The 57,671-nt window shown below is 59.0% G+C and carries 51 protein-coding genes (2 of these 51 cut by a window edge); 12 read left to right on the plus strand and 39 right to left on the minus strand.

What is annotated here, in order from left to right:
* Positions 1–1,265: the 3' portion of a dihydroxy-acid dehydratase gene (gene ilvD / locus HMPREF2547_RS05600; RefSeq protein ID WP_070429318.1), read on the plus strand. 580 nt of this gene lie to the left of the window's left edge; only the last 1,265 of its 1,845 coding nucleotides appear in the window; its start codon lies beyond the left edge, outside the window; the stop codon is at positions 1,263–1,265.
* A gap of 15 nt (positions 1,266–1,280) precedes the next feature.
* On the opposite strand, the gene HMPREF2547_RS05605 is transcribed toward ilvD, so the two are convergent.
* Positions 1,281–2,165 (minus strand): hypothetical protein, encoded by an 885-nt coding sequence (locus HMPREF2547_RS05605; RefSeq protein WP_241482424.1) that lies wholly within the window; start codon positions 2,163–2,165, stop codon positions 1,281–1,283.
* Between the two features lie 75 nt (positions 2,166–2,240).
* Positions 2,241–3,614 (minus strand): DoxX family membrane protein, encoded by a 1,374-nt coding sequence (locus HMPREF2547_RS05610; protein ID WP_224784010.1) that lies wholly within the window; start codon positions 3,612–3,614, stop codon positions 2,241–2,243.
* Positions 3,615–3,690: 76 nt separating this feature from the next.
* Between HMPREF2547_RS05610 and HMPREF2547_RS05615 the strand changes: the two genes are divergently transcribed.
* Entirely contained in the window at positions 3,691–4,767 is a 1,077-nt protein-coding gene (locus HMPREF2547_RS05615) for a glucose dehydrogenase (RefSeq protein WP_224433177.1), read from the plus strand.
* 12 nt (positions 4,768–4,779) lie between these two features.
* On the opposite strand, the gene gatB is transcribed toward HMPREF2547_RS05615, so the two are convergent.
* Positions 4,780–6,288: an Asp-tRNA(Asn)/Glu-tRNA(Gln) amidotransferase subunit GatB gene (gatB, locus tag HMPREF2547_RS05620; protein ID WP_016422487.1), complete on the minus strand. Its 1,509-nt coding sequence runs from the start codon at positions 6,286–6,288 to the stop codon at positions 4,780–4,782.
* A gap of 53 nt (positions 6,289–6,341) precedes the next feature.
* On the opposite strand from gatB, the gene HMPREF2547_RS05625 reads away from it, so the two are divergent.
* Positions 6,342–7,175 carry a class I SAM-dependent methyltransferase gene (locus tag HMPREF2547_RS05625; protein WP_069358814.1) on the plus strand — a complete coding sequence of 278 codons (834 nt, stop codon included), beginning with the start codon at positions 6,342–6,344 and terminating at the stop codon, positions 7,173–7,175.
* A gap of 26 nt (positions 7,176–7,201) precedes the next feature.
* Here the strand turns inward: HMPREF2547_RS05625 and HMPREF2547_RS05630 are convergent, their stop codons facing one another.
* The 7 genes from HMPREF2547_RS05630 to gatC form a co-directional block, all read right to left on the minus strand.
* A complete protein-coding gene (locus HMPREF2547_RS05630; protein ID WP_069358815.1) occupies positions 7,202–8,665 on the minus strand; it encodes a hypothetical protein in 1,464 nt (487 codons plus the stop codon).
* A 157-nt stretch (positions 8,666–8,822) separates the two neighbouring features.
* Positions 8,823–9,854 carry an ATP-dependent 6-phosphofructokinase gene (locus tag HMPREF2547_RS05635; RefSeq protein WP_038628534.1) on the minus strand — a complete coding sequence of 344 codons (1,032 nt, stop codon included), beginning with the start codon at positions 9,852–9,854 and terminating at the stop codon, positions 8,823–8,825.
* 53 nt (positions 9,855–9,907) lie between these two features.
* Positions 9,908–11,032: an ABC transporter substrate-binding protein gene (locus tag HMPREF2547_RS05640; RefSeq protein ID WP_069358816.1), complete on the minus strand. Its 1,125-nt coding sequence runs from the start codon at positions 11,030–11,032 to the stop codon at positions 9,908–9,910.
* Between the two features lie 10 nt (positions 11,033–11,042).
* A complete protein-coding gene (locus HMPREF2547_RS05645; RefSeq protein WP_049172090.1) occupies positions 11,043–11,843 on the minus strand; it encodes an ABC transporter ATP-binding protein in 801 nt (266 codons plus the stop codon).
* Positions 11,844–12,911 (minus strand): FecCD family ABC transporter permease, encoded by a 1,068-nt coding sequence (locus HMPREF2547_RS05650; RefSeq protein WP_370449368.1) that lies wholly within the window; start codon positions 12,909–12,911, stop codon positions 11,844–11,846.
* A gap of 115 nt (positions 12,912–13,026) precedes the next feature.
* On the minus strand, positions 13,027–14,541 hold the full coding sequence (gene gatA, locus HMPREF2547_RS05655) for an Asp-tRNA(Asn)/Glu-tRNA(Gln) amidotransferase subunit GatA (RefSeq protein ID WP_049172086.1): 1,515 nt from the start codon (positions 14,539–14,541) through the stop codon (positions 13,027–13,029).
* A 15-nt stretch (positions 14,542–14,556) separates the two neighbouring features.
* The gene (gene gatC, locus HMPREF2547_RS05660) at positions 14,557–14,850 is read right to left on the minus strand and encodes an Asp-tRNA(Asn)/Glu-tRNA(Gln) amidotransferase subunit GatC (RefSeq protein WP_005509328.1); all 294 of its coding nucleotides are present in this window, start codon (positions 14,848–14,850) and stop codon (positions 14,557–14,559) included.
* A 227-nt stretch (positions 14,851–15,077) separates the two neighbouring features.
* Between gatC and HMPREF2547_RS05665 the strand changes: the two genes are divergently transcribed.
* Positions 15,078–15,743, plus strand: a complete 666-nt coding sequence (locus HMPREF2547_RS05665) for an ACT domain-containing protein (RefSeq protein WP_048735304.1) — start codon at positions 15,078–15,080, stop codon at positions 15,741–15,743.
* A 144-nt stretch (positions 15,744–15,887) separates the two neighbouring features.
* Positions 15,888–18,254, plus strand: coding sequence for a glycogen/starch/alpha-glucan phosphorylase (locus HMPREF2547_RS05670; protein ID WP_069358818.1), 2,367 nt, complete (start codon positions 15,888–15,890; stop codon positions 18,252–18,254).
* Positions 18,255–18,292: 38 nt separating this feature from the next.
* Here HMPREF2547_RS05670 and ligA read toward each other — a convergent pair whose 3' ends face one another.
* Positions 18,293–20,413 (minus strand): NAD-dependent DNA ligase LigA, encoded by a 2,121-nt coding sequence (ligA, locus tag HMPREF2547_RS05675; RefSeq protein ID WP_101738712.1) that lies wholly within the window; start codon positions 20,411–20,413, stop codon positions 18,293–18,295.
* A 96-nt stretch (positions 20,414–20,509) separates the two neighbouring features.
* Between ligA and HMPREF2547_RS05680 the strand changes: the two genes are divergently transcribed.
* Together HMPREF2547_RS05680 and HMPREF2547_RS05685 are read left to right on the plus strand one after the other, a co-directional pair.
* Complete coding sequence (locus HMPREF2547_RS05680) at positions 20,510–21,178, plus strand: 3'-5' exonuclease (RefSeq protein ID WP_069358819.1); 669 nt, start codon at positions 20,510–20,512, stop codon at positions 21,176–21,178.
* 139 nt (positions 21,179–21,317) lie between these two features.
* The gene (locus tag HMPREF2547_RS05685) at positions 21,318–22,478 is read left to right on the plus strand and encodes an ATP-binding protein (RefSeq protein WP_048735292.1); all 1,161 of its coding nucleotides are present in this window, start codon (positions 21,318–21,320) and stop codon (positions 22,476–22,478) included.
* 5 nt (positions 22,479–22,483) lie between these two features.
* Here HMPREF2547_RS05685 and HMPREF2547_RS05690 read toward each other — a convergent pair whose 3' ends face one another.
* The 8 genes from HMPREF2547_RS05690 to HMPREF2547_RS05725 form a co-directional block, all read right to left on the minus strand.
* Complete coding sequence (locus HMPREF2547_RS05690; protein ID WP_048735289.1) at positions 22,484–23,536, minus strand: uroporphyrinogen decarboxylase/cobalamine-independent methonine synthase family protein; 1,053 nt, start codon at positions 23,534–23,536, stop codon at positions 22,484–22,486.
* Entirely contained in the window at positions 23,533–24,672 is a 1,140-nt protein-coding gene (gene mnmA / locus HMPREF2547_RS05695; protein WP_048735286.1) for a tRNA 2-thiouridine(34) synthase MnmA, read from the minus strand. The genes HMPREF2547_RS05690 and mnmA overlap by 4 nt, the downstream gene beginning before the upstream one ends.
* Before the next feature lie 63 nt (positions 24,673–24,735).
* Entirely contained in the window at positions 24,736–25,887 is a 1,152-nt protein-coding gene (locus tag HMPREF2547_RS05700; protein WP_070605137.1) for a cysteine desulfurase family protein, read from the minus strand.
* 253 nt (positions 25,888–26,140) lie between these two features.
* Complete coding sequence (locus HMPREF2547_RS05705) at positions 26,141–27,085, minus strand: electron transfer flavoprotein subunit alpha/FixB family protein (RefSeq protein ID WP_016422471.1); 945 nt, start codon at positions 27,083–27,085, stop codon at positions 26,141–26,143.
* Positions 27,086–27,139: 54 nt separating this feature from the next.
* Positions 27,140–27,925 carry an electron transfer flavoprotein subunit beta/FixA family protein gene (locus HMPREF2547_RS05710; RefSeq protein WP_070605067.1) on the minus strand — a complete coding sequence of 262 codons (786 nt, stop codon included), beginning with the start codon at positions 27,923–27,925 and terminating at the stop codon, positions 27,140–27,142.
* Positions 27,926–28,262: 337 nt separating this feature from the next.
* Positions 28,263–29,447 (minus strand): THUMP-like domain-containing protein, encoded by a 1,185-nt coding sequence (locus tag HMPREF2547_RS05715; protein WP_070605070.1) that lies wholly within the window; start codon positions 29,445–29,447, stop codon positions 28,263–28,265.
* A gap of 54 nt (positions 29,448–29,501) precedes the next feature.
* A complete protein-coding gene (locus HMPREF2547_RS05720; RefSeq protein ID WP_070546741.1) occupies positions 29,502–30,341 on the minus strand; it encodes an NUDIX hydrolase in 840 nt (279 codons plus the stop codon).
* Between the two features lie 6 nt (positions 30,342–30,347).
* Complete coding sequence (locus tag HMPREF2547_RS05725) at positions 30,348–31,184, minus strand: ABC transporter ATP-binding protein (RefSeq protein WP_048735276.1); 837 nt, start codon at positions 31,182–31,184, stop codon at positions 30,348–30,350.
* 140 nt (positions 31,185–31,324) lie between these two features.
* On the opposite strand from HMPREF2547_RS05725, the gene HMPREF2547_RS05730 reads away from it, so the two are divergent.
* Complete coding sequence (locus HMPREF2547_RS05730; RefSeq protein ID WP_070605073.1) at positions 31,325–33,355, plus strand: alpha-1,4-glucan--maltose-1-phosphate maltosyltransferase; 2,031 nt, start codon at positions 31,325–31,327, stop codon at positions 33,353–33,355.
* Between the two features lie 180 nt (positions 33,356–33,535).
* A complete protein-coding gene (gene glgB / locus HMPREF2547_RS05735) occupies positions 33,536–35,731 on the plus strand; it encodes a 1,4-alpha-glucan branching protein GlgB (RefSeq protein ID WP_070605076.1) in 2,196 nt (731 codons plus the stop codon).
* Positions 35,732–35,859: 128 nt separating this feature from the next.
* Here glgB and HMPREF2547_RS05740 read toward each other — a convergent pair whose 3' ends face one another.
* Positions 35,860–37,032, minus strand: coding sequence for a serine hydrolase (locus HMPREF2547_RS05740; RefSeq protein WP_070605077.1), 1,173 nt, complete (start codon positions 37,030–37,032; stop codon positions 35,860–35,862).
* Positions 37,033–37,366: 334 nt separating this feature from the next.
* Here HMPREF2547_RS05740 and HMPREF2547_RS05745 point away from each other — a divergent pair, with 334 nt between their 5' ends.
* Complete coding sequence (locus tag HMPREF2547_RS05745; RefSeq protein ID WP_048735265.1) at positions 37,367–37,762, plus strand: TIGR02611 family protein; 396 nt, start codon at positions 37,367–37,369, stop codon at positions 37,760–37,762.
* 49 nt (positions 37,763–37,811) lie between these two features.
* On the opposite strand, the gene HMPREF2547_RS05750 is transcribed toward HMPREF2547_RS05745, so the two are convergent.
* Both HMPREF2547_RS05750 and HMPREF2547_RS05755 read right to left on the minus strand, forming a co-directional pair.
* A complete protein-coding gene (locus HMPREF2547_RS05750) occupies positions 37,812–38,861 on the minus strand; it encodes a co-chaperone YbbN (protein ID WP_070595727.1) in 1,050 nt (349 codons plus the stop codon).
* Positions 38,862–38,945: 84 nt separating this feature from the next.
* Positions 38,946–39,251 carry a thiamine-binding protein gene (locus HMPREF2547_RS05755; RefSeq protein ID WP_049172056.1) on the minus strand — a complete coding sequence of 102 codons (306 nt, stop codon included), beginning with the start codon at positions 39,249–39,251 and terminating at the stop codon, positions 38,946–38,948.
* 31 nt (positions 39,252–39,282) lie between these two features.
* On the opposite strand from HMPREF2547_RS05755, the gene mce reads away from it, so the two are divergent.
* Positions 39,283–39,735 (plus strand): methylmalonyl-CoA epimerase, encoded by a 453-nt coding sequence (gene mce / locus HMPREF2547_RS05760; protein WP_005509354.1) that lies wholly within the window; start codon positions 39,283–39,285, stop codon positions 39,733–39,735.
* Positions 39,736–39,737: 2 nt separating this feature from the next.
* On the opposite strand, the gene HMPREF2547_RS10605 is transcribed toward mce, so the two are convergent.
* The 17 genes from HMPREF2547_RS10605 to rho all read right to left on the minus strand — a co-directional run bounded on the left by HMPREF2547_RS10605 (position 39,738) and on the right by rho (position 55,623).
* On the minus strand, positions 39,738–40,097 hold the full coding sequence (locus tag HMPREF2547_RS10605) for an ATP/GTP-binding protein (RefSeq protein ID WP_088611476.1): 360 nt from the start codon (positions 40,095–40,097) through the stop codon (positions 39,738–39,740).
* Between the two features lie 2 nt (positions 40,098–40,099).
* Positions 40,100–40,792 (minus strand): endonuclease NucS, encoded by a 693-nt coding sequence (gene nucS / locus HMPREF2547_RS05765; protein WP_005509457.1) that lies wholly within the window; start codon positions 40,790–40,792, stop codon positions 40,100–40,102.
* A gap of 77 nt (positions 40,793–40,869) precedes the next feature.
* Positions 40,870–41,373 (minus strand): DUF2550 domain-containing protein, encoded by a 504-nt coding sequence (locus HMPREF2547_RS05770; protein WP_016422460.1) that lies wholly within the window; start codon positions 41,371–41,373, stop codon positions 40,870–40,872.
* 217 nt (positions 41,374–41,590) lie between these two features.
* On the minus strand, positions 41,591–41,962 hold the full coding sequence (locus HMPREF2547_RS05775) for a F0F1 ATP synthase subunit epsilon (RefSeq protein WP_049172054.1): 372 nt from the start codon (positions 41,960–41,962) through the stop codon (positions 41,591–41,593).
* Between the two features lie 11 nt (positions 41,963–41,973).
* A complete protein-coding gene (gene atpD / locus HMPREF2547_RS05780; RefSeq protein WP_005509621.1) occupies positions 41,974–43,413 on the minus strand; it encodes a F0F1 ATP synthase subunit beta in 1,440 nt (479 codons plus the stop codon).
* Positions 43,414–43,415: 2 nt separating this feature from the next.
* On the minus strand, positions 43,416–44,396 hold the full coding sequence (locus HMPREF2547_RS05785; RefSeq protein ID WP_070605080.1) for a F0F1 ATP synthase subunit gamma: 981 nt from the start codon (positions 44,394–44,396) through the stop codon (positions 43,416–43,418).
* 53 nt (positions 44,397–44,449) lie between these two features.
* A complete protein-coding gene (gene atpA, locus HMPREF2547_RS05790) occupies positions 44,450–46,093 on the minus strand; it encodes a F0F1 ATP synthase subunit alpha (protein WP_005509387.1) in 1,644 nt (547 codons plus the stop codon).
* A 54-nt stretch (positions 46,094–46,147) separates the two neighbouring features.
* Positions 46,148–46,966, minus strand: coding sequence for a F0F1 ATP synthase subunit delta (locus HMPREF2547_RS05795; RefSeq protein ID WP_048735245.1), 819 nt, complete (start codon positions 46,964–46,966; stop codon positions 46,148–46,150).
* A gap of 5 nt (positions 46,967–46,971) precedes the next feature.
* Positions 46,972–47,535: a F0F1 ATP synthase subunit B gene (locus HMPREF2547_RS05800; RefSeq protein ID WP_038628467.1), complete on the minus strand. Its 564-nt coding sequence runs from the start codon at positions 47,533–47,535 to the stop codon at positions 46,972–46,974.
* A gap of 32 nt (positions 47,536–47,567) precedes the next feature.
* Complete coding sequence (locus tag HMPREF2547_RS05805) at positions 47,568–47,819, minus strand: ATP synthase F0 subunit C (RefSeq protein WP_070429331.1); 252 nt, start codon at positions 47,817–47,819, stop codon at positions 47,568–47,570.
* Positions 47,820–47,959: 140 nt separating this feature from the next.
* Entirely contained in the window at positions 47,960–48,754 is a 795-nt protein-coding gene (atpB, locus tag HMPREF2547_RS05810) for a F0F1 ATP synthase subunit A (protein ID WP_070605083.1), read from the minus strand.
* A 390-nt stretch (positions 48,755–49,144) separates the two neighbouring features.
* Positions 49,145–49,594 carry a Cg1360 family ATP-synthase-associated protein gene (locus tag HMPREF2547_RS05815; RefSeq protein WP_005509564.1) on the minus strand — a complete coding sequence of 150 codons (450 nt, stop codon included), beginning with the start codon at positions 49,592–49,594 and terminating at the stop codon, positions 49,145–49,147.
* Entirely contained in the window at positions 49,591–50,823 is a 1,233-nt protein-coding gene (locus HMPREF2547_RS05820; RefSeq protein ID WP_224433217.1) for a glycosyltransferase family 4 protein, read from the minus strand. The genes HMPREF2547_RS05815 and HMPREF2547_RS05820 overlap by 4 nt, the downstream gene beginning before the upstream one ends.
* An 82-nt stretch (positions 50,824–50,905) precedes the next feature.
* On the minus strand, positions 50,906–51,562 hold the full coding sequence (locus HMPREF2547_RS05825) for an L-threonylcarbamoyladenylate synthase (RefSeq protein ID WP_005509411.1): 657 nt from the start codon (positions 51,560–51,562) through the stop codon (positions 50,906–50,908).
* 37 nt (positions 51,563–51,599) lie between these two features.
* Entirely contained in the window at positions 51,600–52,544 is a 945-nt protein-coding gene (gene prmC, locus HMPREF2547_RS05830) for a peptide chain release factor N(5)-glutamine methyltransferase (protein ID WP_049194098.1), read from the minus strand.
* Positions 52,531–53,604, minus strand: a complete 1,074-nt coding sequence (gene prfA / locus HMPREF2547_RS05835) for a peptide chain release factor 1 (RefSeq protein ID WP_016422451.1) — start codon at positions 53,602–53,604, stop codon at positions 52,531–52,533. Before prfA ends, prmC begins: the two co-directional genes overlap by 14 nt.
* A gap of 66 nt (positions 53,605–53,670) precedes the next feature.
* Positions 53,671–55,623 (minus strand): transcription termination factor Rho, encoded by a 1,953-nt coding sequence (gene rho / locus HMPREF2547_RS05840; protein ID WP_049172046.1) that lies wholly within the window; start codon positions 55,621–55,623, stop codon positions 53,671–53,673.
* 515 nt (positions 55,624–56,138) lie between these two features.
* On the opposite strand from rho, the gene HMPREF2547_RS05845 reads away from it, so the two are divergent.
* Positions 56,139–57,671, plus strand: the 5' portion of a protein-coding gene (locus HMPREF2547_RS05845) for a long-chain fatty-acid--CoA ligase (RefSeq protein ID WP_049172045.1). It continues 186 nt past the right edge of the window; the window shows 1,533 of its 1,719 coding nt (coding positions 1–1,533); it begins with the start codon at positions 56,139–56,141; its stop codon lies off the right edge, out of view.

The following is a 57,671-nucleotide window of genomic DNA, read 5'->3' on the forward strand; positions in this document are numbered from 1 at the left end:
GCGGATCGTGCTCGGGCATGTTCACTGCAAACTCGATGAACTGCCTGACCGAGGCCCTCGGCCTGTCCCTGCCGGGTAACGGTTCTACCCTGGCAACTCAGCAGGCGCGTCGCGATTTGTTCACGCGCGCCGGTGAACTGATTGTGGACCTGGCGAAGAGCTACTACCACGATGGTGACGAGTCCGTGCTGCCGCGCAACATCGCCAACCGCGACGCGTTTGTCAACGCAATGACGCTCGACGTTGCCATGGGCGGTTCCACCAACACGGTGCTGCATATTCTCGCTGCCGCCCAGGAGGGCGAGATCGACTTCGACCTCTCCGACATCGACGCGATTTCCCGCCGCGTGCCTTGTCTGTCCAAGGTGGCACCGAACTCGGACTACTACATGGAGGACGTCCACCGCGCCGGTGGTATTCCAGCCATCCTCGGCGAACTGCGCCGCGCGGGCCTGCTGCAAATGAATGTCCGCTCCGTTCACTCCCCATCTCTGGAGGAGCACCTGGACAACTGGGATATCCGCGGCGGCAAGGCCACTGACGAAGCGATTGAACTGTTCCACGCAGCCCCTGGCGGCGTGCGCACCACCGAGCCGTTCTCCACATCCAACCGCTGGGAGAGCCTGGATACGGACTCCGAAAATGGCTGCATCCGCGACTTCGACCACGCCTACACGAAGGAAGGCGGTCTGTGTGTCCTGCGCGGCAACATCGCCGAGGACGGCGCTATCCTGAAGACCGCCGGTATCGGCGAGGATCAGTTCCACTTCGAGGGCACCGCTCGCGTCGTAGAAAGCCAGGAAGAGGCTGTCTCGGTCATCTTGAACCGCACCTTGCAGCCGGGCGAAGTTCTCTTTGTCATCTACGAGGGTCCTTCCGGCGGCCCGGGCATGCAGGAGATGCTGCACCCGACCGCATTCATCAAGGGCGCTGGCCTGGGTAAGGTCTGTGCACTGGTCACCGATGGTCGCTTCTCCGGGGGTTCCTCCGGACTGTCTATCGGCCACGTTTCCCCGGAGGCCGCTGCCGGCGGCGCAATCGGTCTCGTCCGCAACGGCGACCCGGTGTACATCGATGTCGCTGAACGACGCCTTGAGATTCAGGTGTCCGACGAGGAGCTGGCCGCTCGTCGCGATGAGGAGCTCAAGCGCGATAAGCCATTTACTCCGCACAAGCCGCGTCCGCGCAAGGTCTCCAAGGCGCTGCGCGCATACGCCAAGATGGCGTCCAGTGCGGATAAGGGCGCGATCCGCATTGTCGACTAGCTAGATCAAACCCGTTTAAAGGCCTGTGCTTACCGCACGGGCCTTTGGCGTTTCTAGAGTGGCTTTGCGCCCAGTCTTCTGCGTGGGCTTCACCAAATCCCGGTACTCGACGTCGGCAATCCCCTCAGCGACGTCCTCGGTGTGTGCATATTTGCCGCCCTCGGTAATGGCCGCCATTACATATCCGGGGCCAAAAACAACGGAAGAGTGCCACGAACGCCGGTTGGACCAGCCCATTTTCGCGCCTTCAGAGCCGGGCAGCCCGGCAAGACCAAAATTCTGTCGATAGCCATCGGCAGCAATCGGCGACCAGTGTCGCATCGCCTCGAGCACCTCAGAATTAGGATGCTTCAGACGAAGCTGGGAAATAAAAGACACCACATCTTCCGCGGTGGTCCTCGATACTCCCCACTTTTCTCCGCCGGAAGTGTTGAACAGGCCGTACTCGGTCGCAATGGAATCGACCGATTCCGGGTACTTCCGGTAAAAGTCGGCGGCCAAATCGTCGTCGGAACGCGAAATCATCTTTTCGACGCGCTCGGCATCGTCGGCAGTGCCGTGTTCGAGCACATACTGACCGATATACAACTTAATCAGGGATAGCGCCGGCAGCGGGCGTTGCGATGCCTGGCTGCTGTACCCCACGCCCACCGGCTCGTAGCTCACCGCCATTTGCGTGCGCGGGTCAGTCTCAATCAACCCTTCGGCGTTGAGGTTCATGCGCGGCAGACTCACCTCATGAGTCGGCCAGGCGCTTGCCGACGAGACGGAGGCTGCAACCTCATTGTGCTCGCCGGCAGCGGCTGTCGAAGGTGAGTGAATCGACGTTGTAGCGCCTATCGAAGACATGAAAAAGACCACCGCGAGGGTGGTCTTTAGTACGTGTCTCGACTTTGGCATAGGGGGCATTGTACCCCGGCCCTAACGGAGAACCTAGTTTAGGTCGCTCGACTGTTTGTGCAGCTGCGAGCCGCCTTAGCCAACAAACGGCAGCGTGCCGGTCGTCAGCCACCACAGGCCAATTGCTGCGGCGATGGACAGAATTCCGAAGATCCACGACGATGCCAGTGGTCGACGAGCCCAGCCGCGTCCGAAATCGATGCCGATACGGCCCGGGCCGGTGAACTGCAAGCCAAGCGCCATGGCGGTCATCAACAGCTGTAGTTGGAGGTTACTGGAGTCCTGGCCAACGATATTCACACCATTGGCAGAGGTAGCCACATCAAACATGCTGAGGTAGGCGGACAATGCCAGCGCCAACGCCGCGGCCAGCGGTGTCGCGAGACCCAAGATAAGCAGGGCACCCGCGATAAGCTGAACCGTTGGGATGGCAGTGGCCATTACAGGGCCGAGGGCAAAGTTGTTCTGGCTAAACTGTGTCTCCAGCGCAGTGGTGCCACCGGAGTTGCCCCAGCCGAGCAGCGTTGTCAGACCATGGACCAGCAGTAGCGCACCCAATCCAAGACGCAGCAGCAGGAGGCCGAAGTCAGTGGTACCGCGACGGAACTCCGGTTCGTTGTCGTCGTAGAAGTCCGTGTCTTCATCGTCGTCAGCAGCGGCGGTAGTCGTAGCAGCAGTTGCCCCGGCGGCTCCTACGCCTGCTCCTGCAACACCAGCGGCGCCAGCTGCACCAGCGGTATCGCGGGACGCAGCCGGTTCAGCGAAATCCGATTCATCGAAATACTGAGTCTCAGCTGCGGAATTGCGTGAAGAGTCATAGGTCGGCTCCGCCTCATCGTCGAATGCTGGCTGTGCTTCCGACTTATTTGCAGTAGCTCCCGCTGCGGACGCTCCTGCCGCTTCAGAAGCCGAGAAGGCTTGCGTCGGCTGGCTGAAATCCTCGTCTGAATCAACGCGCTCACTACGAGCCGGCTGCTCAAAGATTTCGGTTGCCTCCGACTCCGGGGCCACCTCCGACTCTTTATCAGCCGCGGGCGCTGACTCAGTTTCAGCCTGTTCATCCCGCGGCGAAGGCTTACCGGCAGGGCTAATCACCTGAGGTGCCGTGCGGCCTGCAGCGGCGTAGGCGTCGTAGCGCTTCTTCGGCTCATCCTGAACTTCAGGCTCCGGTTCCGAGCTCGGCTCAACCTCTGTCTCTGCCACTGTCTCTGATGCAGCGGTAGGTTCCGGAGTCAGGTTTTCTTGGTCTGCCTCCGACTCCTCCGCTACGCGCTTTTCCGGCACACCCGGAAAAACCTGCGTTGCGGTGTTGTCGCTGTCATCACGGTTGGTTTCTTCGTTCATTGGCTCAGCGAGCTTGCGGTAGGTCGGGACGTCGAGATCGTCATCGAATCCGTCCTCCACATTCTCGAGGGCGCGGTCGTTCGGGTACTTCTCTGAGTCGCTCACATCGTCCACATTAAATCTACTGCCTCACTTTTGGTCGCAGGCGTGGCCGTGAAACGAGGCTGTATTGTGTATGCCTATGGGATTCCACCTCGTCCACACCAGCAGTGCACAGGCTCGCGCTCGCGGGCGGCGTCGTCGTGCTGCGCTCGCCGCTGGTGTCATCGGGATGGTCTCTCTTTCCGGCTGCATGAGTGCCTCGAACGCGCTTGAGTTGCCGTTTACGGAAGACAAGTCAGAGCCGACGGGCATTGCCATGCCGAAGTTTTCCTCCCCTGATTTGCCCTCTACCCCGGTCCCAACCACGGAAAGCAAAGCCAAAGACAAAGGTCCCTGCGACCTCGACGATGTCACTCTCGCGGCCTGCCTACCGCTTACCACCGCGCTAGCCTCAACCGGCCCTGGGGAGGCTCTCGTCGCCACCGACGACGGTGCACTCACCGTTGTCGCACCGGGTAAGACACCGCGTGAGGTCGCACGGCTCGGCGCCCCTGCAAAACAACTGCTGCCCAGTCCCTCGGTTGAAGAGGACCGTCAGGTCTTTGTTTTGCGTAACGACGACACCATTGCGCGCGTCACCCTCGTGGAGGGCAGCACCGCTGATGTGCGCGAACTTCCGGACCTCAGCGAGCCCGGCATTCTCGGAATCTATTTTGACCGAACTTCGGACACCCTGTCCCCGCGCAAATTGCTCGTGGGAGATCCAGGCATTGAGTTTCAGCAGTTCTGCCATGGTCCGGACGGAATGCCGCCGTTGGCAACCGCCATTCTCGACGGCACCCCACAGCTGGTTCAGCTCACCGGCCCTGTGATTAACCCCCTCGGCGGTGTGGACCTGAACGATTCCATCGGTGGATGCGCAGTGATGGGTGACCGCGTGGTCATTGCCATCCCAGACGCGCAGAAGGTCATCTCCATGCCGGTGGGTCCGAAGTCAAGTGGGCCCGACGCGGCGTGGGAGGTCAAGGGTTCCCCTGAAGTGCTTGTCGACGGCGACTTCGGCCACATCTCGTATGTAGCGGCTGTCGCAGCGAATCAGGGTATTGAAGTTTGGGGTGCCACGACCAACAAAACCGCCGGGGCACAACCGTCGGAGTCCGACGAACGCGTCGTCAGACTGCCGAGCGATGGTGCCGCCGGCGGTTCCCCGGATTAGCTTTCAGGGAGGCTAGCTCAGCTTCTTCGCAATCAGCTGGTTGACCTGAGCCGGGTCTGCCTTGCCGCGGGTGGCCTTCATGACCTGCCCCACGATGGCACCGACGACCTTCTTGTTGCCAGCTCGGTACTTCTCGACGATGTCCGGGTTAGCAGCCAGTGCATCGTCGACGGCCTTCTCAATAGCACCGTCGTCGCGAACGACCTCCAGGCCACGGGCAGCAACGACCTCATCAACATCGCCCTCGCCTGCGAGCACGCCGTCGACGGCCTTACGGGCCAGCTTGTTGGTCAGCTTGCCCTCTTCAATCAGTGCAATCACACGTGCAACCTGTGCCGGGGTAATCGCGAGCTCAGCCAGCTCCACGCCTGCCTCGTTGGCCTTCTGTGCCAGGTAAGCGACCCACCAGGAACGAGCCTCAGCCGGGCCGGCACCAGCCTCAACGGTGTCGACAATCAGGTCGAGAGCGCCGGCGTTAACCAAGTCGCGCATTTCCTCGTCCTTCAGACCCCACTCTTCCTGAATACGGGCACGACGCACCCACGGCAGCTCCGGCAGAGTTGCGCGGATTTCCTCCACCCACTCACGCGGCGCAATCACAGGTGGCAGATCCGGGTCGTTGAAGTAGCGGTAATCCGACTGCGATTCCTTCGGGCGGCCCTTGGAGGTCGTGCCGTCGGTCTCCTGGTAGTGGCGGGTTTCCTGAACGATCTCCTCGCCATTAGTAATCGCAGCAGCCTGGCGCTGCATCTCGTAGCGAACAGCCTGTTCAACCGACTTCAGGGAGTTGATGTTCTTAGTCTCGGTACGAGTGCCGAACTCCTCCTGGCCGATTGGGCGCAGGGAAACGTTGGAGTCCACACGCATCGAGCCCTGGTCCATGCGGGCATCGGAGACACCGAGGGACTTCACCAGGTCACGCAGCGCAGAAACGTACGCACGAGCAACCTCTGGGGCACGCTCCCCTGCACCGAGAATTGGCTTAGTAACGATCTCAATCAGCGGAATACCTGCGCGGTTGCAGTCCACCAGCGAACGCGTGGCGCCGTGAATACGACCATCGGCACCGCCCAAGTGCGTCAGCTTGCCGGTGTCTTCTTCCATGTGAGCGCGCTCGATTTCGACACGGAACTCCGTGCCGTCGTCAAGCTGAACGTCAAGATATCCGTCGTAGGCGATTGGTTCGTCGTACTGCGAAATCTGGTAGTTCTTCGGCTGGTCCGGGTAGAAGTAGTTCTTGCGCGCGAAGCGGGAGGACTCAGCAATCTCGCAGTTCAGCGCCAGGCCAATCTTGATGGCCCACTCAACGCCCTGACGGTTAACCACAGGCAGCGCGCCAGGTAGGCCGAGGCTGCAGGGATCGACGTTGCTATTCGGCTCGGCACCAAAGTGCGCCGAGGAGGAGGAGAACATCTTGGTATTCGTCGAGAGCTCGACGTGAACCTCCATGCCCATTACCGGGTCAAAACGTTCGAGGACCTCATCAAAGTCCATCAAGTCATCAGCGTATGCAGCGGTCATGTTTGTAGAGTCTACTAGCGATGGCCCCGCACGCGTGCCCTAGGGTATAAGTCGTGCCCGGAGTTAACGAACACCCACCGATTCCACCGACGTCAGCACGCGATACGCCAACGTTCCGCGACGCCGCTGACCGCCACCGCGCAGGCGCTACTTTCGACAACGACCTGCAGGAAAGCGCCGACGGAGCCACGGGCTACCACCGCGTGCGCCCCGGATATCCTCCAACCGTCATCGAAGCGCTTACCCGTCTCGCACCGCACCCACAGGTAGTCGCCGATATCGGCGCCGGCACTGGAAAGCTCACCGCCTCGCTTGCCGACGTCTACCGCGATGCCACCCTGCTGGCACTCGATCCCTCCACCGCGATGCGGCAAGCACTGATGCACAATGTGCCAGCGGCGGAATGCCTGGAAGGCACTGCGGAGCGCACGGGACTGGAGCCCAACAGCGTCGATGTAGCAACATGTGCGCAGACATGGCACTGGGTGGACCCGACAGCTGCAGGTAAAGAACTCACTCGGGTGCTACGCGCGGATGGCGTGGCTATGTTGGTGTGGAACACCTTGGATGTTTCCGTACCGTGGGTGCATCGGCTCAGCCGCATAATGCACGCCGGCGACGTGTTGCGTCCCGGCTTCTACCCCGAGGTTGACCCGGAGCTGGAGCTAGTCGATGAGGTGCGTCTGGCCTGGGAGCAGACACTGACCATCGAGGACATCGTGCTGCTGGCACGAACCCGTTCCTATTGGCTTCGTTCCAAGCCCGCCACTCGCGCCAAGGTGGAGGCGAACTTGCATTGGTATCTCCACGAACACTTGGGGCACACATACGAAGAAGGCATCGCCCTTCCCTACCGGTGCGATGCCTTCTATTTTCAAGCTGCCTAAATTTTCGAGCTGCCTAGTCGCGCTAGTTACTTTTCTTTCTTCGGCTTAGGGTGAGCCACGCGCTTGAATGCATTCTTAGTCTGTCCGGCAAGCTTCTTCGGCGCAGTGGCTGTGGCCTCGCCTGGGAAGGAGTCCCTCGCGGTCTCGCGAGGATTGTCATCATCGGAGGCTTCCTCGATTTCGGAAAGTTTCTCCAGGCGCTCATTATCCTTTTCTACGATGCGCTCGGCGTCATCCTCGGTGAATTCAACATTATCGTCGCTGACCAGTTCCTCGACGATGTCGTCGCGGACGCTCTCCTGAAGATCGACGTTGGAAATGTTGGAGTTGGCCAAAGCGCGGTCGAGCTTCTTCTGATCGGCGGTGGTGAACTTCTTGTTCGGATGCATCTTCCGGCGTGCGAGCTTCCGGATACGACCGCGGCGCTTCGACTCCTCCATCAGCTTGTTGCGTCCTGCCAGGTACGCACCGCACAGAATCACGATTAGGGCGATACCGACATAGCCTAGTGCCGGGTAAATGGAGCCAACCAGAGCCTTGAACCCAAAGAAACTTAGGCCAAAGCCAATCAGCACGGTCACGATGAATACCAGGCGGAAACGGTGCGGGGTATTGCGTGTTAGGCGGCGGCCCAGCGCGTAGAACATGCCAATGGCCGTGTTAAAAATCATGGCGTAGATGATGATTGCCATCACGGTACCCAGGACCGGGTGGATGTCATTGACGATTGCCAGGGTCGGCATATCTTCGTGGCCAACATCCTTGACCTTGAAGAAGAGGGCAAAGGTCACCAGCGTCAGCAGACCTGCATAGATGCTCCCGCCCATGAGACCACCGATGCCAGCTTCACGCGGGTTCAGGTAGCTACCGCCGATGACAATCGACATCGATACGGCCACCATCACACAGAAACCGACATAGTTCAGGGCAGAAATAGACCAGTGTGGCAGCGATGTCGACAGTTCATTGGTGTACTGCGCGGCCTCCGACATCGACGTGTCGGTGGTGAACAAAGTGTAGATACCGGCTCCAAGCAGGAACACGATAATGAATGGAGTGATCATGCCAATCACGCGGCTGACCTTGTCGGCATCCAGCATGCCTACACCCAAAGTCAGGGCAACCATGATGACGGCGCCGATCCACACCTCAAGTCCGAACTGCTGGTTCAAGTTCGCACCGGCACCGGCGAACATGACGAAGCCGGTACAGAACAGCGTGATCATCACGGCGATATCCAAAATCTTCGAAACCCAACTGCGGGTGATTACGTCGAAGACCTCGGAGTGCTCATCAGCCTGCAAGTAGCTGGCAATTGACAGCACTGCCAGGCCACTGGCAATCATCACGACGGAGGCAAGTACCACGCCCCACAAGCCGTTAGTGCCAAATGCCACGAAGTACTGCATCATTTCCTGGCCGGATGCGAATCCGGCACCGACAGTTAGGCCGACAAAGGCCATCGCGATTGTTGTGGCTCTTTTCCACATAACGAGAAAATCCTAAATATAAGTCTATTTTTCAAAAACCGGAACCTTACAAAGCATACTGCCCGAGCTGGTGATTGATACACCAGCTCGGGCAGTATGCCTATTTTGTTACGAAGATGTGCCTAAATGTTTAGCAACGCGTGCTTAACCGACGCGTTTAACCAAACAGCGCAGCAGCTGCGCGGTAACGGCCATCCGGCACAACCTTCAACTCAGCAACCGCATCGTCGATGTCGATACGCTCGATGTTCTCACCGTGCAGAGCGACGATCTTGCCGAAGTCCCCCTCGTGTACTGCTCGGGTGGCGTGGACACCGTAGCGGGTAGCAAGCACGCGGTCGTACGCAGTCGGCGTACCGCCACGCTGAATGTGACCCAGCACCGTGGTGCGAACGTCGTACCCGGTGCGCTTCTTAATCTCCGCACCAATAACCTGACCAATGCCGTTGAAGGTTTGGTGGCCGAACTGGTCGACACCGCCCTCTTCGTACTCCATGGTGCCCGGCTTCGGGGTGGCGCCCTCAGCGACGACGATAATGCCGTACTTCTCACCCATCTGGAAACGGCGCTCCATCGACTTCACAATCTCGTTGATGTCGAATGGCTTTTCCGGAATGACAATGTGGTGAGCACCGCCGGCCATACCCGCATGCAAAGCGATCCAGCCAACGTGTCGACCCATGACCTCAACAATCATGACGCGCTGGTGGGATTCCGCAGTGGTGTGCAGACGGTCAACCGCGTCGGTGGCAACAGCCACAGCCGTGTCGAAACCGAAGGTGTAGTCCGTACCGTTGACGTCATTATCAATAGTCTTCGGAACACCGACGACCGGCACCCCATTGTCCGAAAGCCACTTGCCGGCCTTCAGCGTACCTTCGCCACCGATTGGGATCAGGGCATCGATGCCCGCATCAGAGAGATTTTCCTTGATGCGGTCGAGGTTAGACATGAGAATGTCCGGATGCACGCGGCCGGTGCCCAGCATCGTGCCGCCACGCAGCAGCATACGGTCAATCCGCTCATCGTCGTAAAGCTGGACCCTACGGTCTTCCATAAGACCAATCCAACCGTCCTCAAAACCGACGACGGTTGAGCCGTACTCGCTCGAGCTGGTACGGACAATTGCACGGATAACGGCATTCAGACCGGGACAATCTCCACCGGAGGTAAGGGTCGCAATTCGCATGATGCCCACCTTAGTCGCGTTAGTCAGTTCGTGCTTGACGGCCTTGGTCGAAACTACTTCTGCAGGTACTCCTGCCCTGGTAGCTCAGACGGTAGCTCCATCTTCGTCGTCACCTCCGACGCCGGCACAAGACCATATTCCTCGAGCGCCTTGCGCACGTACTCTGCGGCATCGACGTTCAGCGGAGACTCCGTCCACAATGCAATCGGCAGGTTAATAAAGCGGTTCTCCTTGACCGCCTCGAGATCCTTCGTTGCCGGATTCGTGCGCAAAACCTTGATTTTCTCTTCGAAGGTCTGACCTGGGTAGTCCACAAGCGCGATGAAGTCAGGATTCATCTCCGCGACATGCTCCCAGGAGGTCGTAGTCCAAGTGTCCTTAATCGACTCGGTCGCATTGATTGCACCGGCCTTTTCCAGGATGCCCTGCGGTGCGCCAAAGGAACCCGAGGTAAATAGTGCTTCACCGACAGAATCAAAGAGGAAGCCCACTGGCTTCTTATCTCCCTTTGGCGCGGCATCCAGGGCTTGCAGTCGGTTATCAATATCTGCAATAACCTTGTCGCCCTCACCGTCGTGTCCGGTCAAGGTAGCGATATTCTTCAAATCAATTTTGACAGCTTCCCACGGATCCACCAGACCACGAGTATGCCCCGGGTCGCCACTGCCTTCCTTGCCCGCCGAGGCTGCGTCACCAGTACGACAAGATTCCGTCAGGGTGTAGGCACCGATACCGTGCTCGGAAAGCGATTCCGGGGTAATGCCCTTGTCTTCACTAAAGCCATAGCCCCAGCCCGCCAGCATCACATCCGGTTCGGCCGCAATGACCTGCTCCAGATTCGGGTATTCCTTCGCAACTTCTGGCTTCTGCGCAATTGCATCGCCATAAGCTGCGGTCAACACCGGCAGATGCGAGGCCATAGAGCTCACCGCTGTGATCTCATCCGCAGCACCGACAGCCAGCGCCAGCGAAGCAATATTGCCGTCATTAATCAGCAGCTTTTTAGCTACACCCGGGTAGTTGACTTCTTCACCGCAGTTGGTGAGGGTAAGGCCTGACGACGAGGCCTGCGTTCCCTCATCAGAGCCACAGGCGGCGGCTCCGAATGCCAGAGCAGCCACAGCGATACCAGCTGCTGAGGCACGAAGGGGACGTCGGAAAGCATGTGCGTTATTCAAGGGAGTACTCCTAGTTGATGGTGGCAGCATCCAGCTCGCTATCGATTGCGAGGTGGCGGCGGCCAGCGGGGGAATTGAGCTGACAGGATTCAACCTGAAAGATTTGGGCGACAAAGTCGCGGGTAAGCACTTCTGCGGGAATGCCGTCGGCCGCGATACCGCCGTCCGCGACCACGATGACGCGGTCGAAGTGGTTCATCACCAGGTCCAAGTCGTGGATCGCGGCAATGACACACGCTCCGCTGGAGCGGGCCAGACGGAGGACGGATTGTTGATGGCGCACGTCGAGGTGGTTAGTGGGCTCGTCGAGAAGCATGATTGGCGAGTCCTGGGCGATGGCACGCGCCAGACACACGCGACGACGTTGCCCACCCGAGAGTTGCCCACACAGGCGTTGCGCAACCGCTTCCAACCCCACGAGCTCCAGCGCACGGTCGACGTGGGAATTGTCCTCGGCGGTGTTGCCACCAAAAAGGCGCTGGTAGGGCAAGCGCCCCAGGGAGACAAAGTCGCGCACGCGCATTTCGGCGGGTGGAACCTCGTTTTGCGCGACGAAAGCCAGATCGCGGGCGCGGTGCTTCGAGCTGATTGAGCTCATCGATTTGCCGTTAATCTCGACCTCGCCCGTGGCCGGTTTCGTGATTCCACCGAGCGCACGCAGCAACGTGGATTTACCCGCGCCGTTAACACCAATGATGGCGGTCATGGGTTCTGCACCGAAGTTGAGGTTGACTCCGCTGACAATGGTGCGCCCAGCGATATCACAGCGCATATCTTTAGCGGCGAGTACAGATTTTGGTAGAGCGCTCATTTACTCAGCACCTCCGTAGCTGTAGTGCGAGCGGCTCATGAGGTAGAGGAAAAGTGGTGCGCCAACCAATCCCGTGACTACTCCCAGCGGCATTTCCTGGCTTCCGCCCACTACGCGCGCGATGATGTCCACCCAGATGAGAAACAGTCCACCCATGAGGGCAGCAACCGGTAGGACAACGCGGTGCGTGGCCCCTACCAAGATGCGGGTCAAGTGTGGAATCACCAGGCCGACAAACCCGATGCCGCCAGAGACCGCAACGAGCGTGCCAACGAGGACAGCCTGGAGCACAAATACCTGTGTGCGTAGCCGAGAAACATCAATACCTACGGCCGCTGCGGTGCTCTCACCAGTTGCCAGCGCATCCAGATGACGGGCTTTGACCAGGAAAAACAACAGTACTGCGATGAGGACAATGAGCGGGAAGAGCGTCTTCAGCCATGTCGCACCGGCAACAGAGCCCAGCATCCAAAACATCACGGACTGCGCGGCCCTCGGGTCTGGCCCAGCGAAGACCATGAAGCTACTCAGCGCGGAAAACGCAGCGGAGAGCACAACGCCGGAGAGCACCAAACGCAGCGGAGTCAGCCCACCGCCTGCAGTGGCGAAAGCACCGACCGCGAGGGTGGCCATTACTGCACCGAGGAGTGCACCGAATGTCAGCGGCGCGATGGGGCTACCGGAGAAAGCACCAAAGATAATCACCGCGGTCGCACCGGCACCGGCGCCGGCGGAAATACCTAGCAGATATGGGTCTGCCAACGGGTTACGGACCAATGTCTGCATAGCCACACCGGAGACAGCTAGCCCCGCCCCTACAATCGCTGCGAGAATACCCCGGGGAGCGCGGAGATTCCAGACGATGGTGTCCGAACTGGCGGGCACAGATTCATCGAGCTCAATGCCGAAGATGTGATGCGAAATGACCTGTGTCGTGGTGGACCAGGTGATATCCGCCGAGCCGAAGACCACCGCAGCGACCAGACTGACGGCAATGGCTATGACAATGACCAGCCCATAGATCCAAGGCATAAACCGCGGTGGGTTTTTAAATCTAACTCTCTCCATGTTTGCGTTCCTGCGTATGTATGAAACTCTCCCCGACACGACAACAACCGCCGCTCTCCCACTTCAGTGAGAAAACGACGGTTGCAGAAAACCGACTAAGGCTTATTGAGCGTCTTTATGCAATCGAGCCGCGAACCTTTTCGTAGGCAGCGCCGACCTTGTACAGACGATCGTCACCGTGGCGCGGAGCCATAATCTGCAGGCCTACCGGCAGGCCGGTGTCTTCAGCCAGGCCCGACGGCACGGACATGCCACACATGCCGGCCAGGTTGAGCGGCAGAGTACACAGGTCGAACATGTACATGCTCAGCGGGTCGTCAACCTTCTCGCCCAACTTAAACGCAGTGGTCGGAGTGGTCGGCGAGATCAGGACATCTACCTGTTCGAAGGCCCGCTCGAAGTCCTGCTGAATCAGGGTACGGACGCGCTGTGCCTGGATGTAGTAGGCATCGTAGTAACCGACCGATAGCGCGTAGGTACCAATGATGATGCGTCGCTTAACCTCATCGCCGAAACCAGCGGCACGGGTCATAGCCATGACCTCATCGGCCGAGTGCGAACCGTCATCACCAACACGCTGGCCGTAACGCATGCCGTCGAAACGAGCCAGGTTGGAGCTGACCTCACACGGCAGAATCAGGTAGTACGCGCTCAGTGCGTGGTCGAAGTTCGGGCAATCGACCTCGACCACCTCTGCGCCAGCTTCCTTAAGCTTGTCGACGGCCTCGTGGAAGCTGTCCAGTACGCCGGCCTGGTAACCCTCGGTGCGGTCGAACTGCTTGACGATGCCGACCTTAACCCCCGTGAGGTCACCGGTAGCACCTTCCTTGGCAGCAGCAACCACATCGGCAATCGGCTGCTCCGTGGAAGTCGAGTCATTCTCGTCGTGACCAGCAATGATTTCGTGCAGCAGCGCGGTGTCCAGAACGGTTCGCGCGGTCGGCCCACCCTGATCCAACGAGGAGGCGCAAGCGACCAGGCCGTAGCGGGATACCGTGCCATAGGTCGGCTTCACGCCGACCGTTGCGGTCAGAGCTGCTGGCTGACGAATCGAGCCACCGGTGTCAGTACCGATAGCCAGCGGAGCCATACCGGAGGCCAGCGCCGCGGAAGAGCCACCACCGGAACCGCCTGCGGTGCGCTCAACATCCCACGGGTTGTGAGTCGGGCCGTAAGCGGAGTTTTCAGTCGACGAGCCCATGGCGAACTCATCCATGTTGGTCTTACCCAGAATTGGGATGCCAGCTGCACGCAGCTTGGCAGTAACCGTTGCGTCGTAAGGGCTCATGTAGCCCTCGAGCATCTTGGAAGCGCAGGTGGTCGGCGCATCGGTGGTAGTGAAGACATCCTTCAGCGCCAGCGGAACACCGGCCAGCGCGGAGGCCGGCTCCTCGCCAGCATCCAGCGACTCATCGACCTTGCGAGCTGCAGCCAGGGCCTCTTCGGCACCGACGTGCAGGAATGCGTGAATGTCCTCATCAATTGCCGCGATACGGTCGAGGAACGCCTGGGTGACCTCTACCGAGGTCAGCTCACGAGCGTGAATCTTCTGTGCGAGCTCAAAAGCGCTCAGCCCCAGAATCGGGTCCTCAGCAACAGCGGCATGCAGGTTCGGGTTAGCTGCAATCATTTCTTCCACGTACTCCTACTCGCCGAGAATCTGGGGAACTTCGAAGCGCTGGCGGTCCTGCGACGGCGCCTGGTCCAGCGCCTGCTCCGCAGTCAGCGTCGGCTTGACGACGTCCTCGCGCATCACACCGGACAGCGAAGAGGGGTGACTCATCGGTTCAACATCATCCGCAGCCACCTTTTGAACGGCCTGGACGTGGTTAATAATGCCGTCGATCTGACCGGCGAACTCGTCGAGTTCCGCGTCAGTCAGAGCCAGACGGGACAATCGCGCTAGGTGGGCGACCTCATCGCGTGAGATAGCTGGCACGCTAGTACCCCTTTCATTTCTTCGTACGAAGCTAGTGCACAGAAGTTTAGTTGAAACTGATTTTGAACCGCGCGAGCGGGCTGTACTTGCCAACAGTAGTCGTTGTCGCCAAGTAGTTGTCCGCAGGGTCTTACATTTCAAAGGTTTACCCTGTAGCCTAAATCACTACTTCTATAGTTACACCGCAAGCATCACTATCAATTATTCGAAAGGTTGTGCACACAGCCATGAGTTACCTCCTTCGCATCCAGCTTCCCGACGAACCAGGCGCACTTGGCTACGTCGCGGCTGCCCTGGGCGAAGTAGAAGGTGATATTCGCAGTGTCGATGTCGTAGATTACGGCGCTAATGGCGTTGTTGTCGACGACATCGTGGTTGACCTGCCCATGGGCCTGCTCCCAGACACACTGATTACGGCGGCTCAGTCCATTAGCGGAGTGGAAGTCGATTCAATTAGGCCTTTTTCCGGCTCGGTCGACCGCCGCGGACAGATTGCGCTGCTGGCCAAGTTCTCACAGCACACGAAGAATTTGGATCGTGCCCTCGGAGATGTCGTCGACGGCCTGCCTCAGACTATGACTGCCGGCTGGGCTATCGTCCTCGGCGAACAGAGCGATGGCCGGTGGGTACGTCGCGCTTCCTCTACCGCTGCTCCAGAGGATAACGGCCGGACTCTGCCGGAAGCCCCGATTGACTCGCCACGAAACCTGGATCCGGACGAAGAAACGTGGCTTCCGGAGGACTGGACGGTTATGGACTCCTCCATTGCCGCTACCCCAATGGGCAAGGGCCTCGTTCTCGTTATTGGCCGGCCCGGCGGGCCAGACTTCCTGCCAAGTGAGGTTGAGCACTTGGGACGTATTGGCACGATTGTCGGTGCGATTATCGACTAGCAGCGGCTAGTGGGCTGCTCCCTTCTGTGGGCTGCTCCCTTCTGCTCGAAGCTCTTACCCTATGGCTCCTCCCCTATGGAGCGCAGTGATTCACGCTTAGCGGTAAAGTCTGGAAATGATACCAGTCAATAAGGAGCTTCTTTGATGTCGAACTTGAGTGACCTCGTCGGATCCCACGTGCGTGCCGAATCCGGCCGTGTCCCCCAGTCGTCCACTGAGATGGAATTCTGGTCCGGTCTGTCACGGGTTGTTGTCGATGACCTAGCGGACAACTGGCAGCGCACCACGGAGGCATACGCTGCTACCCGCCAGCAGCACTACTTCTCCGCCGAGTTCCTCATGGGTCGCGCCCTGCTGAATAACCTGCTCAATGCAGGTCTGGTGGATGAGGCCTCTGCTGCCGTGAAAAAGTACGGCAAGAATCTGACAGACGTGCTCGAGGCTGAACACGACGCCGCTCTCGGTAACGGTGGCCTGGGTCGTCTGGCCGCCTGCTTCCTGGATTCCTGTGCCACGCAGAATCTGCCGGTGACCGGTTATGGCATCCTCTACCGCTACGGTCTGTTCAAGCAGACCTTCGAAGATGGCTTCCAGGATGAGCACCCGGACCCGTGGATGGAAGAGGGCTACCCCTTCGTCATTCGTCGCGAGGAACTGTCCAAGATTGTCACCTTTGATGACTTGGTGGTGCGCGCTGTTCCATATGACATGCCAATTACCGGCTACGGCACCGATAACGTCGGCACGCTGCGCCTGTGGCACTCGGAGCCGATGCGTGAGTTCGACTATGACGCCTTCAACTCGCAGCGCTTCACCGACGCCATTGTCGAACGGGAGCGCGTCCATGACCTGTGCCGCGTGCTCTACCCGAATGACTCGACCTATGACGGCAAGGTCCTGCGTGTCCGCCAGCAGTACTTCTTCGTCTCCGCTTCGCTGCAGACGATGATCGATTCTTACATCGAGAATCACGGCGAGGACCTGCGCGATTTCCACAAGTACAACTCCATTCAGCTCAATGACACCCACCCGGTGCTCGCTATCCCAGAGCTGATGCGTCTGCTCCTGGATGAGCACGATATGAGCTGGGACGACGCCTGGAACGTCGTGTCCAACACCTTCGCCTACACCAACCACACCGTTCTGGCAGAAGCGTTGGAGACCTGGGAATACTCCATTTTTGACCGTCTCTTCGGCCGCGTTCTGGAGATCACCCGCGAGATTGACCGCCGCTTCCGCGAAGACCTGGCGGAGCGCGGCTTCGACCAGGGCAAGATTGACTACATGGCGCCGATTTCTCACGGTCGCATCCACATGGCGTGGATCGCCTGCTACGCCGCGTACTCCATCAACGGTGTTGCTGCCCTGCACACGGAGATTATTAAGCGCGAAACGTTGAAGGACTGGCACGATATCTGGCCGGAGCGCTTCAACAACAAGACCAATGGCGTCACCCCGCGCCGCTGGCTCAACCAGTGCAACCCGCGCCTGTCGGCACTGCTGACTCGCCTGTCGGGTTCGGACGCCTGGGTCACTGACTTGGACAAGCTCGCTGAGCTCGAAAAGTTTGCTGACGACGAGGCCGTGTTGCGTGAGATTCTCGACATCAAGCACGAGAACAAGAAGGACTTCGCCACCTGGCTGGAGCACCGCCAGGGTATTTCGGTGAACCCGGACGCCATCTTCGATACCCAGATTAAGCGTCTGCACGAGTACAAGCGCCAGCTTCTCAACGCGCTCTACATCCTCGATCTCTACTACCGCATCAAGGAAGACCCAGCGCTGGACGTGCCACCGCGCGTGTTCATCTTCGGTGCCAAGGCCGCCCCAGGCTACGTTCGCGCGAAGGCCATCATTAAGTTCATCAACGCTATCGCGGACAAGGTCAATAACGATCCGGACATGGACGGTCGCCTGCAGGTCGCTTTCGTTGAGAATTACAACGTCACCCCGGCAGAGCACATCATCCCGGCCACCGACGTCTCCGAGCAGATTTCCACTGCCGGTAAGGAGGCTTCGGGTACCTCGAACATGAAGTTCATGATGAACGGCGCACTGACGCTGGGCACCATGGACGGCGCAAACGTCGAAATCGTCGACGCCGCCGGCGAAGAGAACGCCTACATCTTCGGTGCGCTGGAAGAGGAGCTGCCGGAGCTGCGTCGCACCTACAGCCCGCGTGGCACTTACGAAACGGTGCCGGGTCTCAAGCGCGCGGTCGATTCGCTTGTCGACGGCACTTTTGCTGACGGTGGCAGCGGAATGTTCCACGACCTGCACTTCTCGCTGCTGGAGTCCAACGGGTACGAGCCAGCCGATGTCTACTACGTCCTCGGCGACTTCGCTGACTACCGCGAGACCCGCGACCGCATGGCCGAGGACTACCGCGACGAGCTGGCGTGGGCCAAGAAGTGCTTCCTGAACATCATCCGTTCGGGCCGCTTCTCCTCCGACCGCACTATCCGCGATTACGCCAATGAGGTCTGGAAGCTGGAAGAGACCAAGATTTAGGCCCGGCTGGGTCAAATCCTGGCTGGGCCAAGCCCCAGCTAGGCCTGACCAGTTTCCAGCAATCGCTTGAACCCATCCTCGTCGAGGATGGGCAAGCCCAGCTCCTCGGCCTTTGTGGCCTTGGAACCGGCGTTTTCGCCAACCACCACGTAGTCGGTCTTCTTCGACACCGACCCTGCGGCCTTACCGCCACGGGAGATAACGGCTTCCTTCGCGCTGTCGCGAGTGAAGTCCTCCAAAGAGCCGGTGACTACCACGGTCAATCCCTCTAGCACCTGATCTGGACGATCGGCGACCTCATCGGCCATACGCACACCGGCAGCTTCCCAGCGCTCGACAACCTCGCGGTGCCAGTCCACCTCGAACCAGTCAGCCACGGAATCGCCGATGATCTCGCCAATGCCATCGATGGCCGAAATCTCCTCGCGGCTCGCAGCGCGCAGCGCCTCCATCGAGCCGAACTTCTGTGCCAAGGTCCGCGCCACTGTTGGACCCACATGACGAATGGACAGGCTGACCAATACGCGCCACAGCTCTTTATCCTTAGCTGCCTCGATGTTGGCCAACAGTTTCTTACCATTGGCGTTCAGGGTTTTCCGCGAAGCCGTAGTGTAGACCTCAGTGCCGAGCAAATCTTCCTCGGTGAGGTCGAAGAGGCGGGACTCGTCGGCAAGCACGCCGCGATGAATCAAATCGGCAGCGCCCCTCTCCCCCAGGTTTTCGATATCGAACCCGGAGCGGGAGGCGAGGAATTCAATTCGACGCCGCAGCTGACCTGGACAGTAGCGGGTATTGGGGCAACGCCAATCGGCATCGCTGTCCTTTGCCGGAGCCAAACGAGTACCGCACTCGGGGCAGAGAGTCGGGTAAATGTACTTTCGCTCGCTACCATCTCGGAGATCGGCTACGGGGCCGAGTACCTCTGGAATCACGTCACCGGCCTTGCGGATGGTCACACGGTCCCCGATGAGCACACCCTTTCGGTGCACCTCGGAAGGGTTGTGTAGCGTCGCCATCTCGACAGTTGACCCGGCCACGAAGACCGGCTTCATCACGGCATATGGCGTCGCACGACCAGTTCGGCCGATGGAGACTCGAATGTCCAGCAGGTCCGTGGTGACCTCTTCTGGCGGATACTTGTAGGCAATCGCCCAGCGCGGCGCCCGCGAGGTCGCGCCCAACGCGCGCTGCTCGGAAAGGGAGTCAACCTTGACCACAAGCCCGTCCATCTCGTGGATGGCGTCGTGGCGGTGCTCGCCCCAGTACTGCATCTGCTTAACGACGTCATCCGCGGAATGAACCTGCTTTGTATACGGCGACACGTGGAAACCCCACTCGTCCAAGGCACGATATGCCTCGTGCTGGGACTGTGGACGCCAGCCCTCGATATGACCAATTCCATGGCAAATCATGGACAACCGGCGCTTGGCCACTTCTGCAACATCCTTCTGTCGCAGGGAACCGGCGGCGGCGTTACGGGGGTTGGCAAACGGCTTCTGACCCGCTTCGACGCGATCGGCGTTGATGCGTTCGAACTCTTCCAACGAGATAAAGACTTCACCACGCACCTCGAGCACGTCGGGGATGTTCTCGCCGCTGATTTCATGCGGAATATCTTCGATAGTGCGCGCATTGGCGGTGACGTTCTCCCCCACGCGGCCGTCTCCGCGGGTGGCCGCCCGGACAAGGCGGCCATTCTCATAGACCAGATCGATAGACAGGCCATCGATTTTCAGCTCGGTCAGATACGTGCTGGCCGGGGTGCGGGCCAGCCAGCCGCGCAACTCCTGCTCATCGAAAACATTGTCCAAGCTGTAAAGGCGTTCGAGGTGCTCAACAGGCTCGAACACTTCCCCGTCGGCAGGCGTGTCGACCTGCGCACCGACCTGCTGCGTGGGGCTGTCCGGCACCACCAGATCGGGCCACTGCTCCTCTAACCGCTGCAGTTGACGGAACATCTCGTCGTATTCAGCATCGGAGATAACCGGCTGCGCGGTGTAGTACAGCGCAGCGTTTTCACGAATGCGAGTTGCTAGATCTTGCCACTTCTCCCGGACGTCCGCCGGCGCTGGCTCGGAGGCGGGGGCGCTGGAAAACGAAGACAAATCGGAGGTTGACAGGTCGGAGTTCTCATCGGTCGAGGAAGTCACGTCGCTCATTCTATGTCATTGCCCGGATGCGCCGGAGGACACGGAAATTCTCTTGACCTTGTTCCTGCCCCTCAGCGAATCCGCACTCTCCGCTACAGTTGAGACATGCATAATTTCGATCCGCGACGCATGCTCGCGTTTGATCTGGAGACTACCGGCACGGATCCTCGCACCTGCAAGATTGTCACTTCCGCACTGGTCCGACTGACTGAGCAGGGCAAAGATTCCACCATCATGCTCGCTAATCCCGGTGTCGAAATTCCACAAGCTGCGTCTGATGTGCATGGCATCACCACTGAAAAAGCTCGCGCGGAGGGGCGCCCGCACGATGAAGTGCTAGCGGATACCATTGCCGGCCTTCGAGCTGCCTGGCGCGATGGTCTGACCGTAGTGGCCTATAACGCGGCTTATGATCTGACGGTACTGCGCTCGCAGGATCCCAGTTTTACTGTTGACGGCCTCGTCGTCGACCCCTTTGTGCTGGATAATTACGTCGACCCAGAACGTCGTGAAAAACGCACTTTGACTGATGTCTCCCGCCATTATCAGGTGCGCCTGGACGGGGCACATGATGCCACCGAAGATGCTCTGGCGGCTGCGCGCATCGCATGGGTGATGGCGCGCCACTACCGGGAGCTAACCGAAAAATCAGGGGAAGAGCTGATGGAGCTGCAGGCCGTCGCGTACTACCAGTACAAGAAGAACCTGCAGCAGTACCTGACCGAAAAGGGTAAGGATACGTCGGACTTCACCTTCGGGTGGCCGATGGACTGAGCAGCGACCCCTTCACCCTCCCCGGCTCTCCCAATATCCAGAGTTTTGTGATTATCCAACGGAAACCGAATATCCAAATTTCGGCGGGATATCCAAGTTATCCAAGTCGATGTGGATTATCCATTGCTATTATTGATGCGTGACCACTCGCAGCGACAAGGCCATCTCCATCCCACGCAATCCTTTCCACCCCACATTCGGCCGATCCCCGGCCATCATCGGTGGGCGCGATGTCGAGCTGGACTCGTTTGAGCTGGCTCTGGCGGAAGGCCCCGGTAATCCCTGGCGAACCGCGCTAATTTCCGGTACCCGCGGAATCGGCAAGACGGTACTTCTCAACGAGTTTGAAGCCGCAGCAAAGCAACTGGGATGGATTGTGCTGCGTGCTCACATCGGCTCTGAAATGATTTCTGAGCTCACCGATGTCACCATTCCGCGCGCTTTCAGTGCCATTGACAGTGCACCGACGGGCAAGGGCCGTCACCTCACCGGCCTGTCCATCGCCGGCATTGGCGGGTTTAAGACGGAAGTCAGCACTTCTCAGCCCGAGCCCGGCAGGAATCTGCTCAGCCAACTTCAGGATCTCTCGGCTCTCCTCATGCCACAGGGATCCGGCATCTTGCTCACTCTCGACGAGGTGCAAAGTGCAGAACCCGCACAGCTCAACGAAATTGCCCATGCAATCCAGGACCTAAATCGCGACGATGCGGAGATTGCCTTTGTCGCAGCCGGGCTGCCCAGCGGTATCGAAGACTTGCTCCAGCTAGAGGGCGCAACATTCTTACGCCGTGCCGAACGCGTGTCTCTGGGCCGATTGGACGTGGAGACCACCAAGGACATCATTCGCAGAACTGCAGAACTCGGCGAACGCGCGATGACCGAGGATGCCGTCGAGCTGGCCGCTGAACTCAGCCACGGCTACCCGTATCTCATACAGACCATTGGCTCAGTCGCTTGGGCGAAGGCCAGGTTGGCCCACTCGGACACCATTACCGCTCAGCATGTCTCGGATGCCGCAGCGGAATCCATCCGCCGCATCGGGCTGCAAGTTCATGCGCCCAGCCTGCGGAAAGTGTCACCTCGCCAGATTGATTTTCTCAAAGCGATGGCGCGCCTCTCCCCCAATGGAAAGCCCGTGGCCACGAGCGTCATCGCAGAGACCATGGGACGCAAACTCTCTGGCATCTCACAGCTTCGCCATGACCTGATTTACCGTGAGCTGATTGTGTCAGCGTCGACGGGATACGTGGAATTCACACTTCCCTACTTCGCGGACTACCTCAATACGCTGGTGGAATAAGGTCGCTATTCGTCGCGAGCCAAGTCACCGGCTGCCCGACGAAGAAGCTCCGTGGCATTGCGGCCTGCGCCGAGTTGCGCCTGTGCTTCTTCATTGGAGCTGGCAGCAAAGCCGCCCATCGGCGCCAGATTCAGGCTCTCAGCAATCTGTAGGCGCGAATAGCCCAGCTCATCCCAGAACAGCGCTGCTTGCTCAGCGAGTGCTCGAGCCGGTGTCGCCACCGGGACGCCCGTGTGCTCTTCTCGCTCCGTGACCGTCACTGGCACAATACCCAGCTCCAGGGACATATCGGCACCGACCACGGCAGCCGCAAAATCCAGTTGCTGCGTGGTGGTCAGTTCTTTGCGAGGTAGCCACACTCCGGCCGCACCGGAATCCGCCAAGGCCTGAACAGCCAGGCCATCGGGGCTCGACAGCGCGATGGTCACTTCGATTTCGTCGTCACGCAGCGGCCCTGTGACTTCGAGGAAGATCTCCGCGATCTCGCGGTGCCCCTGGGCGGGGAGATAACCCGCGTTGCCCATCAGCATGGACGGGGCCTTGATTTTGCCCTGTACGACTGCGCCGAGTGCGGGTTCTGCCAGAAGTACTTCGATGTCGCTGTCGAAACGCCGACGGACATCGGCGATGTGGGAAGCCAATCCCGCGGCCAACGACTGCGCGAAGTACTTCACGGCGCCGCGGTCAACGGCGATGAGATGGCCTGCGGCATTTTCCACCGAAGTCGCCATCGTCCATGGGCCGAGAGCGGTCAGGCGAATTTTCTGCGGGGTGCGTCCCCACGCTTCCTCGCACGCGTCGATGTCTCGGTGGAGATAATCAGTGGCCAAGGCACTCGCGCGACCACGACGGTCGGCGACTTTCCAGGAGCGCGCTCCCCTGTCGACGACGAGGTCAGCCATGAGGGCGGCCGTGCGACCGACGGCATCGGCGCCGAACCCACGGGCGGGCAACGTCGGTAGCGTGAGGTGACCTTCCAGGCATTCGCCAATGACAATCTCTGCCGCCTCGTGTGGATTGCGGCCCGGCATCGGGCCAAGGCCGACGAAGGAGGTCACGACAAGTCCTCTTCACGGGCGGTCGAGACAATCGTGCCGGAGCCCAGCACGTAGTCGCCCGCAGTGTCAGTGTGGTACAAAACAGCGGCCTGACCAGGCGCGACACCACGAAGCGGATCGCTCAGGTGCAGCCGGAAGGCGCCACCGCGTCCGGTGACGTCATCGTCAGGTCCTGCCAGCACTTCAATGCGGCAGTCGATGGGGCGACCGTGCGCACGCACCTGCACCTGCAGCTTGCCGGCCTCCGAGGCAGCGAGTACCTCATCCGGGTTGGCCAGCCAGATGGCACGGTCGGCCTCGAGCACGTTGACATTCAAGTCCGCAGCCGTGCCGATTGTCACCGTGCCGGTCTCTGCATCAATGCCGGTGACATAGCGCGGCTTGCCATCCGGCATCGGCCCCGCCAGGCCAATCCCCTTGCGCTGACCAATGGTGAAACCGTAGACACCGTCGTGCTCAGCGACGGTGTCGCCAGTTTCCTTATCCACAATGGTGCCCGGGCGACGGCCAATCTTCGCGCCCAGGAACGCCTTGGTATTGCCATCCGGGATGAAGCAGATGTCGTAAGAGTCCGGCTTGTTGGCAGTGCCTAGTCCCATCCCGCGGGCTTCTTCACGAATCTCTGGCTTCTCGGTGTTTCCTACCGGGAACATCGAGCGCTGCAGCTGCTCGCGATCCAGCACGCCCAGGACATAGGACTGGTCCTTCTTCGCATCGCGGCCGCGGCGCAACAGGCCGTCGTCGCCAAGCAAAGCGTAGTGCCCCGTGACCACAGCGTCGAAGCCGAGCGCGATGCCGCGCTCTAGTAGAGCGGCGAACTTGATGCGTTCATTGCAGCGCAGGCATGGGTTCGGCGTCTCGCCGCGCTCGTAGGAGTCGTAGAAGTCATCCATGACCTCTTCCTTGAAGCGCTCGGAGAAATCCCAGACGTAGAAAGGAATGCCCAGCTCATCGCAGACGCGGCGGGCATCGCCGGAGTCCTCTAGCGAACAGCAGCCGCGGGATCCAGCGCGAACGGACTGCGGATCTTTCGACAGCGCCAAGTGCACGCCGACGACCTCGTGACCTGCGGCCAATGCACGCGCCGCAGCCACGGAAGAATCCACACCACCGCTCATTGCTGCAAGAACTCGCATTGCGTTGCAACCTTTCCCCTCTAGATTTTGTGCACGTGTCACCGTACCACCACGGGGCAAAAACTAAGCCATGCCCGCACGCCGCGCCCGCTCGACCGTTTCCGGCAGCGCCGAAATGACGGCGTCGACATCCGCCTGCGTCGAGGTGTACCCCAGCGTAAAACGAATCGACGACCGCGCTTCCGGCTCCGAAACGCCCATCGCCATCAGCACGTGCGAGGGACGGTTAACGCCCGCGCTACATGCCGATCCCGTAGAGCAGTCAATTCCCGCCGCATCGAACAGCATGATCAAACTATCGGCCTCCGCGCCCGGGAAGCTAGCGTAGACGTGCCCCGGCAAAGCGAGCTCGCTGGTGTGGATAATCGCACCGTCGATGTGCACGATTGCCCTGATGAGCTGCTGCGTCAGACCGCGGATTCGTTCATTGTCCGTCGCCATCGCGTCCACCGCCGCGCGCAGTCCTGCCGCCATGCCCGCCGCCGACGCCACGTCCTGCGTGCCCGAACGCAGTCCGCGTTCCTGCCCGCCGCCGTTGTTATGCGGGGTAAGTTTCGCTTCACGACGAACAAGCAGCGCCCCAATCCCACGGGGACCGCCGAACTTGTGCGCGGAGATGGCCATTGTAGTGGCGCCACTTGCGTGGAAATCAATTGGCAGATGTCCGGCTGCCTGCACAGCATCGATATGGAAAGGCACGCGAGCCTCCTTCGCCCGCTTGGCAATCTCCTCCACCGGCTGGATAGTGCCGGTCTCATTGTTCGCCCACATGCACGTCACCAGCGCGGTGTTCTGCCGACTCATCGCCGGGAACTGCACCATGTCAACGCGACCATCAGCACCTACAGGAGCCTCAACAATCTTGGCCCAGTGTTCCTTTTCCAGATGGTGGCATGTCTTCAACACTGCATCGTGCTCGATTGGTGGAACCACAATGTCCGAGCCAGAGGCCTTGAAGTACAGGCCTGAAATCGCTAGATTGTCGGCCTCAGTTCCACCGGAAGTAAAAACTACCTCGATGGGATCGGCACCGAGCAGCTCTGCAATTTCCTCTCGGGACTCTTCCAGAACCTTTTTCGCAATGCGTGCGGTGGCGTACTGCCCCGAGGGGTTGGCCAGACCTAGGTTCTCGACCATTGCCGTGCGCGCTTCTGGGCGCAATGGCGTAGTCGCGGCATGATCCACAAAGTGACGGGTCTTCGCAGCAGACTTCATTTCACTCTTCTCGTCCGGAGCGGCAACGATGTGGTCATTAAGCATGCAGGCAGTATAACGCTGCGTGCGGCTTATGCTCACTATCCGCCATAGTTAAACCTCACTGTCTGCACGAACAGATGAGTAGGACCAAAAAAATGCTCGGAGCGGGAACAGACAGGAAATCTGTGCCCACCCCGAGCGGGTAGTTGCTAGCCGAGTTGACTCTCGGCCAGCAGCCTTACGCAACTAGCAGCCTTAAGGCAAGTGCGTATTACTTCAGGTTCTCGATAGCCTGCGGGACAACGTCGAACAGGTCACCGACGACACCGAAGTCAGCAATCTCGAACAGCGGAGCCTCTTCGTCCTTGTTGACCACAACGATGGTCTTGGAGGTCTGCATACCTGCCTTGTGCTGGATAGCACCGGAAATACCCAGAGCAACGTAGAGGTCCGGGGAAACGGTCTTACCGGTCTGGCCAACCTGGAACTGACCCGGGTAGTAGCCAGCGTCAACAGCAGCACGGGAAGCACCAACAGCTGCGCCGAGAACGTCTGCCAGCGGCTCAACAACGTTCTTGAAGCCATCCTCGGATGCGACACCGCGGCCACCGGAAACAACCAGCTTAGCCTCGGTCAGCTCCGGACGGTCGCCGCCCTCAGCCGGCGCAAAGGAAACGATCTCGACAGCGTTGTTGCCGATCTCTGGGAATGCAATCTCGGTAACGTCAGCGGAACCGGACTTCTCCTCCGGGTCAACGGAGCCCGGACGCAGAGCGTAGACCGGGGATGCGCCGTAGCCGACACCGTCAACGATGTACTCGCCACCGAAGATGGAGTACTTAACGGAAGCGTCATCGTTGATAGCAACAACGTCGGACAGCAGACCGGAACCGGTCAGCGCAGCGACGCGGCCAGCGATTTCCTTGCCGGTTGCGGAAGCGGAAACCAGCACCGGAACCTCACGCTCGGAGGCCAGGCCGACGAGAACGTCAACCTCAGGGGTGATCAGGTACTTGTCGGCATCGTCGGACTCAGCAGCGAGAATCTCGCCAGCGCCGTAGGAGGCCAGGGTGTCTGCGAAGCCAGCAGCGGTACCCGGGGTACCCACGACAACTGCGGCCGGGGTGCCGAATGCGGAAGCAGCGGTCAGCAGTTCAGCGGTGGTGTTCTTCAGCTCGCCATTTGCGTGCTCGACGAGAACGAGGACGTCGGTCATAGTGATCTTTCTCCTACTTGTATCTCTATTTGTCTTCTATTCGCGTCAAGCGCCTTAGATGAACTTCTGGGCCTTGAGGTACTCGGCCAGCTTGGCGCCGCCGTCTCCCTCATCGTTAATGCGCTCACCAGCGGTCTTAGCCGGCTTCGGAGTGGAGCCAGTGACACCGGTAGCAGCGTTTTCGAGACCAACCTGCTCTGCCTCAGCAGCAACATCGTCCAGGGTCAGCTCGGTGACCGGCTTCTTCTTAGCGGCCATGATGCCCTTGAAGGATGCGAAGCGCGGGCTGTTTGCCTTCTCAGTGACGGAGACGACTGCCGGCAGGGATGCCTTGAGCTGGTAGATGCCGTCTTCAACCTCGCGCTCACCGGTGATGGAGTCACCGTCGATAGCGACGGAACGCAGGTGAGTCAGAACCGGGAGGTCGCGGTAAACACCGAGGACAGCCGGGACGGAGCCGGTACCACCGTCAGTGGAGGCATTGCCGGTGACGATGAGGTCAACATCCTCGAGAGTGTCGATGACGTTGGACAGAGCCCATGCGGTCTGAACAGCGTCGGAACCTTCAAGTGCGTCGTCCGAAAGAATGACGGCGTCGTCTGCCCCCATGGACAGAGCCTTGCGCAGTGCCTCGATGGCACGATCCGGGCCAACAGTTGCGACGGTAACGTTTCCGCCGTGCTCTTCCTTCAGCTGCAGGGCAGCCTCAACAGCGTTCTCATTAATTTCGTCGAGAACTGCGTCTGCAGACTCACGATCGAGGACAAACTTGTCATCGGTGAGCTTACGCTCGGACCAGGTGTCCGGAACCTGCTTGACCAGAACCACGATGTTCGGCATTTTTCTGTCGTCCTTACTGGTTGATTACTGGTGAACGTTTATCTGACCTTACTTCGCAAGCCGCCTCACAATAAAGTGAACCAGGCCACGCTCTAGGTCGTCTGTGTTGAAGATAACAGAACCTGTCGCCAATGCGAAGGTGATCCAGATAACAATGTCGTTATTTTTTTAAATTTTTTTCTACACCACGAGCACAGCCCGCCCGCCAACATGCTATTTCCGCATGTCAGACGTTAATAGTACGCAATCAACTGCAGCTGTCTCCGCAGTATTCGCCAACAGCAAACACCGATCCCCAACGGGCTACCCCCACCAGTTTTCCGTCGTAAAGCGGTCCTTAACCGATCTCCCGGGGCTGACAGATAAACGCCGTCGCGCTCCTTCCGATGCGCGTGACCACCACCGCCAATGCCCTGGAGCCCTTAAGTTTCCACTGCTTGCGCAACGCGTCGGGGTTGACGTCTACGCCGCGCACGAGAATTTCCACCGATCCGCAATCCAACGCTGCCAGTGCCTTGCGAACCTGCTTCAACCCCACTTGCTCAATAACTTCGAACCCGGCAATCCCCTGCGGCAAAACATCGCCACTGACGTGCGCAATCCGCTCATCGAGCTGCCACAGCCCATGCGCCGCCGCAAAATGCCGCACCAGCCCGGCGCGCACAATCGCCCCATCCGGATCAATGATGTACCGACCGGCAGCGCGCACATCGACGTCGTCAGGCATGGTGTCGTCGTAGGTCTGCACGTCCACCGCCGACAACTCTAACGGCCTGTGCTTATCGACGGTCCGGATAACCATCGCCGATCGCGTTACGGATTGCCCATCGGTAACTCCGGCCAACCCCGGCGTATATAGACATGCCTCCTTGACCGCACCGTCCACCGAAGTGACAGCCACTTCCCCGCTCCACTCGCTGAAGTCGAGGCCCGGCGCACATTTGATAGCTAGTTCTTTGTCGGGCCAGGCGGCTATGAGCGCCGGCAGCGATGGGAGCAAGTCCTCCGGGTTGGTGATCCTGCGACCACCGGAGCGGCGTGCAGGGTCAGCGACAATGACGGGTGCGTCAAAGGTCGGTTGCAAAGCATCGGCCTGCGCGAAAATGTTCTTGCCGACGTTATGCCGCGCCATGGCCAGCCGCGCAAGGTCGAGATCAGACCCGACAACGGTCAGGCCCTCGTGGTCAATTGCTGCCACCTCAGTACCAATGGAGCAGGTCACATCGGCCACTGATTCGACACCGAGATGCGCAAGCCTACGAGCGCGAGCCAGCGCGACGACAAAGGGCGTGGCCTGTTGCGCTGCTTCGGAAGAGAAGATCCAGTCCCCTGGCAGTTTGCTGACCGCAGAACGCCGAGCTGCCGCGACTTCAATGACCGCGCGACCAAACTCGCCACAGTGTTGGCGTAGATGCGCGGAGTCTGCAATCAGAGACTTTTTAGTGAGCGCGAGCTGGTCGGCCTCATCTAGCCACTCCGGGTGAGCAGCAACAGCGGCCACCTCTGCAGCGGACAGGGACACTCGTTATCTCCTTCCAACTAGGGATCAGCCGGTTAACGGGGGTTGAGTAGTCGGCTAACGGTTCATACCTTTGCGCAAATGCCCCATGTGGGTGGCAACGGCAAAGTACTCATCCATAAAAGGTTCCCCGAGGAAGTCACTACTGGTGCGTCGCACCGGAGTGTTTCTGGCCGCCTCGAGAGCCTCCGCCACAGTACTGACACCGTCCAAGCGAGTCAGTTGCGCCCAGGTCGGAGGCATGAGGCCAAGTAGCCCACGGCGCCATCCATCCAAAATCGTAGTCGGTCGGAACCAACCTGAAGATGATGCCTCAGAGGTGTCACCGTCGGCTCTTTGACCGTCGGGAAGCGCGGCGAGGAAGAAATAGGTGTCGTAACGAATGGGGTTGGATTCGGGTGTCACCCAGTTAGCCCAAGGACTGACGAGTTCGGCATCGAGCGCCAGATTTTCATTGCTAAGAAAATCCGTCAATGACAACTCGTGGGCTTCCAACTGTCGTCGCTGACGGTGGAAGCGGTGGGCATCTGCGACAATCTCACCGCCAGCATCGCGAACCAACAGAGTGCCTGTTTCCTCAAAGGTCTCACGCACGGCCGCGCAGGTGAGCGCGTGCGCCCGCACGCGGTCGACGTTAAAAGCCTGCGCGATCCGCGACTCGGGGTCGGCTTCCGACGGCTCGGTCACGGCCATGCCCTCATTCGCGACAGCGGGGAAATCACGCCGGTCTACTCCACCGCCGGGGAACACGGTCATGTTGGCCGCAAAACGCATTGAGGATACGCGTTCTTGAACGTAGACCTCGAGCCCGCAGTGGGTGTCGCGGAGCAGCAACACAGTCGCAGCCAGTTTCGGCGACGCGGGTGTATTCGGGGTTTCAGGTGTCGGAACCGCCATGAGCGTCTACTTCTTCCGGTGCTTTCCAGCAGGCCGTGCCCGGCGCGCAAAGTAGCGATCATCGATGCGATCGACGACGATTTCCTGGTGGAAAGCCTTGGTCAGGTTCTCACTGGTCAGGACGTCGTCAATAAGCCCCTGTGCGATGACATTGCCTTCGTCGAGGAGCATCGCATGGGTGAAGCCGTACGGAATTTCTTCCGGGTGGTGCGTAATCATCACCATCGCCGGCGCATCCGGGTCGAGTGCGAGTTCGCCTAAGTAACCGACGAGGTCCTCGCGACCGCCGAGGTCGAGTCCGGCTCCCGGCTCGTCGAGAAGCAGCAATTCGGGGTTGACCATCATGGCTCGTGCGATGAGTACGCGCTTGCGCTCTCCCTCACTGAGAGTGCCCCAGGTGCGGTCTGCAAGATGCTCAGCACCCATGCGCTCGAGAATCTCGGAGAGCTGTTCGAAATCCATCTCTTCATAGGTCTCACGCCAGCGCCCCAGGACGGAGTAACTGGCGGAAATAACAAGGTCCGCGACCTTTTCGTCATTGGGAATGCGGTGAGCAATCGACGATGATGTCAAACCAATCATGGTGCGCAGATCACGCATGTCGGTGCGCCCAATCTGCTCGCCCATCACATGGGCCACCCCTGAAGACGGGAATTCCTCCGCTGCAGCAATGCGCATCAAAGAAGTTTTGCCTGCACCGTTCGGCCCCATGATGACCCAGCGCTCGTCAAGTTCTACTTGCCAATCGACCGGCCCGACCAGCGTACGGCCACCACGGATGAGGTTTACGTCGCGAAAGTCGAGTAGCAAATCTTCGTTAAAGTCTTCTTCCAATTCAGCCACACATCCATGGTGCCCTAACTTTGCCCAAATGTGCGCTTGGACATTCTCATCTATCCTCGGTAGAGAGCAAATCGAGTTCACTCGAGATGGTTTTGCTTCGATTTTCACCTAGCTCGCCGACAATTAGGAGAACGTCTTTTATGACTGGTCGAATCGGTATTGATGACATCCGTCCTCAAATCAACGGTGGTGCAACTCCATCAAAGGCCGTAGTGGGTGAAGTCGTCCCAACCTTTGCCGTCATTTGGCGAGAAGGCCACGACGCGATGAACGCCACGCTCAACGTCAAGGGGCCGAAGGAATCAGCTTTTGCTTCCCGCTCACAGCGCATTCCAATGCACTTTTCTGACCATGATCCAAATCAGGTCAACGCCACCTTCGTCCCAGACATTCCCGGGCTGTGGACCATTCGCATTGATGCCTGGTCCGACCCGATGGCAACGTGGCGCAACGCTATCACCAAGAAGTTCGAGGCCGGTCAGAGCGAAGCTGAACTCGCTAATGATCTAGAAATTGGCGCCGCTCTCTTCGACCGCGCCGCCGCTGGTGCCGCTGCTATCCACCGCAACCACCTACGTTCCATCGCCGCAGGTCTGCGCGGCGACGGCGATCTTCGCGCCCGCATCGCAGCCGCGCTTTCCGACGAGACCCGCGCCATTTTGCAGGCGCACCCGGTACGCGACCTATTGACCCGCGGAAAGACCCGCAAAATCAAGGTTGACCGCCGCGAAGCCCTGTACTCCTCTTGGTACGAGTTCTTCCCCCGTTCTAACGGTGGTTACGGCGAAAACGGCGAGCTGCTGCACGGCACATTCAAGACCGCGGTTGCACAGCTTGATCGCGCACAGCGCATGGGCTTCGACACGGTCTATCTGCCACCGATTCATCCAATCGGTGAAATCAACCGCAAGGGTCGCAACAACACCCTGACCCCGGAACCGGGCGATGTCGGTTCTCCGTGGGCTATCGGCTCCGCAGAAGGTGGCCACGACGCCATCCACCCGAGCCTCGGTGACGAAAAGGACTTCAAGGAGTTCATCAAGGCTGCTAAGGAGCGCGATCTAGAGGTCGCTATCGACCTAGCGCTCCAGTGTGCACCGGACCATCCGTGGGCTAAGGCTCACCCGGAGTGGTTCACTGTGCTGCCGGACGGCACCATTGCCTACGCCGAGAATCCGCCGAAGAAGTACCAGGACATCTACCCGCTGAACTTCGACAACGATGCCAAGGGCCTGTACGCAGAGGTTCTGCGTGTAGTGAAGTTTTGGGTCAAGCGTGGAGTCAAGGTCTTCCGCGTGGACAACCCCCACACCAAGCCGGGCAACTTCTGGGAATGGCTGATTGAAACCGTTCACGAAACCAACCCGGAGGTCATCTTCCTCGCCGAGGCCTTCACTGCCCCGGCCCGTCTCTACGGCCTGGCCAAAGCTGGTTTCACTCAGTCCTACATCTACTTCCCGTGGAAGACTACGAAGGAAGAGCTGACCGAATTCGGCGAAGAGATTACCCGCCATGCGGACATCGCTCGCCCATCCCTATGGGTTAATACCCCAGATATTCTGCATGATTTCCTGGTCAAGGGCGGCCGTGGCGCCTTCGCTATCCGCGCCGCGCTGGCTTCAACCCTTTCTCCGCTGTGGGGCATGTACTCCGGCTTCGAGCTGTTTGAAAATGTCCCGGTCAAGGAGGGCTCCGAGGAGTACCTCGACAGCGAGAAGTACCAGCTCCGCAGCCGCGATTACGACCAGGCACGGGCGACCGGCAACTCGCTGGAACCGTTCATTGCCACGCTGAACAAGATTCGCCGGGAGCACCCGGCTCTGCAGCAGCTGCGCAACCTGCACTTCCACGACATCGACAATGACAACCTGCTGGCTTACTCGAAGCTCGATCCGGTCACCGGCGATGCCATCCTCGTTGTTCTCAACCTCGATCCATGGAATGCCCAAGAAGCTACCGTGCACCTCGACATGGATCGCATTGGACTCCGCAACCACGACCGCATGGATGTCACTGACCTGATTACCGGTAACCAGTTCAACTGGGGCAAGGACAACTACGTCCGCCTGGCACCGTGGGAAAACGTTGCGCACATCATCAAGCTGCCGGAAATCGATGTCAAGCTCCGCCACAAGTTGGCTTGGCGCAACGTCCCCGACTACGAGGGCTAGAACGCTTGCTGGGAACTTTCGGGGTTAGTGGGTCACTGACCTGACCACTGTCGCAATGATTCGTCGTTAGGCTGGCGGGTGAGCTAGCAGCCCACTGTCCCCTACCTCCCTCTATTTCTTTAGAACTGAACGCAACAACTTCACATTCACCTACCTAGAAACGCTTCGGAAGGACCTTCCATGGGAGCCCACACAGATCCCCGCCTCGCAATTGATTCCGGCGATATGGATCGCCTGCGCTACTGCACCCATCACGATCCGCACAGCATCTACGGCGCACACGTCGTGGACGGTGACACGGTAATTCGCACGAGGGTCTTCGGCGCTCAGGCAGTTACTATCGTCAGCACTCGCGGCGAATTTGAGGCGGAAAACCTGGGCGACGGTTTCTTTACCGCCCTCGTCCCAGGCGGCGATGACTTCGACTACCGCCTGCGTATTACGTGGGACTCCGGCGAAACCGTAGAGCGTGCCGACGGCTACCGTTTCCTCCCCACTATTGGCGCTGGTGACCTGCACCTAATCGGCGAGGGACGTCATGAGGACCTGTGGAAGGTTCTCGGTGCTCACCTTCGCAGTTACGACACCGAGTTGGGTACGGTCGAAGGCACCTCGTTTACGGTCTGGGCTCCGAACGCACGCGGCGTCGCCGTGGTCGGTGACTTCTGTATGTGGAACGGTGCGCAGTACCCAATGCGCTCTATGGGTGGCGCAGGTATCTGGGAATTGTTCATCCCGGGTGTGGGTGAGGGCGATGTCTACAAGTTCGCCATCACAACACCGGAGGGACAGCGCCGCGATAAGGCCGACCCGATGGCGCGTGCCGCGGAACTGCCACCGGCGACCGGCTCGATTGTTACGACCTCCGACTACACCTGGGGAGACCAGGCGTGGATGGAAAAGCGCGCTAACACTGACTGGACCGAAGAGCCTATCTCTATTTACGAGGTCCACTTGGGTTCCTGGAAGCAGGGCCTGAGCTACGAGGTCATGGCGGAGAAGCTGGTGCGCTACGTGGTCGACATGGGCTACACCCATGTGGAATTCATGCCAGTATGTGAGCACCCGTTCACTGGTTCCTGGGGTTATCAGGTTTCCGGCTACTACGCTCCAACCAGCCGCTTCGGCACCCCAGATCAGTTCCGCGGTCTTGTTGATGCCTTCCACGCCGCTGGCATCGGTGTCATCATGGACTGGGTTCCGGGGCACTTCCCGAAGGACGAGTTCGCACTCGCCCGCTTCGATGGCACGGCTTGCTACGAGCACCCGGACTGGCGCCGCGGCGAGCAGCGAGACTGGGGCACCTACGTTTTCGACTTCGGCCGCAACGAGGTACGCAACTTCCTCTACGCCAACGCACTGTACTGGGCGGAAGAGTTCCACATCGACGGGCTGCGCGTCGACGCAGTGGCTTCCATGCTGTACCTGGACTACTCCCGCAATGAAGGCGAGTGGCTGCCGAACCAGTACGGTGGCCGTGAAAACCTCGATGCTGTTCAGTTCCTGCAGGAATTCAACGCCACGGTACACAAGCACAACCCGGGCTTCCTCACCGTGGCCGAAGAATCTACTTCCTGGCCGGGTGTGACCGCACCTACCGAACACGGTGGCTTGGGCTTCTCTATGAAGTGGAACATGGGCTGGATGAATGACACGCTGGAGTACTTCAGCAAGGAGCCGATTTACCGCTCCTACCACCACCATGAGCTCACCTTCGCTATGGTCTACGCTTACTCGGAAGAGTTCATTCTGCCGATTAGCCACGACGAGGTCGTGCACGGCAAGGGCTCGCTGTGGGAGCGCATGCCGGGCGGTGACTGGGATAAGGCCGCAGGCCTACGTACTTTCCTGACCTTCATGTGGGCGCACCCGGGCAAGCAGCTTCTATTCCAGGGTCAGGATCTTGGCCAGAACCACGAGTGGAACCACGATGAGTCCGTGGCTTGGGACAACCTCGAAGGTTGGGGCGGCGAATTCCACCGCGGCATTCAGCTGCTGGTTAAGGACATCAACGCCATCTACAAGGAAAACCCGGCGTTCTACACCCAGGATGACCGCCCAGAGGGATTCCAGTGGATTAACGCGGATGATTCCACAAACAATGTTGTGTCCTTTGTCCGTTATGGCACCGATGGCTCGGTCGTCGCCTGCGTCTATAATCTGTCGGGAACCACGCAGGAAATCTACAAGATTGGCGTACCGCGCGGTGGTCAATGGACGGAGATTCTGAACTCAAATGCATCACGTTACGAGGGCTCCGGCTACGGTGAAAACGGTACGGTAACCGCGGTCGAGCACGGTTGGAACGGCCAGGCTCACTCGATTGATTTGGTGCTGCCGGCCAACACCGCCGTTTGGCTGAAGTGGCAGGGCTAGTCCCGAATCCGCCCGAATAGAAGACAATCGCATAGGAATTGCCCGTGTTGCACGGTTTTCAGTGACCTGAGTTTCGGCCTGAAAACCTGACACACGGGCAATTTTGTTTTGGGGAGCGTATCCAGGTCCTATCCTCGGAACGGATTGAACCAGTCAGGTTCCAAAGATTCGTTGTAATTCGCAGAATCTGAATCATCGGTGTACGCGGATCCATCCATGCTGTCGGTTCCGATGCGATCCGGAATGCCGTCGCCATCCTCATCCGCGCTCCACGTCGCAGCCTGCTTGGCAGTCAGTGGCTTTCCATCCTCACCAAGGCGATTGTAATCCGGCAGAAGCGGGGCGATTTGGGAACCCAGCTGGCCGAGCAGGCCGTCGGTAAGCTCATTGAGCGACACCCCATCAAAGCGCGTCGTAATTGCGTAAGCGATGGGTCCGGCCGCAGTGTATAAAATGCCGTGATCATTAACGCCCTCGGCAGTGTCACCGGTCTTCTGTACCGCGGATCCGACGTACATCACAAACTTCTGCGAACCACCGTAAGTGAGGTAGGTCAATGCAGTTTGTGCCGTGTCCTTGGTAATGAAGTTGTGCTTTGAGGTGCCATCGGCCACTTCCTGGAGACGTGCCATGAACAGCGCAGCCTGAGAGGGAGTAAACCAGGACCGATCACCGCTGGGATTGGGGATGTTGAACTTGTTGCCCAGGTGGTAGCGCTTGTCATCAACACCGGCTTCCTTGATGGTTTTATTGACCTCGTCGAAACCACCGACAGCGTCAATCAACCCATTCGCCGCGGTGTTGTCCGAATACCGCATCACGTATTGCAACAACCCGTCGAGCGTGTATTGACCAGGACCAATCACGCTTCCGCCAACACCGTTGTCCCAATCGACCGTCACCGTCTTGTCTAGGTCATCGCCAAATTTCTTCAGCGCAGTAACCACCAACGGAGCCTTAATGGTCGATGCGGAGTACTCCTTCGTGTCCTCGCCTACCGACGCCGTGAGCCCCTTGTACGGACCGTCAATGACGCGCAAATAGGCGCCCAATTCAATGCCATAGTTATCGGAGAAATTCTTAGCCGCGGTATCGAGGGTGTCCTGGGCATCAGGCCAGGCGACTTCCTCGGAAGCATCCCAACCGTTATCTGGAGCTTTTGGCTTTGCGGCAGCAGAGGTGGCCTTGGCCCCGGTGGCGTTTGAGCCATCGATGGTGCACCCCACCAACAGAGTCGAGGCCGAAAGCGCAACAAGGACCGAGGCGGAAGTAGCGCGAAGGGCTTTGGGGCGAAGTCGCATGCAAAACTCCTGGCTGCAGAAAACTGAAGACCGAAGGCACCTAGCGCAGTATGAACTGTCTGAGGTGAACAGGCGGATGAAAGGCAGTGGTAACTGCTGTAAACCACTGTGAACTGTTGGAAGATTACCACCTTCCGAAAAATCTCGTTGCACTGGGGCGCAACTTTTGTGCAACAATGGATTAAATATAGACATGATTTAAAAAGTCAATGTCCAACGGTGCACCCAGGCAGTTGAACTGCACATTTGATGTTTGTTGTGTCAACGATGCCTTGTTTTGAGACCGCTACTAGAAGTAGCGCACGGCACCGAAAATCGGAGGAAGTGAATCGCAATGGAGGAAAAGGTACATCGCTTGATGGACCGCATGCAGATTCGCCATGCCCATATGCGCAACACCTGGTATGGGCCGGTACTCTCCCCGGTTCTTCTCGTCGCAGGCTTCGCACTGCTCATTGTTGGCATTATCATTTTGCCAACTCCTGCTCCCGGATGGCTCTGCATCTTTGTTGCACTGGGAATTCTCTCGTTGGTGCACCCACCGACACGTCGCCTGAACATCTGGTTGGCAGCAAAATTGGACGCCTTTTACGCCTGGTATGCGGAGCGTCATGTGGCAATGAAAGCAACGCTTTTCCTGTTGCTGATGGCGTTTATGGCCGCTGTAATGGGCAGCGTCTACTACTTCATGGCTCCGGATGACTGGCCGTACACCGACGCTTCAAGCTAGGAGCCTGCGCTTTCAAGGCTCCTAGTACAGTGCTCCTAGTACAGTGCCCCTAGTACAGCGCGCTAGCCATCCTCCGGCGTGCATCCAATGCCACTGGATCTGCGGTATCGAATAGCACAAGCAGCTCTAGTAGACGCGACTTGATGGCCTCGCGGTCATCGCCAAACACCTGCGGGAGCAACTTTAACAAACGATCGAGCGCCTTCGCTGGATCGTCGACAAGCATCGTGACATCCGCGGCATCGAGGGCGAGCGCGACGTCCTTCGGCGCAGCGTCGGCCTTTGCAATTGGATCTGCGCTGCGATCAATCTTGGCAGCGCGGGCGAAGAAGGACACATTCGCGTGAGCGCGCTTCAGCCCCTGATTTGCGGGCTCGGACTGCAGCATGGCGTCATACAGCTCCAACGCTCCGTCGAAATCGCCCTCCTCGAGCAACTCTTCGGCCTGCTCCAAACGCGGGTCATCGGTGGGTACGGGATTGCCGAAGAAGTCAGTAGGCTCCGGAGCCTCCGGCCCGCTGCCCTCCCCAGCCATACGAGTTCCCGCCGGCAACCCCTTGAGACGACCCCGAGTGGCCTCCATAACCTGCGCCAGCCACTGCTCCAGCCAATCCCTGGTTTTCTCGCCGACAAACATGCCAATGGGACTGCCCATAGCCACAGCCGTGACTGTCGGCACTGCCTGCACACCGAATGCCTGGGCCAGCTGCGGATGCTCCTCAGCATCTGCCCACGCCAGGATCCAGTTCAAATTAGCCTCACGGGCCATGCCTTCTAGCTCAGCCCGAAGACGCAACGAATCAGCTGCTCCAGCCATGCCGATCAAGACAATAACCGGGACCTGCTCCGAGCGCAGAACGACTTCTGCCTCAAGGGTCTGCGGGACAATCTCAACTACAGGAGGAAGCCCATTTCCCTGATCACTGGTTGCCCGCTCGATCTCCTCTCGGCGCTTACGTTCGGCTTCGGCGCGCTGGTGGAGCTGCTCCAAATCAACCGTGCCGGGTGGTGGCGGCGGAGTCGAGCACTCGCGGTGACCGTGTGCTCCATGCGAGTGACCATGAGAATGGCCATGTGCGTGACCATGTCCAGCTGGCATCGTCAAAGGGGTTCCTCTCCAGTGTCGTCGTAAAGCCTATGTAAAGACCTATGTAGAGCCTACGTGTCCAATCCGAACAAGAGACTAGTCGGTGGCTTTCAGCGCATCCTCGACCGCATCCACTTTCGCACGCAGCTGCCCGGTATATCCGTTGCGAATGTCCGCTTTGATGACCAGAGAAGTACGCGGACTGACACGGCTGACTGCTTCCGTGGCTCGCTTAATGACATCCATCACCTCATCCCATTCGCCTTCAACAAGGGTGAACATGGCATTGGTCTCGTTGGGCAGGCCAGATTCGCGCACAACACGCACGGCTTCAGCAACAGCCTCAGCCATTCCCTGCTCAGGATCGGAGAAAGTGGGGGCAACAGAAAATGCGACAATCATGGCGCCGATAATAGCGAGTACCCTGGGAACTATGAGTGAGACACAGATTCCCGTTCCCCATAAGTACGTAGTCGCTGTTGATCACGTCGGCGTCGCAGTCCCGGATTTTGATGCCGCTATTGAGTGGTACCGCGCAAACCTTGGTTTCATCAACTACCACGATGAAGTCAATGAAGAGCAGGGTGTCCACGAGGCCATGGTCGGCCCGGCTGACAAGGTTGAAGGTGGCACTCTCGTTCAGATTCTCGCGCCGCTGAATGACCAGTCCACGATTGCAAAGTACCTGGACAAGAAGGGGCCAGGAATCCAGCAGTACGCCGTTCGCGTCACTGACCTGGAAGCGCTGATGGCGCACCTGAAGGAGCAGGGCACCCGCGTGCTGTACCCGGAGCCGAAGATCGGCACCGCAGGCTCGCGCATCAACTTCATCCACCCGAAGGATGCCGGTGGCGTCCTGCTGGAGCTCGTTGAGCCGGCTAAGTAAATCTATCCCCAGCGGCGCGTGATAGTGCGGTGAGCTCTATTGCGCCAGCAGTTGGTGTGCCAATGGCGCCGGTCATCGGCGCCTGCACCATAATCCTGCGGCCATGCCACGATGTGCGAGGTCCCGGGCATGATTTCCTGGTCGCACCCCGGACAGCGATAAACCTTGTTCGACTGGCCAGCGCTGATGTTACGCACCGCAAAGTCCACGTCCTGCCAACCGGCAGGCCCAGATTCAGTGCGAGTGTTTTGGAAAGAACTGCCAAATGCGGGCAGGCTGCCGCGATTCTGGCCGTGGTTATTACGCCCGCCGCGTTGATTACCTCGTTGATTACCGCGCCGCTTGTGGTTTCGCCTAGGCATGGCTAGAACAACCGCAACTCATTGGACTCCAGGCCACGCAGGGCGTCGTAATCCACGGTCACACAGCGAATCCCACGATCCTCTGCCAGAGTCTTGGCCTGTGGCTTAATCTCCTGGGCAGCAAAAATCCCTTCCACCGGTGCCAGCAGCTCATCGCGGTTCAGCATCTCCAAGTAACGGGTTAGCTGCTCAACACCATCGATACCGCCCCGACGCTTAACCTCGACTGCAACGGTGGCGCCGTTTTCATCGCGGCCAAGCAGATCCACCGGTCCGATCGGGGTTGGGTATTCGCGCCTAATCAGGGTGTAGCCCTCGCCGAACGTTGTGAACTGATCTGCAAGCAGCTCCTGTAGATGCGCTTCTACCCCGTCCTTCTCCAGGCCAGGGTCCTCTCCCAGTTCGTACGTGCTATCAGCCAGCACCTTGCCGATAGTTATACGAAGCTGCTCGCCCTTCTTATTCTCAACGACCCAGAGCTTTTCACCAGTGTCTTCACCCGACTCGTCGAGAATATCCTTCTCCGTCAGCGTGCACGGCGGTGTCATCCAGTTCAGAGGCTTATATGCACGGTCGTCGGCATGCACAGAAACTGACCCATCTGCTTTCACCAACAGCAAGCGCGGGGCATGAGGCAGATGGGCATTCAAGCGACCGACATAGTCAACAGTGCATTCAGCAATCACAAGGCGCATTCCCCTACCCTAACGTGACTGCCGCGCGGGAGAAAACAATACCCACTAGAGCCTTAGCAATAGCCTGTCGTAAGAGACTAGTACTGACTTCCCCGGCCACGGTTATAAGCCGAACGGAAACGTCGCTCAATATCTGTAGGAAACTCACGAGTCTGGCGTGACGACGGCTTCGACTCCACCCACGCCACCAGCGCAGTGTCCGAGGACGAGTCCACGGCAAACTCCCATTCGGTATTTTTCCCCGTTTTAATCCTGACTACCCGAAGCCCGGGCGCGAAAAAACCCGCCTCGATGTCAGTCGGATCTCGGCGATCCACAATAGTGACATCGTGACGGGCAAATTCGGCATCACAGCCAGGACGCAGCGAACGTAGCTTGTACATCTTCAACGTCGACTCTGAATAAACAATGACACCATGGCGCCAATGACTGCCATCACCTGCAGGAAGGCGACGAGCAATAACAGGAGTACCTTTTGCATGCAGGCTGGCGAAACGCCACAGGGCAAGGACCCCGCCGACGATCAACATCGCACCGATAATCATGAACATGATTGACATCATGGTTACGCTTGAAAACACTATCTGCCAGCCTCGCATCCGGGTGAATAGACGACGAACCTTGGTTCAAAAGCGCATTAGAGGCTTTTTACAAACCCTACCCGATTGTTGCACTGACATGAAAAATAACTAAGAAAAACGGGGCGGGAAGCTGGCAAGATTTCTCTTGCGAGCTCCCCGCCCCGTTTAAAGAAGCAGGAAGAATACGGTCGTGCGACCGGATGTTCAGGCGAACAGACTAGTTGGTGGAAGCGCGACGAGCCGCGCGGACCTCCGACTCAGCCTGAGCCTTTACTGCAGGGTCATCCGAAGTCAGGTTGGACTCGGCCTCGGAGAGGTTAACCTCGTCAGCCCAGACTGCCTTATCCGCGAGGATCGAAACCTTCGAGGTAGACACGGAAATGAACCCACCCTGTACCGAAGCGACAAGAACCTTGCCGTCTGCGGTCTTGATGGTCACCGTACCGTTGTTGACCAGCTGGCCAAGCAACGGCTGGTGTCCGGGCAGCACGCCGATCTCACCCTCGGTGGTCTGAGCAGAGACCAAAGTGGCCTTGCCCTTCCAGAGCGGTCGCTCAACGGCAACCAGTTCAGCGGTGATTTCAGCCATGAGGATGCCCCTTACTTCTTCTGCATTTCAGCGTACTTCTTCTCGACATCGTCGAGGCCACCCAGGCCGTCGAAGGCCATCTCCGGGTAGTTGTCGAAGTCGCCCTTGCAGATGCGGTCGAAGGCAACAATGGTGTCCTTCAGCGGGACGTACGAACCAGGCAGACCCGTGAACTTCTCAGCAACGAAGAAGTTCTGACCCAAGAATCGCTGGATACGACGTGCACGCTGCACGGTCACCTTGTCCTCCTCAGACAGCTCGTCCATACCGAGGATGGCGATGATGTCCTGGAGTTCCTTGTTCTTCTGCAGGATGTTAATAACCTGCTGAGCAACTCGGTAGTGCTCCTCACCGACGATCGACGGCTCGAGGATACGAGAAGTCGAAGTCAGCGGGTTCACTGCCGGGTAAATACCCTTCGATGCGATCGAGCGGTCGAGCTCGGTGGTTGCATCGAGGTGGGCGAAGGTCGTTGCCGGAGCCGGGTCGGTGTAGTCATCGGCAGGCACGTAGACGGCCTGCAGAGAGGTAATCGAACGGCCCTTGGTGGACGTAATGCGCTCCTGCAGAACACCCATCTCGTCAGCCAGGGTCGGCTGGTAACCCACGGCGGAAGGCATACGACCCAGCAGGGTCGAAACCTCAGAACCGGCCTGGGTGAAACGGAAGATGTTGTCAATGAAGAGCAGCACGTCCTGGTGCTGAACATCGCGGAAGTACTCCGCCATGGTCAGACCCGACAGCGCGACACGCATACGGACTCCCGGCGGCTCGTCCATCTGGCCGAAGACGAGGGCGGTGTCCTGGAGAACGCCCATCTCTTCCATTTCCAGGAAGAGGTCGGTGCCCTCACGGGTACGCTCACCAACACCGGCGAAGACCGAAGTACCGGAGAACTCGCGTGCAATACGAGTAATCATCTCCTGGATCAGAACGGTCTTACCGACACCGGCACCACCGAACAGACCAATCTTGCCGCCCTTAACGTACGGGGTCAGCAGGTCGATGACCTTAATACCGGTTTCCAGAATCTCGGTCTTGCCCTCGAGCTGGTCGAAGGCCGGCGGCTCACGGTGGATGCCCCACTGCTCACCATCGCGACCCAGGCCCGGCTCATCCAGGCAGTCGCCCATTGCGTTAAAGACGTGACCCTTGACGACGTCACCAACCGGAACCGAAATCGGCTTACCGGTGTCCTTGACCTCTGCACCGCGGACCAGGCCGTCGGTCGGAGCCATAGCAATGGTACGAACCATGTTGTCACCGAGGTGCTGTGCAGTCTCGAGGACAATGGTCTTGGCGACCGAAGGAAGGGTAACTTCCACGGTCAGCGCGTTGTAAAGTGCCGGCAGTTCGTTACGCGGGAACTCCACGTCGACGACGGCACCGATGACACGCACAACACGGCCCACAGCCGTGGTGGTGTTCTGCTCACTTAGAGCTGTGCTCATATCTAGTCACTTTCTCCGCTGTCGTCGAGCGCACCGGCGCCACCGACGATTTCTGTGATTTCCTGGGTAATCTGTGCCTGACGTGCCTGGTTAGCAACACGCGAGAGGTCCTTGACCAGCTCGGTAGCGTTGTCCGTCGCGGACTTCATAGCGTTACGACGGGCAGCGGACTCAGAGGCAGCGGCCTCGAGCATCACTGCGAACAGGGTGCGGGACACGTACTGCGGCAGAAGCTCTGCCAACAGGGTGTCTGCATCAGGCTCGAATTCATAGTCCGGCTTGAGGTCATCTGATCCATCGGACAGCATGTCCTCGCCCTGAGCAATCTCGACATCCTCGTACACAGGCTCAATCGGGAGCATCTGGTGTGCACGCGGAATCTGAGAAAGCATGGACACGAATTCCGTGTAGACAACGTGGACCTGGTCGAAGCCTTGAACAGCCTCGCCGTTGGTGCCACGCAGGCCTTCGCGGTTTTTGGCAGTGCCCTCGGCCGTAGCGTTGAAACCATCAATGAGGTGACGACGCACGTCGTGGGTTGCGGCGTAGTCCGGATCCTGGGAGAAGCCCTCCCACGTACCGGCGAGCTCGACACCACGGAAGTCGTAGTAGTCGGTGCCCTTACGGCCAGTCACGTAGAGAACGACCTCATGCCCCTGCTCTTCCAGAGCGGTACGCAGCTCTGCAGCCTTCTTCAGGACGTTGTGGTTGTAGCCGCCACACATGCCGCGGTCACTGGTGACAACCAGGACTGCAACACGCTGGTTACCCTCACGCTTTACGAGCATCGGGTGATCCAACGACGAAGCCGATGCGAGACGTCCGATGACCTTCTCGATTTCGTCGGCGTACGGCTGGGAGTCTGCTACGCGACGCTGCGCCTTAGTAATGCGCGAGGTTGCGATAAGCTCCTGGGCCTTGGTGATCTTCTTGGTCGAGTTCACCGACTTGATTCGGGCTCGAAGTTCACGAAGATTCGCCATGTCCTATTCCCTCCCTTCAATTGCGAAAACGGTCATTGAGTAGCTCAACCTGCCTAGTTCTGGGCAGTCTTGCGGGAGACCGTAATCTGCTGCTTCTTGAGCTCGCCCTCGTCGAGTGCCTCGACCGGAGCCTCGGAAGCCAGCGGTGCGCCCTCAGAAGTCTGGAAGGACTTCTTGAAGTTAGCGGTAGCGGACTTCAGAGCAGCCTTGGACTCGTCAGAGAAGGCGACGCCGCCGTCAATCTGCTCGAAGACTGCAGGCTGAGTGTCCTGCAGGTGCTCAAGCAGCTCGGCCTCGAAGCGACGGACGTCCTCAACCGGGACATCGTCGAATTCGCCCTCACCAGCGAGGTAGATGGAGGTCATCTGGTACTCGACCGGCTGCGGGTGGTTTTCCTTCTGCTTCAGCAGCTCAACCAGACGCTGACCGCGCTCCAGCTGACGCTTGGAGGCATCGTCCAGGTCGGATGCGAACATTGCGAATGCTTCCAGGTCGCGGTAGGACGCGAGGTCCAGACGCAGGTTACCGGAAACCTTCTTCATGCCCTTGGTCTGTGCGGCACCACCAACACGGGAAACCGACACACCGACGTTAATAGCCGGGCGGACACCCTGGTTGAACAGGTCGGACTCGAGGAAGACCTGGCCGTCGGTAATGGAAATGACGTTGGTCGGAATGAAGGCCGACACGTCGTTTGCCTTGGTCTCGATGATCGGCAGTGCGGTCAGCGAGCCTGCACCCATGTCGTCGGAGAGCTTCGCAGCACGCTCCAGCAGACGGGAGTGGAGGTAGAAGACGTCACCCGGGTAAGCTTCGCGTCCCGGCGGGCGACGCAGCAGCAGCGAGATGGCACGGTATGCCTCTGCCTGCTTAGTCAGATCATCGTAAATGACCAGGACGTGCTTGCCCTGGTACATCCAGTGCTGACCCAGTGCGGCGCCTGCGAATGGTGCAAGCCACTTGAAGCCTGCGGCATCCGACGCCGGGGCAGCAACGATGGTGGTGTACTCGAGTGCGCCCTGCTCCTCGAGGGTCTGGCGCACACCAGCAATGGTGGAGCCCTTCTGACCGATAGCAACGTAGATGCATCGCACCTGCTTGCTCGGGTCACCGGACTCCCAGTTAGCCTTCTGGTTCAAGATGGTGTCCAGGCAAACCGCGGTCTTACCGGTCTTACGGTCACCAATGATCAGCTGACGCTGACCACGACCAATTGGGGTCATTGCGTCGATGGCCTTAATACCAGTAGCCATCGGCTCTTCAACCGGCTGACGCTGCAGCACGGTCGGTGCCTGCAGCTCGAGGACGCGGTCCTCTTCAGCCTCAATGTCGCCCAGGCCGTCAATCGGCTGGCCCAGGGGGTTAATTACGCGACCGAGGAACTTGTCCCCGACCGGAATCGAAAGGACGTCACCCGTCCGCTTTACCTCGTCACCCTCTTTAAGCGACTCGAAGTTACCCAGCACCACAACGCCGACCTTGTCGGTGTCGAGGTTCTGAGCGACGCCAATAACGCCGCCCGGGAACTCCAGAAGCTCATTCGTCATGACCGACGGCATTCCCGAAACCTGGGCGATACCATCAGCTGCACTGATAACAACGCCAACCTCCTCGCGGGAGGCCTCCGGGGAGTAGCTCGAGGTGTAGTTCGCAATCGCGCTACGGATCTCGTCGGAGGAGATCGTCAGCTCCGCCATGTTCTTCCTGCTCTCGGTAATATTCTTCCAGTGATTAATCGTCTAAACCATCCGTCAGCCGAGGCCGACGCGCAGCTTCTCAAGCTTTGTTGAAAGGCTACCGTCGATGACCTCGTCGCCAACCCGGATGACCAGTCCACCGAGAATCGACTTATCGATCACGGTGTGGATGGACATCGCCTTGCCGTAGACTCGGCCGAGCTTGTCCGCCAGTGCTCGCTCTTGCTCGTCAGAGACGGCCGTGGCACTGGTCACGCGAGCGACGACGTGGTTCCGCAGGCCGGCGGCTAGCCGGGACAGGGAGTCAATGTCGTCCGCGGGGCGCTTGGATGGGCGGCCAACAGCCTGCAGTGCGAGGGTTTCGGTCACGGAAGTGACCTTGCCGTACAGCACAGAGGCGAGGAGCCCACGCTTGGCTTCGGGGGTTGCGGCCTTGTCGGCCAGCAGCTGTTCAAGCTGCGACTGCTCAGCCAGGATGTGTCCCAGTTGGAACAGCTCAGACTCAACAGTCTCAAGCTGTCCCTGGCCTTCGGCAGAGCGAAGGAGGGCTCGACGGCCCAGCTCTACCAAACCCTCACGCATTTCACGCGGGGTGGACCATACCTGCGCGGCAGCATCCACGACGAGGTTAAGAGTCGTCTCAGATACCTTGCCCGCGAACAGGCTCCGGACAAGGCCGGAACGCTGTTCCGCAGTCGCCGAGGTGTCGGCGACAGCGACACGCAGGCCGCGGTCGGAGTCCAGGACCTCGACGATGTCGAAAAGCTCGGAACCAGTCTGAGCAGCCTGAGCAACAGCGACATTGTCGCCACCGATAGCGGCGTCCAGTCGCTGGCTAAGGGCTGCCAGGGATTCGCGGCTTGCTGCGTGCATGTCGCCTACTTTCCGGCCGGGGCCACGGTGTCAAGGTTGGACAAGAAGTTGTCAATCGTCGACGAGTTACGAACGTCGTCGGAAAGCTGCTCGCCCAGAAGGCGCTCAGCGAGATTGATGGAGTTCTGGCCCATTTCCTTGCGCAGCTCTGCGACTACCTGCTCACGCTGGGCAGCGAGCTGCTTCTCACCGGACTCGATGATTCGTGCGCTCTCGTCATTAGCCTTGGTCGTAGCGTCTGCAATGATGCGCTGACCCTGTGCACGGGCTTCGTCGCGAATCTTTGCTGCTTCAGTACGGGCCTCTGCGAGCTGACTGTTGTACTTTTCCAGAGCGGCCTTGGCTTCAGCCTGTGCAGCTTCAGCGCGTTCAATGCCGCCCTCAATCCGGTCCTCCCGCTCGGTCAGGACCTCCTGGAACTTCGGAAGAACGAGCTTCCAGAAGAGAACCAGGATAACTACCAGCGGGACAACGGACCAGACGATGTCATAGGTCTTTGGCAGCAGCGGGTCAACGGATTCTCCCATCGGGAGGTCACCCGCTGCTAGCAAAAAGGTGAAATCTGTCATGGTTTACGTGTTCTCCGCTTGAAGGTCCGGACTTAGAAAACGAAGCCTGCGACCAGGCCGATCAGGGCGAGAGCCTCAGTGAAGGCGATACCCAGGAACATGGTGGTACGCAGCTGGCCGGCCATCTCAGGCTGGCGTGCCATACCCTCAACGGTCTTACCGGCGACGATGCCGATACCGAGGCCCGGGCCCAGGGTGGACAGACCGTAACCGATGGTCTTCAGGCCAGAGTTGGTGTCGACAGCCTGGACAGCGTCCTGGGCGGAGAGGATGACGTCGTTCATTATGAACCGTTCCCTTTCTTAAAGGATGACCCCGGATTAAAGATTGTTCTAAGTAGGCCCGGGGCTTTGTGGGTCAAGTGGGTCTTGCTATTAAATTTGCGAGGCCTTGTTGCCGAATTTGCGGCCTCATTAGTTATGGGTTAGTGCTCGTCTGCGTGCAGCGACAGTTCGATGTAGACGGCGCTCAGCAGGGCAAAGATGTATGCCTGCAGGAAAATCACCAGCATCTCGAACAGCGTGAATGCTACCGCAGCGACAAGGGTCAACCCGGACAGGGCGGTCCAACCATTCAGCTGCCAGAAGAAGAAGTTCGTGGCACCGAAAAGCAGGACTAGAACCATGTGGCCCGCCAGCATGTTGGCCATCAGACGGATGGTCAGCGTAACTGGGCGGAGAACGAAGTTGGAGAAAATCTCGATCGGCACCACGATGAGGTGGAGCGCCGGTGGCAAGTTCGGAATAACGACTGCCGACTTCACAAACTTGAAGAAGCCCATCTTCTTCGAGCCCGCGTAAATGAAGGCAACGTATGCGAACAGGGCCAGAACCAGTGGCATACCGATTCGGGCGTTCGGCGAAATATTGAGGCCAGGAATAATAGCCGCAATATTCATCGAGATAACAAGGAAGAAGATGGTGGCCAGAACCGGAAGGAAACGACGCCCCTCCTTCTTACCCAGAATCTCCTCCGCGATGTGGATGCGGACGAAGTCCAGCATCAACTCCGCAACGTTCTGCAGACCAGTCGGCACGAGCTTCGGACGACGCATTGCGACGACGAAGAACACGGCGACGATCACGGCCATCAAAAGACGAACAATCATCAGGCGGTCCATGGCGTACCAGTCGCCACTGCCACCTAAAATGAAGTCGCCAAATTGTTCACCCGGGAAATACTCCTCCTGCAAGTTGGGTGAGTGAAACTCACCCCGCATCTCGGCAAGTGTTGTAACGCTCAGCGTTCTCTCCCGTGATTGGGCCGCTAGAACTATTGTCAAGCGGTGCGAAGGACGTCATTTAACGTGTCGCGCCGCGGATTCCATTCGCTCATCAGCACGGCGCTCACGGGGACCGTACCTGTGGAAATGATAGTTATTTCACTACAGGCCGTCTTACCCGAAACTCAGGATAACAGTTCTGACTCATTTTCCCCACCCGGTACACCCCCGCGTTTCCGACCCCGAAACCAACAAAGAGGCCGACCCCCGCTGTGGGTTTCGGCCTCTATTTGTGGCATCTTCTGCACAAACTCGACAATATGCTTATTACCTGCGGTTTTAGCAGCGCATTACAGCCTCTCAGCAGGTCAACAAGTTATTAACGAGCTATTCGTCCTTCATTGGTTGCACATAAGTGAGGTTAGATTGCGACATTCCCCACACTTCTGCACCGAGTGTCACCATCAGAGTGAGTACAACAGTGACGAAGAAAGTCATGTTGTCATAAAACTCAAGATTTCTAATAACAACCAGAACACCGATTAGTACGACAATCTTCAACAACCAGCCACCCAGTACAACGGCAAGCGTGACGGACGGCGAAGTTCGAGCAGTAAAGAGGATGCCTAGAACGGTAAGCAATACGAAGCTTCCGCTAATGCCCGCACCAAGGAGTACGCCCCAGACACCGGGCATGCCGTTTTTGCCACCCCAGACCAGCAGCGAAAGCACGGTAATCACAGCGAGCGCGATTGCGCCCGAGCGAGCAGCAGCCAGCAGCGGTCGCCGCGAATCGTCGTATTTAGACTCGGGCTCCGGAGTTGTTTTTTCAGTCACGGTCGAAGATTGTACCTTCTGCGTCCACGTCGACGTCTTATAACCTGCCGGACCCCACTTCCACTTCTGGGACGCGCTCCCCTTGAACGGTCGTCGGCAAGCGCATTGCGACGACGGAGGGTGAAGACAACCGCGATGATAAGCAGGATCCCGAAGGTGAGAGCGACAAATTCAAAGGGGAAAATGGTAGTGGCAACGGCGGCGTACGCGACGACCGACACCCATAGGTAAAGCACTAGCACCACGCGGCGATGACTGTGCCCCATCGACAGGAGGCGGTGGTGAATATGCATTTTGTCGGGTGAGAAAGGTGACTTGCCCTGACTGACGCGGCGAACGACAGCGAGAAGTAGGTCGAGCATTGGCACGCTAATTGCTGCGATGACGACCACAACCGGCGAGATTAGAGCGATGACGTCAGCGGTGCCGTACATGGAGGGCGCGATGCGTCCCGACGCCGACACCGATGCCGCAGCGAGCAGCAAGCCGATCATCATGGCACCGGAATCGCCCATGAAAATGCGTGCGGGCTCGAAGTTGTGCGGCAAGAAACCCAGGCAAGCGCCGAGGAGGCACGCGGAAATCATCGCGGGTGGATAGGCGGAGACGGTGCCACCTTGATCATGGAGCATGACCATCGAATAGACAAGGATTGCAGCTGCGGCGATCATGCCGAGTCCAGCTGCGAGACCATCAATGCCGTCAACAAAATTGAAGGCGTTAATCAATGCCACAGTAAATAGGACAGTCAAGACTGTGGACATGATTGGATCGAGAATGAGCGTGGCGCCGCCACTGAACGGGATATAGAGCAGATACCAATTGACGCCCATAAATGACATCAAAAGTGCCGCCGCGACCTGCCCCACCAACTTCGTGAGGGCATCTAAGTCAAAGAGGTCATCCCAAATACCGACGATTAGCAAGAGCGACGCGGCCGCCACAACTGCCCTCATATCTGGAGTCATGGGCGGAAAACCACGGTTGAGAGCCGGCATCACCGAGGCAAGGGCGATAGCTGCGACCACCCCGGAGTACATCGCCACGCCTCCGAGCCTGGGCTTCGGAATATCGTGGACATCGCGCGTGCGGGGGGCATCCAACCAGCCCGAGCGGACCAGCACATAACGCACCACTCCAGTGAGCAAATAACTGACAGCAGCGGAAACTAAAACGAGCATGGCGAGCTCGCGGATGGGCACACCTGCCCCACCCGACTGGGCTGCCAATAAGCTCATGTCCGCCACTAGGTACTACTCACCCACACAATCGCTGCAGATACTAAACAGGAAAAGCCTTAGGTAGACAAGACTACTGCCCCAGCAGTCGCTCGGGCGTAGTACTCAAAACCTCGGCAACCGCCGCTGCTGACACAGCGCCTTCGCGCAGAATCCGCGGCACTGGAGTCGAGATATCGACAATCGTCGATGGGGTGCCAATCGTGGCTTCGCCGCCGTCGACGTAGACAGCCGCTTCCCCACCCAACATCTGCTTGGCACGCACGGCATTGGTGGCCGGTGCCTGGCCGGAGATGTTCGCACTGGACACGGCCATCGGACCGGTGCGGCGCAGAATCTCGATAGCAATTGGGTGCAGCGGCATGCGCAGCATGACCGTACCCGCGGTATCACCAAGGTTCCACGGCAAGCTCGGCGCCTGGTTCACAACCAGCGACAGTCCGCCCGGCCAGAAAGCCTCCACCAGCGTGCGAGCAGCTGGCGAGTATTCGCGGACGAGCCCCTCAATCGTGTTCCAGGAACCCACGAGCACCGGTACCGGCATATCCGGGCCGCGGTGCTTGGCACGCAGCAAGGAGGCAACGGCCTGGTTATCAAAGGCATCGCAGCCAAGACCATAGACGGTATCGGTAGGCATAACGACCAGCCGTCCTGCCTTCACTGCATCTACTGCTGCTGCAATTGCGCGTTCGCGGTTTTCATCTGTGCTGCAGTCCATAATCCTGCTCATCAGATTTGTGCTCCTGCTTCAAAGTTTGCTTTTAAGATCAATTTTTGCGTCCCACCGTAAAACGGTCACGGTCCGCAAAGTCACGGTGGACCTCTACATCAGCGTAATCCCAGGTGTCCTTTAGCAGTGAACTGACATCGTCTCCTGAAGAGTCATCGTGCTCGATGCCGATGACTCCACCCGGCCGCACCAGCGCATCCACTAGGTTCATCATAGGTCGAATGACATCTAGCCCATCGTCGCCACCGAAGACCGCAGAGTGCGGATCAGCTCTCACCTCGGGGGCAACCTCGGTGTCTTCGGGCACATATGGAGGGTTGGACACAACAATGTCGGTCTCGCCTACCCATTCTGCGAGCTCAGCGCCATCATCAATCAGCTGAACATCCGTGACATCGCCAGCAATCAGACGCACACGCCCATCGCCGTACGTCTCGATATTCTTCGCAGCCCACGCTCGTGCCCGCTCAGAGAGCTCCACAGCCACCACGTCCGCTTCGGGTACGGCATCGGCGATCGCCAACGCCAACGCACCGGATCCAGTACACAAGTCAACGATTTTCGGCTTGACGACGCCACTTGCGACCAGTTCACAGGCTCGATCGATTGCCCACTGCGCGAGCAGTTCCGTCTCCGGCCGGGGTACAAAAACACCGGGCCCAACCTGTAGTTCCAGGCTCATCATCGGCGCCGTACCGAGGATGTGCTGCAGTGGCTCACGAGCCACTCTGCGGGCCAGTACCTCGGCCAGATACTTGCGACCGTCCTCATCGGTGTACGGTTCGTCTCCGCGGAAGATGATGTCTGCCGGTCCCGCATTGATAGCAGCTGCAAACAGCGCCCGCGCGTCGGCATCCGGAGAAGCCAGCGCCGCGTCGTCAAGCGTGCGACGCGCATAGCGAAACAGCTCGCCGAGAGTACGGACGGAATCCGGTAACGTCGGCGAGCTATTTTCTGCGGGCGTGGGGCTACTCGGCTTCAAGACGCTCAGCGCGCTCCGCGTCGTGGAGGGCCTTGAGCAGGTCATCCATGTCGCCGCCCAGCACCGAGTCCAGGTTGTGAGCCTTGTAACCGATGCGGTGATCGGAAACGCGGTTCTCCGGGAAGTTGTAAGTGCGGATGCGCTCGGAGCGATCCATGTTGCGCACCTGAGACTTACGCTGGTCAGAGGCGGCCTCGGCGATCTCCTCTTCCTTCATCTGCTGCAGTCGAGCAGCAAGGACCTGCATAGCGCGGGCCTTGTTCTGAATCTGCGAGCGTTCCTTCTGACAGGTAACAACGAGACCAGTCGGCAGGTGCGTCAGGCGAACGGCGGAGTCAGTCGTGTTAACACCCTGACCGCCCTTACCGGAGGAGCGGTAGACGTCGACACGCAGATCCTTTTCATCAATCTGGATGTCTTCGACCTCGTCGGGCTCCGGGTAGACCAGCACACCAGCCGCGGAAGTCTGAATACGGCCCTGAGATTCGGTAACCGGCACGCGCTGCACGCGGTGAACGCCACCTTCAAACTTGAACACGCTCCACGCACCGTCACGGGACGGAGTCTTAGCTCGGATGGACATAGTCATGTCCTTCACGCCGCCGAGATCAGACTCGGACAGCCCGAGAATCTCGGTGGTAAAGCCGTGCTTTTCTGCATAGCGCTGGTACATACGAGCGAGCTCACCTGCGAAGAGCGCTGCCTCCTCACCGCCGGCACCGGACTTGAGCTCCATAACGATGTCATCGCTGTCGTGCGGATCGCGCGGAGCCAGCAGGTCGGCGAGCTTTTCCTCGAGCTCCTCTGCCTCGACAGCGAGACGCTCAGCCTCAGCTGCGAATTCGGAGTCCTCGTATGCCATCTCGCGAGCTGCCTCCAGGTCATCCTGGACCTCAGTCAACTTCTTGTGAGTCTGAATGACCGGCTGCAACTCATTGAAGCGCTTGCCGACCTTACGGGCAGCCTTCGGGTCGTTGTGCAGCTCGGGGTCTGCCAGCTGCGCCTCAAGGCCGTGGTATTCGGAGAGGATGTCGTCAACTGCGGAAACCTGATTAGCCATTGAATATTCCTTCAGATTGTGATGGGTGAAATGCTAGTAGGTGCTGTGGTTTGCGGCTAACCCCAGCTAAAGCATGTCGTCCACATCAACGTCGGCGGCCATTGGTGCAGAAGAAGCCACCTGCATCAGGAATTCCTTATTGTTCCGGGTCTTCTTCAGCTGCTTAATCAACAGGTCAATAGCAGCCTGCGACTCTAGCGCGGAGAGGATGCGGCGCAGCTTGTGCATAATGCGAGCCTCCTCCGTGCTGAGCAGCAGCTCATCCTTACGAGTACCCGACGGGTTGACATCCACTGCCGGGAACACGCGGCGCTCGGAGATTTTACGGTCGAGCTTCAGCTCGGCGTTACCGGTGCCCTTGAACTCCTCGAAGATGACGGTATCGCCTGCGGAGCCGGTCTCCACCATCGCGGTGGCGATGATGGTGAGGCTGCCGCCTTCCTCGATGTTTCGGGCAGCACCCAAGAAGCGCTTCGGTGGGTACAGAGCGTTGGAGTCCACACCACCGGAGAGGATTCGTCCCGATGCCGGCGAAGAGTTGTTGTACGCACGGCCAAGGCGGGTAATGGAGTCCAGCAGTACGACGACGTCCTGCCCCTGTTCCACCAGACGCTTTGCACGCTCAATAGCCAACTCGGCCACTGCCGTGTGATCTGACGGCGGGCGGTCGAAAGTGGAGGCAATGACCTCGCCACGGACACTGCGCTGCATGTCGGTGACTTCCTCCGGGCGCTCGTCGACAAGCACGACCATCATGTAGCACTCGGGGTTGTTCGTCGCGATAGCGTTCGCGATGTTCTGCAGGATCGTGGTCTTACCGGCCTTCGGCGGCGAAACGATGAGCGCACGCTGACCCTTACCAATCGGCATAATCAGGTCGATGACGCGAGTGGTGAGGATCTTCTGCTCGGTCTCCAGACGCAGGCGACGGTTCGGGTACAGCGGGGTGAGCTTAGCGAAGTTCGGCCGCTGCTTTGCCTGCTCCGGATCGATGCCGTTTACAGTTTCGACCTTGACCAGCGGGTTGTACTTGCGGCGATTACGGCCGTTGCCATGAGTGACCTGGCCCGAGCCATTCTCACGCGGCATGCGGACCTGACCAGTGACGGCGTCGCCCTTGCGCAGACCGTATTTACGAACCATTTGCGCGGACACCAGCACATCGTTAGAGCCCGGCAGGTATCCGGACGTGCGCACGAATGCGGTCTTGTTATCTAGCACATCGACGATGCCAGCCACCGGCTGGAGAACGTCATCCTCGCGGATCTCGTCCTGACCGCCGTGTCCCCCACCGTTGTTATCGCGTCCGCGACGGTCGCGGCGATTGCGACGGTTGCGGCGGTTACGGTTGCCACGACCGTCATCGTCATGGTTATTGCGGTCGTTATTGCGATTGTTGTTGCGACCGCGGCGGTTGTTGCGGTTGCCGCGGCCTTCATCGTCGTTGTCTCGATCGTGGTTGTTGCGATCGTTGCGGTTATTACGGTCGTTGCGATCACCGCGGTCATTACGATCATTACGATCGTTGCGATTGTCGTTGCGATCACCGCGGTCGTTGCCGTTATCGGAATCGTCGCGGCTATCGTTGCTGCGATCGTCCTGATTCTCCTGCTCGCGCTGACGAGCACGGTTACGACGATTTCGACGCTGCTGAGAACGGGACATCTCCTCGCGACCATCCGCGTTGGCGTCGTCTCGCTTGTCGTTGCCCTTGTCGCTCTTGTCGGCGCTCTTACTGGAACCCTTATCCGCGCTTTCCGACGGCGATTCCTTGGCATCCTTCGCCTTGGAGCCGGTATCCGCAGCCCCAGCCGCAGCCTTCTTCGCGCGAGATTTCCGAGCTGGAGCGGAACCAGCAGCCGGGGCACCATTCTTAATGGCCTCAATCAGCTCATGCTTGCGCATGGCGGAGATGCCGCGAATGCCCTTGCTGGAAGCGATTTCACGCAGTTCTGCCATTCGGAGGGCCGCAAGATTCTCTGGGCCGCCTGCCGTGGCAGTGGTGTCCGTATCGGTCACGGATGTCCTTTCATCGACCTTCCCTGCAGTCACTCTCTACAGGGGGCTATGTCATTGACACTTTTTCGCTCTTACTGCCCGCCACCGCGTGTGCTCCGTCGTCGAACCTTTACCACGTGCGGAAAAGTAGCCGCAGCTGACGGGAAACTATCGAAAAAGCCAGGCAAAAGACCTCGACGTTGAAACTAAACCGAGGCATCTTGCCTACATTATTTCCGCATCTCAAACCCGAGCGTCCGGGCTGAAGATGGTTAGGAAATTTTAGGTCCACAGCACCGCAAGACTATGTAGTCGCACTACTGATTTATGTGTTTTCAATGTCACGTTGCGCCATCGCGTTGTGTGAACAACTGCGAAGGTCAACGGCATGCGGAGTACATGAAGAAGTACGTATCTAGCCGCGTATTGAAAACGACCTATTGCCCAAGGATAGTCACCAAATAGTCAGGTAGCAACACTAGTTCTCACCTGCGTTTCGCTAGGTCGCGGGGCTGTGAGTCGGTACTGTAGAGCTCATGCGCAGTACGATGCCTCATATTCCTCTCAATATCGCTCAGATTGTGGAATACGGTCGCACCATTCACGGTCGGACTCCGGTGACCTCCTGGAACAGTGACGGCCCCGAGACCACCACTTTTGCCGCCATCGCCGCACGCGCTAGTGCGCTGGCACATGCACTTCGCGATGAGCTCGGCATCGACGGGGATCAGCGCATCGCTACCCTGATGTACAACTGCGCCGAACACTTCGAGGTCTTCCTCGGCGTCGCCTCCATGGGCGCGGTATTCCAGCCGCTGAACAAGCAGCTCATGCCGGATCAGATTGTGCACATTATCAATCACGCCGATGACCAGGTCATCATCGCGGACCCGACCGAGATCGAACTGCTCGCCGAGGTTCTTCCGCACTGCCCGCGCGTCCGCGCTGTCATCATTATCGGTATCGGTGATCTGTCTGACGTGGCTGAGCAACTGCCGGATGGTATCCCGTGGTACTCCTACGAATCGCTCATCGACGGACGCCCCAGCCGCTTCGACTGGCCTGAGCTCGATGAAAACTCCGGTGCAGCCATGTGCTATTCGACGGGCACCGAGGGCGCACCTAAAGGTGTCGTCTACAGCCACCGTTCGCTGTACTTGCACAGCCTGAATATGCGCACCACTGACTCCTTTGCCATCTCGCATGGAAACCCGTGGCTTTGCTGTGTGCCCATTTATCACGTCCTGTCCTGGGGCGTGCCGCTGGCCTCCTTCATGTGCGGGGCGTCGCTAATCTTCCCCGGCGCGGACCTGTCCGCACCGCGTCTGGCAGAAATCATCGAAACCTCAATGCCGCGCGTAGCTCAGGGCGTGCCGACGCTGTGGATTAACCTCATGGCACACTACCTCAGCAATCCTCCGAAGCGCATGAGTCTGCAGGAGATTTTCTCGGGCGGTTCTCCTGTCCCACCTGCATTGATTCGGCTATGGGAAGAGCGCTACGGTGTCGATGTCATCCACTTCTGGGGCATGACCGAGACTTCGCCTATCGGTACCGTGGCACGACCTCCGTACGGCGCCTCCGGTGAGGCCCGCGAACGCTACCGTGTCAGCCAAGGACGTTTCCCGGACATCATGCAGTTCCGCATTGTTGATGACAACGACCGCGTGCTCGACCTGCATGACCGCAACCAGGGTGAGCTGCAGGTGCGCGGCAACACGGTCACCGGAGGCTACTACAGCTCTCCGGAGGCTCAAGATGGAGGCACCGCGCACTTCTTCCGCGGTGCGGAGGTCGACGAGGCTAGCGAACAGTTCACCGAGGACGGGTGGCTCCGCACTGGCGATGTCGGCTCGATTACTCACGACGGCTACCTGACTATTCATGACCGTGCTCGCGATGTCATTCGTTCCGGTGGTGAGTGGATCTACTCCGCTCAGCTGGAAAACTTCGTAATGGAAAGCCCACAGGTACTCGAGTGCGCGATTATCGGCATGCCAGATAAAAAGTGGGGTGAGCGCCCACTGGCCATTACGGTGCTGATGCCGGAAGTTGAACAGAGCAAGGAG

This window comes from Corynebacterium sp. HMSC055G02, assembly GCF_001809065.1.
GTDB lineage: Bacteria > Actinomycetota > Actinomycetes > Mycobacteriales > Mycobacteriaceae > Corynebacterium > Corynebacterium jeikeium_D.

Bases quoted from the DNA above. Each gene is read 5' to 3' on its own strand.
- HMPREF2547_RS05605 (WP_241482424.1), bottom strand. From the start codon at position 2,165: ATGCCAAAGTCGAGACACGTACTAAAGACCACCCTCGCGGTGGTCTTT.
- HMPREF2547_RS05615 (WP_224433177.1), top strand. From the start codon at position 3,691: ATGGGATTCCACCTCGTCCACACCAGCAGTGCACAGGCTCGCGCTCGC.
- gatB (WP_016422487.1), bottom strand. From the start codon at position 6,288: ATGACCGCTGCATACGCTGATGACTTGATGGACTTTGATGAGGTCCTC.
- HMPREF2547_RS05630 (WP_069358815.1), bottom strand. From the start codon at position 8,665: ATGTGGAAAAGAGCCACAACAATCGCGATGGCCTTTGTCGGCCTAACT.
- HMPREF2547_RS05635 (WP_038628534.1), bottom strand. From the start codon at position 9,854: ATGCGAATTGCGACCCTTACCTCCGGTGGAGATTGTCCCGGTCTGAAT.
- HMPREF2547_RS05645 (WP_049172090.1), bottom strand. From the start codon at position 11,843: ATGAGCGCTCTACCAAAATCTGTACTCGCCGCTAAAGATATGCGCTGT.
- HMPREF2547_RS05650 (WP_370449368.1), bottom strand. From the start codon at position 12,911: ATGGAGAGAGTTAGATTTAAAAACCCACCGCGGTTTATGCCTTGGATC.
- gatA (WP_049172086.1), bottom strand. From the start codon at position 14,541: ATGATTGCAGCTAACCCGAACCTGCATGCCGCTGTTGCTGAGGACCCG.
- HMPREF2547_RS05665 (WP_048735304.1), top strand. From the start codon at position 15,078: ATGAGTTACCTCCTTCGCATCCAGCTTCCCGACGAACCAGGCGCACTT.
- HMPREF2547_RS05670 (WP_069358818.1), top strand. From the start codon at position 15,888: ATGTCGAACTTGAGTGACCTCGTCGGATCCCACGTGCGTGCCGAATCC.
- ligA (WP_101738712.1), bottom strand. From the start codon at position 20,413: ATGAGCGACGTGACTTCCTCGACCGATGAGAACTCCGACCTGTCAACC.
- HMPREF2547_RS05680 (WP_069358819.1), top strand. From the start codon at position 20,510: ATGCATAATTTCGATCCGCGACGCATGCTCGCGTTTGATCTGGAGACT.
- mnmA (WP_048735286.1), bottom strand. From the start codon at position 24,672: ATGCGAGTTCTTGCAGCAATGAGCGGTGGTGTGGATTCTTCCGTGGCT.
- HMPREF2547_RS05700 (WP_070605137.1), bottom strand. From the start codon at position 25,887: ATGAAGTCTGCTGCGAAGACCCGTCACTTTGTGGATCATGCCGCGACT.
- HMPREF2547_RS05705 (WP_016422471.1), bottom strand. From the start codon at position 27,085: ATGACCGACGTCCTCGTTCTCGTCGAGCACGCAAATGGCGAGCTGAAG.
- HMPREF2547_RS05710 (WP_070605067.1), bottom strand. From the start codon at position 27,925: ATGCCGAACATCGTGGTTCTGGTCAAGCAGGTTCCGGACACCTGGTCC.
- HMPREF2547_RS05720 (WP_070546741.1), bottom strand. From the start codon at position 30,341: ATGGCGGTTCCGACACCTGAAACCCCGAATACACCCGCGTCGCCGAAA.
- HMPREF2547_RS05730 (WP_070605073.1), top strand. From the start codon at position 31,325: ATGACTGGTCGAATCGGTATTGATGACATCCGTCCTCAAATCAACGGT.
- glgB (WP_070605076.1), top strand. From the start codon at position 33,536: ATGGGAGCCCACACAGATCCCCGCCTCGCAATTGATTCCGGCGATATG.
- HMPREF2547_RS05740 (WP_070605077.1), bottom strand. From the start codon at position 37,032: ATGCGACTTCGCCCCAAAGCCCTTCGCGCTACTTCCGCCTCGGTCCTT.
- HMPREF2547_RS05745 (WP_048735265.1), top strand. From the start codon at position 37,367: ATGGAGGAAAAGGTACATCGCTTGATGGACCGCATGCAGATTCGCCAT.
- HMPREF2547_RS05750 (WP_070595727.1), bottom strand. From the start codon at position 38,861: ATGCCAGCTGGACATGGTCACGCACATGGCCATTCTCATGGTCACTCG.
- HMPREF2547_RS05755 (WP_049172056.1), bottom strand. From the start codon at position 39,251: ATGATTGTCGCATTTTCTGTTGCCCCCACTTTCTCCGATCCTGAGCAG.
- mce (WP_005509354.1), top strand. From the start codon at position 39,283: ATGAGTGAGACACAGATTCCCGTTCCCCATAAGTACGTAGTCGCTGTT.
- HMPREF2547_RS10605 (WP_088611476.1), bottom strand. From the start codon at position 40,097: ATGCCTAGGCGAAACCACAAGCGGCGCGGTAATCAACGAGGTAATCAA.
- nucS (WP_005509457.1), bottom strand. From the start codon at position 40,792: ATGCGCCTTGTGATTGCTGAATGCACTGTTGACTATGTCGGTCGCTTG.
- HMPREF2547_RS05775 (WP_049172054.1), bottom strand. From the start codon at position 41,962: ATGGCTGAAATCACCGCTGAACTGGTTGCCGTTGAGCGACCGCTCTGG.
- atpD (WP_005509621.1), bottom strand. From the start codon at position 43,413: ATGAGCACAGCTCTAAGTGAGCAGAACACCACCACGGCTGTGGGCCGT.
- HMPREF2547_RS05785 (WP_070605080.1), bottom strand. From the start codon at position 44,396: ATGGCGAATCTTCGTGAACTTCGAGCCCGAATCAAGTCGGTGAACTCG.
- atpA (WP_005509387.1), bottom strand. From the start codon at position 46,093: ATGGCGGAGCTGACGATCTCCTCCGACGAGATCCGTAGCGCGATTGCG.
- HMPREF2547_RS05795 (WP_048735245.1), bottom strand. From the start codon at position 46,966: ATGCACGCAGCAAGCCGCGAATCCCTGGCAGCCCTTAGCCAGCGACTG.
- HMPREF2547_RS05800 (WP_038628467.1), bottom strand. From the start codon at position 47,535: ATGACAGATTTCACCTTTTTGCTAGCAGCGGGTGACCTCCCGATGGGA.
- HMPREF2547_RS05805 (WP_070429331.1), bottom strand. From the start codon at position 47,819: ATGAACGACGTCATCCTCTCCGCCCAGGACGCTGTCCAGGCTGTCGAC.
- atpB (WP_070605083.1), bottom strand. From the start codon at position 48,754: ATGCGGGGTGAGTTTCACTCACCCAACTTGCAGGAGGAGTATTTCCCG.
- HMPREF2547_RS05825 (WP_005509411.1), bottom strand. From the start codon at position 51,562: ATGAGCAGGATTATGGACTGCAGCACAGATGAAAACCGCGAACGCGCA.
- prfA (WP_016422451.1), bottom strand. From the start codon at position 53,604: ATGGCTAATCAGGTTTCCGCAGTTGACGACATCCTCTCCGAATACCAC.